The organism is Pseudomonas sp. SMN11 (genome assembly GCF_052041945.1).
In the GTDB taxonomy this organism is placed as follows: Bacteria; Pseudomonadota; Gammaproteobacteria; order Pseudomonadales; family Pseudomonadaceae; genus Aquipseudomonas.
On the sequence record NZ_JBKGGW010000009.1, the window covers coordinates 115,344 to 165,810 of the forward strand.

Genomic DNA, 50,467 nt, shown 5'->3' on the forward strand with positions numbered 1-50,467 from the left:
GCAGATCAATGCGTGCATCGGAGGCAAGGATCTGAAAGCCAGTCTGGCTATCTGTCGCCTCGATAACGGTGCACCCCAGACCACTGAGAACATCGCTGACAAACATTCGCACGGAGGGCTCGTCGTCGACAATCAATACGGTGCGGTCTGACCATTTAGGTGAGAAATCGCCACGCATCTCCACGCAACCAGTGGGCTCCGGCTGTCCCAGGGCTGTTGGAAGATGCAAATCCACCTGCGTCCCCACTGACTCTTCTGAAGAAATCCTGACTTGCCCTATCGACTGCTTGGCAAAACCGTACACCATCGACAATCCGAGCCCGGTTCCTTCACCGATGGATTTGGTGGTGAAGAATGGTTCGCAGGCCTTCAGAAGGGTTTCGGGAGACATCCCTGCCCCATTGTCGATCACGCTAATCATCAGATATGAACCAGGCTTGAGCTCCGAATCCAGATCGGCGCCTTCCTCGAGATACACGTTGGCTGTGGAGATAGTGATCTTGCCAGCTCTTTGGCCAATGGCATCGCGTGAATTGATACAGAGGTTCAGCAGTGAGTTTTCAACCTGAACGGGATCTACCAGGCAGGTAGCCAGCTCCGCCTTCAAATCGACACTGAGGTCAATCGACGGGCCAACGGTGCGGCGTATGAGTTCCTGAAGCCCTGTTATCAATCCATTGACGTCGACTCGAGAAGGCTGCAAAGGCTGACGACGTGAAAATGCCAATAACCTATGAGTAAGTGCCGCCGCTTTCTGAGCAGCCCGGTGCGCGATTTCAATGTAGCGCTCGACATCCGCCGAACGACCATCTTTTCCCCTCAACCTAGCTAGATCCAGGCTGCCGGTAATGCCTGCCAGAAGGTTGTTGAAGTCATGTGCAATGCCGCCGGTGAGTTGCCCTATCGCTTCCATTTTTTGGGCTTGGCGCAGCGCTTCTTGGGCGGCCTCACGCTGGGCCACTTCTTCCCTGACCCGCTCCTCTAGCGTCCGATTAAGGTGTAGAAGCGCAGCTTCGGCCTGTTTTCTAGCGGAGACATCGATAGAGGAACCAATGAGTCCTATGACCTTTCCAGACTCATCGAGTAGCGGTGCCTTGACCGAGAGCCACGTTGTCGCAGAACCGTCGGGCATATCAATCCGCTCTTCGATCTGACCAGCCTTGCCGCCACGCATGACCTCCTGATCGGTCTGCATCACCTGGCGTGCCTGGGCCTTGTCATCCAGGAACTCAAGATCGGTTTTGCCTAGATAGAATTCAGGCGGTTTGCCGATCAGCTGCGTCGCCCCATGGTTTGCAATAAGGACCCTGCCCTCCAGGTCTTTCGCATAGACAACACCGGGCACCGCTGCTGTGAAGGTGCGCAACAGTGCCGATACGCGATCCCGCTCGGCCTCAGCAGCCCTCCGGGCTTCGATGTCCATGAGCACGCCGGGAAAACGTATGGCCTGTCCTTGGGCGTCAAGTTCGGCATGCCCATTGGCCTCAATCCAGTGATAGAGACCGTCATCGTTGCGCACCCGATACTCACAGCGAAACGTGCCGCCTCGTGCCACCGCTTCTTCGATATCCCTGGAAACGCGCTCACGATCGCCAGGGTAGATAGAAGTGAAGGCCTCAGCTATCGGGATACCGGCTTCGCATTTCTGAGCGGGAATCCCAAAAGATCTGGAAAAGCGCTCATCTGCCGTAACCCGGTCGTTAGGAATGTCCCACACCCAGGTTCCGACGACAGCAGCTGCTTCAAGCACAAGACGAAGTTGTTCAGCTGAGTCGGCCACAAAAGTCTCGTTCACACACCGAACCTCGGGTGCCTGGGGTAGGCGCGATTGACCAGACCCATCTTTATCCATGACTCACCTCTGTCGATTCCTACAAATCAGAGCTTTGAGAGCTAAAGGATCATTAGGTGCCATAAAGCGGTGTGAATCAGCTCGGCTCACGGAAAGCGTCGTATCAAAAGGGTGTACAGAGACTTGGACCTGAGCGCAAGACGCTCAAGGATCTTTCGATACCACCGCCTCGAAATATGCAAAACGAACAACCACTCAAGCATAAGGCGTCCATTGGCGTTAGCCACTGGCAAGATGACGCCCCTTTTTCCGATGACTCACAAGGGTTCAACCGATCCCATTGAATTTTTGGATGAACAACGCTGTCGGAACCTCGGCGCGCTCCAGCCTCACGCGTGCGTGGCGAGTAGACTTGAATGTCACTCCTATCCAGCAGGCGCTCTAGAGATGCCAACATGACCCCATTCGAGAATTGCCAACTTGCCTGCCCAAACGTTCTCATTGTCGAGGACGCCCCCCTGATTCGAGAACTGTTGTCTTATTACCTGGAGGATCAAGGGCCGTGATTAAGGCCGTGGCCACGGCAGACGAAGGACGCGACGAATTGGCGAACCACCGGTGGGATCTGATGCTCATCGACGTTCAAACCCCGGGTATGCTCAATGGGGTCGATCTTGCCTGAACTGCCAGCCAGCAAAGACCAGGGCCGCGAATCGCAGTATTTCTTTCCAAACCTTGGCCAATGACCAAGCTTCGGGACGTCATCGCAAATGAACTTGCGCTCGCAGCGATAGAGCACTAGCCCAAGACGCGGTTATCAATTTTTTCCCTTGAGTTTTCGACAACAGACACAGTCACGTGGTCGCAATGGGGGTTACGCTTTGTCTCCTGAGGCTACCTGACGTGTACAGTCTTCGAATACGCTGGCCATGCGATTGTCAGATTTCATCGAAGCGCCCGCTGAGATATTCAGCGTGTTCGCCCCCGAGCGACGATGCTCCGCCTTCATGGAGGAAAACGCCAAGAAGGGGTTGGGCTTAGGCCTGTTCATCACTGCTCAAATCGTATTCAGCCGCGGGGGGTGTGATCCACGCGAAGTCCTCGGAGCTCGAGGGAACCCGTTTCGAAATACTTGTCCCGAGCAACCCTGCATCCCACCACCACTGAACCAGTTCGTCTGAACTTTGCCAGCCCGAAAGCCTTCACCTGCATACCCCCACGTTTTTGTGATGCAGGAGCAAGACCATGAGAGCACTCACCTACCACGGCGCTAACGATGTCAGGGTGGACACTGTCCCTGACCCGATTCTCCAAGACGCAGACGACATCATACTGCGGGTCACCGCAACCGCTATCTGCGGTTCCGACCTCCACCTCTATCGCGGCAAGATTCCCGAAACGGAACACGGCGACATCTTCGGCCACGAGTTCATGGGTATCGTGGAAGACGTAGGTAGAGACGTGACGAACCTGCAGGTTGGGGATCGTGTTGTGATTCCATTTGTGATTGCCTGCGGAAGTTGCTTCTTCTGTCAGCATGATCTGTTCGCTGCCTGTGAAACCACCAATACCGGTCGCGGGTCGATCATCAATAAAAAAGGCATTCCACCCGGCGCGGCGCTGTTCGGGTACAGCCATCTGTATGGCGGCATCCCTGGAGGCCAAGCTGATTACGTCAGGGTACCCAAAGGCAATGTCGGACCATTCAAAGTGCCGACGACCCTCTCCGATGACAAAGTGCTGTTCCTCTCTGACATCCTTCCTACCGCTTGGCAAGCGGTCATCAATGCCCAGATCGGCCAAGGTTCTACGCTAGCAATTTACGGCGCCGGGCCAGTGGGCCTGCTGAGTGCGGCCTGCGCTCGGATGCTGGGCGCTCATACCATCTTCATGGTGGATGACAATGACTACCGGCTGGCCTACGCCCAGGAAGCCTACGGCGTCATCCCGATCAACTTTGAGCAAGATGATGATCCGGCCGACAGCATAATTCGCCAGACACCCGGTATGCGTGGCGTGGACGCGGTCATCGATGCGGTCGGGTTTGAAGCCAAAGGCAGCACCACGGAAACGGTGATGACGGCCTTGAAACTGGAAGGCAGCAGCGGCAAGGCCCTGCGCCAGAGCATCGCAGCTGTGCGACGTGGCGGCGTGGTCAGCGTGCCAGGGGTCTATGCGGGGTTCATCCACGGCTTCATGTTCGGCGATGCCTTCGACAAAGGGCTGACCTTCAAGATGGGGCAAACCCATGTTCAGAAATACCTTCCAGAGCTGCTCGAACACATCGAAGCCGGACGCCTCCAGCCCGAGCTGATCGTTACCCACCGTCTTGCCTTAGAGGAGGCAGCCATGGGCTACAAGATGTTCGATCAGAAAGAGGACAACTGCCGGAAAGTAATCCTGGTTCCAGGGGCGGCATCAGGGACGCTGGGCCCTGACTACGTATAAACCTCACAGGAGCTTGCACCATGATTGATCAAATGACAGGCATGAAGCCAGGAGAACGGTACTGCGTTGAAAACATTGAACGCGCCCACCAGTTCCCAGGCTTTTTTCAGGATGGCAAATATTACCTTGGCCCCGAGCTTCTGACGGCTATTGGATGGCTGGAAGGCAACCGGTTCATCTACGACAGCCTGGATGCTGAAGGAGAACCGGTGTTTCCTGATCGCGTGGTCGGCACGATCAGCAATCTGACCTTGAACCTGGTGGACGGCACATCCCTCCAGCTGTCACCCGTTGAATCCACTGAGACCTTCACGGCGCCGGTAAACGATCCCGTTACACCCGTCGAAGAACCGCCAACGCTGACTCGCTCGCCGATCAAGGGCCCGCTGCGCGGCAAAGTGGTTGTGATCACCGGAGCGTCCAGCGGCATAGGGCGCGCTGCAGCTCATGCTTTTGCCTGCAAAGGCGCGCGCCTGGTGCTGGCGGCGCGTGACGAGCAGGCGCTGTTCGAAACGCTGGACGAATGCACCGATTGCGGCACCGATGCTGTGGCCATAACCACCGACATGACCCAGAGCGATCAGGTACGAGCCTTGGCTGCCCATGCTGCCGAGTTTGGTCATGGTCGAATAGACATTTGGGTGAACAACGCGGGCGTAGGTGCGGTGGGCTGTTTCGAAGTCACACCGCTTGAAGCCCACGAGCAGGTCATCCAGACCGACTTGGTAGGTTACCTTCGAGGGGCCCATGTGGCGCTGCCGTACTTCAAGAAACAGGGCAGCGGCACGTTGATAAACACCTTGTCCCTGGGCAGCTGGGTGGCCCAACCCTATGCCGCAGCCTATTCGGCCAGCAAGTTCGGCTTGCGCGGGCTCACTGAGGCACTCAGGGGCGAGCTCACAGAATTCCCCAACATTCACGTCTGTGACATCTACCCAGCCGTGATGGATACCCCTGGCTTTCGTGATGGCGGTAACTACACCGGCCATGCGCTCAAACCACCAGGGCCCATCTACGATCCTGAGCTGGTAGCCAAGGCCATGGTGGCCTGCGCGATCTCACCTCGCGCAAGCACCACCGTCGGTGCAAGCGCCCGCCTCGCGCATTTGGCCAGCTATCTGGTGCCAGGGCTGCCGGCACTTTCTGGATGGCTTACTCGTTGGGGATTGGACCGCAGTCCTGGCGCACAGCAGTCCTCAGGCAATCTCTTCGAGCCGCCAAGTGGTCGGCGAAGTATCGAAGGTGGGTGGAGAATCCCAAAAGATAGAACCCCTTTGTTGCTGAGTGCAGCAGTTATCGGGCTCCTGGCTGGCTTCGTCATCACTCATGCCCAACGCCGACGCCGCTGAGCAATCACGAGGAGGAAGAGGGTCGGTTGTCCAGCTGGTACCGCCAGGGTTTCTGCCCAGCAGAAATCCTGGCGTTCTTTTGGCGATGGGATTGCTCTGCAGCCATCTCCATTTGTTTCTGATCACTGCCAGAGTCTCACCAGGGCACCCTGGGCTCCGCTCACAGGGTCCTGCTCGGGGCCTGGCACTCGGGCAATACGTGCCAGCGCCTGCTGGTGAGCACCCGTTTCTGGTCGCTGGATGACGTAATCTTCCTGCCCTTGCGGATAGGCACCCACGACCAGAAAGTCGTCGCTGGACGCCATGCAACGATGCCCCGTCCCTGCTGGCAAAACCAGAACATCACCCGCCTTGACCGTCAGCGCCTGACCCGCTGCACCGCCCAATATTATCCGAGCATGCCCGCGGGCAACGCCAAGCACCTCGTGCGCATTGGGGTGGAAATGGTGGTAATCGAAAATCCCGGCACGCCACAGCGGGGTCCATTGATGAGCGGCGAACAAGGTCTCGAACGCGCCGGCATTGTCATGCGCAGGCGCAAGTTGCAGTCGGTAGAGCAACACTGGGAAACGACTATTGGGCGTCGCGCCGTCATCCTCGAACCGCAGGACCTGCAGGGGCTGGGTGTTGCTGTCGATGGCAAACATGAGGGCATCCTGATCAGGTAGGCAATGTCCTTGAGAAGCCTGACCTATCCCGAGGTTCCTGCGGGCTGACCACGTACAACCTATTGAACTTGTTCGCGCTGGCAGTACCGCCACGCACCGCAACGTTCGCAGCACTGGCAGGTCAAGCCGGTGAATTCACCTTCAGGCATCACATGCCACAAACAGCCACGCAGCAGGCAGACAATGTGCATTTATCACCTCCATGGCCCGAAAACGCTGGGCTCCTATCGGTAGTGACTGCACCTGTGCATGAAGGTTTGGTTGAAATGCACTAGTGGTGCCGGCGGTGCTCGCCCAACCCACGCCGGCTGCCCCTGGTACAGGCAGCCGTAACCCACGGCCTCTATGTCCTTGCGCGGAAACTGCCGATCCGCCGCCTTGAGTTCCTGAAGGCAGGCGATGTCGGGCCGCTCGCGCTCCAACCAAGCCAGCAAAGCCGGCAGGCAGCTTCGGATTCCGTTGATGTTTGAAGGTGGCGATTTTCAGCGCTTTCATGCGTCCGGGTCGCTCACATGGGCCTTCACTGCATCCTCCAGCGCCCCCACGTGCGCTTGGTCGGCCAGCGCCTTGAGCGCCAGTCAGTCGTCCCAGTCGATGGCGCCGTCGTCTCGCAGGGCCTCGGCCGTGCGGATCAGTTCATGGTGGTAGGCATCCGGCGACTCGCGCCGGTAGCTGATGTCGTCGTACTGTGCGTACCAGGCCTCAAGCTCGGGGATGCTGCGTTCGATGCTCATGGGAACGTCCTCGCTTTACCATTAGAGGTCAGAGCCCTGGCATAGCGTGATGTTCAACTCCAGTGTGCGGCTCAGAAGCCAATGCGGGCAGCCCGGAGCCCCGAAGCGTCTTCACGGCTTTTTCACATGCAGTATGGGAGCGTTAGCTATCCCTACGTGTGATAGACCTTGCCCGCCTAGCAGCGGGCTTTCTTTTGCCCGACTTATCAGGTCTGGCTTGCACAATCGATAGCCAAAAAAAGCCCGCGCAGAAGGCGCGGGCCGCTCAGAGAGCAACACCCGCCCTGATCAGTTATCCAGCTCGTCTTTGATGATTTTCCCGTCGTGTGGATCGACCTGGAACTCATACTGCTTGCCGTCAGCTTTCATGCCCTCACCTTCCCAATGCCCATCATCGGCCTCGATCTTGGTGATCTGCGTGTAGCCAGCACCTTTCAAGGTGGCTTCGGCCTGATCCTTGGTAACCGTCCAATCTGCGCCGGGCTGATCCGCCCATGCTGTCGTGGCTCCCAAGGCCCCCACCAGAGCCAAGCCGGTGAACATTCGAGTCATCGCTTTCATCGCTAACGTCCTTTTTCATGGTATTTAACGATCCGACCGGCTCGATGACCTCGCCGTTCAGTTTGTGTCGGATGCCTATTCCGAGGCAGCGGGATCATCACGATGGACAAGCGCTGACAGATCTCGGGACAGCAAAGCAGCGGCTGTGGGCTTCAGCATGGTTGAGCTCAAGTCCTCCCAGCCGATCCACTTACACTCGACGATGCCTGTGCCAAGCGAAACACTGCATCCGTCAGCAAAATCGGTGGTGAAAATATGGTGGATAACCCCGCCAACCTCGAGGGTGCCCGCGGCGTTCAGGCGCGAGCAATGCAACGATAGCGCCTTCCAAAGCTCTCTGGCAGCAGCCACGATTGGGGCCTCACCTGTCGCAAGAAGGCCGCTTGGAAACTTCCATTTGGCGCCCTTCCTGCGAACCAGAAGAACCTGGTCATTGCGAGAACAGATAATCGTTACCTTTGCCCTGGTTGGGCGATGCTTGATGACGCTCATGAGGTATCGCACCTGGAGAATGGGCGACATCCTGAACGTTGACGTGGGCTTCCTTATGGTGATGACTCGCACGTTCGAGAAGGAGTTCCGGTCGCCTGTCCGGGCATAACCCCGAGGTCGTTTCGGGAATGATGGCTCGGGTGCACGTACGCCCCTTCAGCCATGCCCTGCGCACCTCGAACCTCGCCCTTCAGGGCTCGACTCGCGTCCCACATACCTTGATCCCGCTTCTGCATCGTTCGACCCGCTCGCGCTGTTCTGGCCGTTACGACGGGCACACTCGTAATCCGCCTCGGCGTAGGGCGGTTCAAGGCAAGCCGTGTCCTGCAATAGGTATCGTACAGGTCGAATCCTGCCCCAGAAGCTCCCGGGAAGCCGATTGGACGCGGGAAGATCTTTTTTTCCATGGGTACAGCGGGAACGACAACGAAACGTGTTTGACGGCGCTGAGAGACCAGTTGAACACACCGCCGCTGGTTGGGCTTGGCTTCGGGAAAAATCAGAGTGAAATCCAAGTGAGTTGCTTTGAGAACAGCGGTTGGTGTTACCTGTGGACAACGACCGCCGCTGAAATCCTGTGTTTGTAAAAGCTACGCAGCCTGTCTTACTGCAGGCTGCTGATCAGTCGCCAAGCGCCTTGCACGTTCCACGCCCCAGGCCAAGGCCCGAGTCATGGACTCGCCTGGTCGAGAGTCGAAGGCTTCTTCATGACGGGCCATTCCACAACCCGCATAGACCCCGATGAACATCTGAGTCTGGCCAACCCTTGAAAGCCTAACCTGCACGTCGATCGAGGTGTCGTCATCCAGTTTCTCGCCGTGAGACCGATGATGAAGCACTGGATCCGACCAATTCCAAAAAACATCACCTCGAATACGCATGCCGGCCTCCTACGACTTTAGTCTTATATTGTGAAACCTCACCATAGCCCATTAGCGCGACCATTCAGTGAAATCGCAATGATTTAGCGCGAATCAGGGATTTGGCTTTGGGCAAAGCCGTCTACGGTGACGGTTGGTACGACCATCATCAGGCACAGCGTTTAAGGATCACGCCGAACCCTGGAGGTCACCGAGCGCTCCGCTTCCACGCCTCATAACGTGCAAGCAGCGGCTGCACGCTGAGCCCGTGCAGCAAAATGCTCAACGCCACAACTGACAGCACCAGATTGCTGACTTCCACTGCAGAGCCCGGCAACAGGCCGTGATTGATGGCATAAAACAGATAGTAGAAGCTACCAATGCCTCGAATGCCGAACCACCCCAGCAGCCCACGCTGCCTCGCATCCAGCATTCCCCGGAACGGCATCAGCATGACGCTCAGAGGCCGGAGCACCAGGAACAGCGACCCGGCAATGATCAGAGCCCGCCAATCCCAATGGGCGACCAGCACAACGCCGAGCAAGGTCACTAGAAAGACCTCCAGCGCCCGTTCAACCAGGCTGCCAAATGCGAGCATGTCTCCCAGCATGATCCCGGCAGCCACCTGGGAATCATCAAGCCCTTGCACATCACCTTTTACGGCCAATTCTGGCGCCACGTGCTGGTGCCCCACCACTGGCTGCACCAGATGCTCCGCAGCCGGAGCATCCGGATTGGTAGACGTCTGCACTTCGGCCTGGCGCAGGCCCAGCCCAGCAGCAAAGACCGCCAGGAACCCATAGGCCTGGATCGACTCGGCGATCACGTAAGCGAGCGCGATCAGTGCCAGGGCCAGGTAGTCGTTGGGTGACACCGTACTGTCGTCGTTACGCAGGCGCAGGAACAGCGTGAGCTTGCCCAGACCACGCCCCATCCAGTAGCCGCACAGCAGGCCAGCAGTCACGGCCCATAACATGTCTTTGAGTAGCCAATCGCCCAGCCACGGCGCCCCTGTGTTCTGCTGAAGGAACAACCCGAGCATGACGAATGGAAAAGCCACCCCATCGTTCAGCCCGGCCTCGCCAGACAAGCTGAAACGAACAGCATCATCATCCTGGGCATCGACCACCTGTACCAGGGTCGCCAGGACTGGGTCAGTAGGCGCGAGAATAGCCCCGATCATTACCGAGATACCCCACCCCAGATTCAGGCCGTAGTGCGCCACCAGAGCTACGCCAGCGATGCAGATCACCATCACCGGCCCAGCCAGGTAGAAGGCCCCCCACCATCTGCGGTTACCCAAGGGCAGGCGCAGCTTCAGGCCGCTGAAGAACAGCGAAAACAACACGGCGACTTCGGTCAGATGCTCCATCCAGCCGCTCGACTGGGCGACATCAAGCTGGAGGAAGCTCAGCCCGGGCGAACCCAGCGCAATGCCTAGACCAAGGCATACCACCGAGGACGTAACAGGTATCCAACGCAAATAGGAAGATGAGAGCGCGAGTAGCAGCAAGACTGCGCCCAGCATGGCGAACCAGACAATAAAGGTCATGTGCGCAGGGGCCTGCAAAATAGGTATCGACTAAAATTCGACGTTTCGTCACTTCATGTCGTTCCGCTGCGCTTACTTCGTCCGCCTGACGCCCCGACAAAATGTAAAAAAAGATTTCCACTCATCGCCGTGGTCAGAGCTTTTAGACAGTTGTGGAGATGCAAAAAAATGAAATTCGCACAATTTTGCCAATGGCTTTCCAACCACGCGGGCAAGCCAAGCACTTTCCTGATCGCCGTGGTGTTGATCGCCATGTGGGCAGCCTCCGGGCCCTGGTTTCACTACAACGATACTTGGCAGCTCATCGTAAATACATCCACCACCATCATCACGTTTCTCATGGTGTTCCTCATCCAGAACACTCAAAATCGTGATAACGACATTATCCATGTGAAGCTGGACGAGCTGATCAGGGCTACCCAATCGGCACACCAGTCGGTGCTCGATCTCGAAGCGCTCGACAATCGGCAAATTCATAACCTACGCAAGGAATACCGAGCCATGGGCAGCCAGTGCGAAATCGATCCTGAAAAGCCCGCCGAGCAGCTGGTAGAGAATGCGGCCCGTGCCCATCAGGAAGCTGGCTAGCAACCAAAGATACAAGCCGTTAGTGCCCCCGACATTGATACCGAGGTCACGGGCGTTAATCGGGTTCAACCCTTTGTACGGCGCGGGTCAGCAGAGCGTGGATAGGTACGCTCCTCCTCAAGCGTACCGTCAGCCTTGTGAATCTTTACCGATGCGGTTTTGCCCTCAAAGAACTCCCGCAACGCGCTCACCAGTTCCTGCTTGGTTGCAGCTCGCTTCGAGGCCCTATCGGCGCCTGCTTTCTTCAGCTCCCAACCTTCCGAAGTCGGGCTGAGGTGATAGTTGTCCATCACATGCTCCTTCTACTCAGAGAGATTGGCCATCGTCTTCAATGTCTTCCTCAGCCTCTGCGGCATCCGTGGCATCAGCGTCATTCAAAGGCGGTGACGTAGGTTTTTCCGGATCGTTGATGAAAGGCACACCACTTGGGCCGTGCTCTTCATGACCTTCAGTTTTTGGTTGCATGACAAAGCCTCCAGTCAGTTGGGACAGCTGCAGGCCGCTAATCGCCCACACCCGTCCCGGAAAATTTTTCAACAGCGATAGGCGGCGCAATGAACTCCGGACCATCGCCTGCCAATCGCCACTTCACATTCTCGATCCCGTAGCGCTCGGCCATGGGCCGGCTGACCATCTTGATGTTCTGCTGACTGAATCTGGGAATGATGCCGACCCCTGCGTCGCAGCTTGCCCAATGCCAGGCAGCGGCGTTGTCCATTTTTTCCAGACGGATGATGAACGTTCGGCTTTCGTCATGAAGCGTGTAGTCGATTACGTACAGTTGCTGTCCAGCCACGTGAGTCTCTCCCTTTTCACTCATGCGTCTGTGAGGGGAGATGGACGAGAAAAATTCAATTGAAAAGCCAGGCGGCGAAATACGACGCGGAACCAGCGATTCATAAAATCGTCTTTGAACTTCGAGCTTGACAGATGGCCTCCTCTTTCAGGTCCATCGGAAAACGGAGACTCATCAATGAATGCACAACTGAGTGGCAAGCGCGTGGCCTTCCTGGTCACCGATGGTTTTGAACAAGTCGAACTGACCGGCCCGCGTAAAGCCCTGGAAAAAAATGGTGCCGTGGTCGACATCCTGAGTGACAAGGAAGGGACGGTACGCGGCTGGAACCATGACAAGCCCGCCGACGAATTTGCAGTGGATGCGACGTTCGACAGTGCCCACCTGGATCTCTACGACGCCCTTGTGCTGCCGGGCGGCGTGCAGAATTCCGACACCATCCGGCTGATACCCGGCGCTCAAAAGCTGGTGAAAAGCCATAACTCGGCAAGCAAGCCATTGGCGGTCATCTGCCACGGCGCCTGGCTGCTGGTGTCGACCGGCTTGGCCCAGGGCAAGCGGATGACCAGCTACAAGACGCTGCAGGACGATATTCGCAATGCAGGCGGTAACTGGGTTGATGAAGAAGTAGTGGTGGATGGCAACCTGATCACCAGCCGCAAACCGGACGATATTCCGGCCTTCAATGAGCAGTTGATCAAAGCCTTGGCTGACTGACCCTTTTCTGTGCAAACCGGCCCCCTTTTCAGGGGGCCATACTTTCGCGGAATAAGCGTTCTCACGCCAATTGGATGTAAACCGAATAGCTACCCAGCAGCAACCAGAACACCAGAAAGATCCATGGTGTACGTAGCGAGAACAGCAGCGACTTTCGATGCCCTGCTCGGGAAGTCTCAGCTTCGCAGAAAAGCGGCGACTCATCGTAAGCCAACCCCATCAGAGGCTCGCTGCGTAGCAAGTGGCTTTGCTTCAGCTGCCAGTGATCGATGATGTTGTACGCCGCCCGTATCCCAGGCCAGGCATTGAGCGAGCTCAGCACACCCAGCAATGCAAGGAATGCGGGCACGATCAGCGTAAACATTTCTCCCCATCCTTGATTGAGATTACCCATGGACGACACGAATGCAATGACCAGAAAGGATTGGGCAGCCAGGTAGGCGTCGGTACGGTTGGCCAGAATGCTGGTTTCGTACTGGATCTCACGCCGGTAGAAGTCCAGACGCTCTTTGGGGGAGCCGAACATCCTGGCGTTGTGTTCGCTGATTTCATGTTCCGGGGTCGTGGGGGTAATGATTCGAGGCACTTGTTCCTCCTGCAATGCGTCTCCCGGCGAGAAGATCGCGAGAGGGTCAGTTCGGTAGAACAAACGATGCAACCTGAAATTCAATTCGCATTCGAGTAGGGCACCGCTCGTCGTGCCAGGAGCACATTCAACCCAACGCACAGGCATCCGATGCTTCGAAACGGTAAGAGCGTTCTCAACTGCAGGAGCTTCTACCATGCGAGATTTCCCGACCCCGCCCTTTCCGTCCCAGCCGCAAAGCGTTCCGGGTTCACAACGCAAGATGGACCCCTACCCAGACTGTGGTGAGCAGTCGTATACCGGCCACAATCGCCTTGAAGGCAAGATTGCGCTGATCACCGGTGCTGACAGTGGCATCGGGCGAGCCGTCGCCATCGCCTATGCCCGCGAGGGTGCTGACGTTGCCATCGCGTACCTCAATGAGCATGAAGACGCGCAGGAAACCGCGCGCTGGGTCGAAGCTGCAGGCCGACAATGCCTCCTGCTGCCGGGCGACCTCGCGCAGAAACAACACTGCTACGACATCGTGGAACAGACCGTCGAACAGTTTGGGCGCATCGACATCCTGGTCAACAACGCTGCCTTCCAGATGGCTCATGAGACCCTGGAAGAAATTGACGATGATGAATGGGTGAAAACCTTCGACACCAACATCACGGCTATCTTCAGGATCTGCAAGGCAGCTCTGCCTTCCATGCCAAAGGGCAGCTCAATCATCAACACAAGCTCGGTCAATTCCGATGATCCATCGCCAAGCTTACTGGCCTATGCAACGACCAAGGGTGCCATTGCCAACTTCACGGCGGGTTTGGCTCAACTGCTAGGAAAGAAGGGAATACGGGTCAACAGCGTTGCGCCTGGCCCCATCTGGACCCCTTTGATCCCCGCCACCATGCCCGATGAGGCGGTTAAGAACTTTGGTTCCAGCTACCCCATGGGACGACCAGGGCAGCCGGTGGAAGTCGCGCCAATCTATGTGCTGCTGGGCTCCGATGAGGCCAGTTACATCAGTGGCTCACGGTACGCTGTCACCGGCGGTAAACCAATCCTCTGACGAAAAAGAGGCTCGCCCAGAAGGCGAGCCTCAGACCTGATTCTCGAGACGAAATCAGGGTTTGTGCTGCCCGTGATCACGTGCTGTTTTTTGCGCCGTAGAGTCATGAGATGTACCGGACGAGCCATCCGGACGATGAGCATCGTTATCGCGCTCCTCTTCGCCGCCAGACTTCGATTGTGAGCCTGGCTTCTTCTGCTGGACTTCTTTCGTCATGCTGCTCTCCTACCCTTTACTGTGTTCCGGGGAGGTCGGCCCGGTGCCGCGCTTGATGCCACGAGGCCCGGCCACGCCCCAGATGGCCAGCCCGACGATGGGCAGTACCACCAGTATCAACGACCACATCACTTTGGTCGCGTCAGACTTGTCGCTACGGAAAACGCTAACGATCGCCCATAGGTCAACCAGCAAGATGATTGCCGCTACGGCTATCCAGAAGTACGTGACAGGATCATTCATGATCGATTCTCCCTCTTTCCAGATGAATTGGCCGCATCGCTGACTCGATGACTGCCGGCCCTGTACACAAGGGAAGCCAGAGTGATGAGCAAAGTTCAGGCTAGATTTACTGCGTGGGATGGATGGACAAAGATGCGCTGAACCAATCATTGTTTGATTGCGTCCACCGCACATGAACAAGCGAGTCGATTCTCTTATGGCAAGTGAACCGGTACTGGCCGCCCTCGGCTATCTCAAAGACAACCAGTTGATCCTGACGACTGCGGAGTCGTGCACGGCAGGCTGCATGGTGGCTCTTCTGGCAGCGGTGCCCGGTACCGGAGAGGTGCTGGAAAGTGGCTATGTGGTCTACTCCCCCAGCGCCAAAAAGCGCTTGCTTGGCGTCAGCGCCCCAACCATCGAACGTTACGGCCTGACCAGCGAGGCAGTAGCGTGGGAAATGGCCCTGGGAGCGTTGAGAGACAGCGATGCCAATGTCGTGATCGCTACCACTGGCGTAGCTGGGCCTGGACCGGAATCTGGTGTACCGCCAGGCACAATGTGCTTTGCCTGGGCCTTTGCCGGCGAACCGGTAGCCGTATTTACCCGTACCCAACGGTTCTTCGGTGAGCGGGCTGATGTGATGCGCCAAGGGGCGCTGTTCGGGCTAACTCGGCTTGCCCACTACCATCAACGCTGGCTTCGCGGCGAGCGCGCCTGAGGGCAAGTGATCATGCCGGAAGACGAATGGGCGTCCAGGCGCAATCCTGTTCAAGAAGACATGTCGATGCAACAACGCGTCTGGCGCTTCGAGCGCGTTGGCTGGTATCTGCTCGTCATTGTCGTCCTGCTCGCCTTGGCAGGGCTCTTTGGCAACGGCCCGCTCAGTGATGCTGAAGTGGTAAGCCAGGATGGTCGTGTCAAAGTCGAGTATCAGCGCCTCAGTCGCAGCGGCACGACCGACAACCTCTACATAACGGTTCGAGGAGAGCCCGGTCAGCCGGTCAAGGTAGAGCTTGAGGGCTCTTTACTGCGCGCAGCCAGTATCGAGACGATGCAGCCGGAACCGCAACTTTCGATGTCGCATGGCCTTGCCCTGTTGCTGCAACTGGGTACCAGCAAAGACGGCGTGGCCACCTTGTACCTGACGCTTCGAAGTGATCACGTGGGTACCTTGGAGGGCGTCGTCAGGACAGGCCCCCAAAGCGCTGTCCACTTTTCTACATTCCTCTACCCATAGGGACGCGTCATGGATTCGATACTCCGCGCAGCCGGGATGTATGTGGCCCTCATGGTGCTGTTCCGCATAGCCGGACGCCGCTCACTGGCTGACCTGACCACCTTCGACTTCGTCTTGCTGCTGATCATTGGGGAGGCGACTCAGCAGGCACTGCTGGGTGAAGACTTTTCATTCACCAACGCCATGCTGGTCATTGCTACGCTGATCGTCCTCGATGTTGGGCTGTCGTTGGCAAAGCTTAACTCCAAGCCCTTGGCGCGGCTTCTGGATGGGCACGCTACCTTGATCGTGGAGAACGGGCAATTTCTGCATCATCGAATGCGCCGCGCGCGCCTCACGGAAGACGACATTCTCGAGTCGGCAAGGAACAGCCAAGGTATTGAAAACATCCAGCAGGTCAAATTTGCCATCGTCGAGCGCAATGGCAAGATCTCGATCATTCCCGCCGATTAGAGCCTCAATATCGCCTGACCATGATCAATGCTGGGAACTGGCATCACATGGCGCCGGGACACAAGCCATTCCCGCATCCGCTCGGTATCGAAAATCTGACCCTCTTCCATCATTAGCAGAATGAGCGACTGGGACATCCGGTAGCAACCGCATAGAGAGCAGCTTCGCTCTTCCCAGCCACTGGTACATTCGACGGACTCAGCCTGTCCGGCGCAGATCAAACAACTCATACAAGCCCCCTGTTGTTCTTGTTCAGTCGAGGGTGGTCATAGGGATCAAATAGATCCCATGTCTCTCGCTTTGTATGAGATTCCCATGACAATCCTAAATTCCCTCCATTTTCTCTGCCCCAACCAGGCGCTCTACAAGTGTGTCCCACACAGTACCAGACACCTGGGGAGGGTCGAGATGAACCGCTGGTGATACAGCCATTGAACTTAATCGATGAACGAATCGATGGCTCACACAGGGAATGGTGTCAGTGGTCTAAGGGCCTTGTCTACGACGGGCCTTACAAGCACTTGTTAGTCCGGAACGTTTTGGCCCTCAGCTGCTACTGTCCTCTCCCAGTGGTTCGATGACGGCAGCCACTTCATCACTGCCTGAGCGAACTGGTGGGAGCAAAAATTACGACAATCTATTCGCCTGGATCCGTGATGCCGGCTACACCATCGAAGCGTTCCTGAGCATCGGCGCACAGCCGGAAGCCAAGGCTGCCTTCACCTGGTTGCTGCGTAGGCTGGATGAACATGGGCCACGAGTGTTTTACACCCTGGACGGGGCAACAGGCGATTGCGTGCGCCCGGTCGACCTCCCTGGCTACAAGAATTCGCCTCCCGGCGTCGGCAACGATGCCCGTGATCAGCTGCAACATCGTGCACGAACCGCGCACGCAGAAGCATTGCGGGGGCTATCGCGGGGGGGGTAGGTATCTACTCGGAAATGATCGACCCGAATTCCGGCCAATACCTTGGCAACCTTCCGCAGGGCCTGACCCACTTGGCTGCTCTTCGGCAGCGCTGGCCATCGGAGGCTACCTCCCTGATCGATGATGCCAATCTTCGTGAGCGTTGTCGTCGATATGGGTGGGTGTCAAACGGGATGGTAGTCCGCGCCGGCAATGGCTTTGAGAAAGGCCCGGTCGGCGAGCCGCCGCAGATCTCGCCATTCGCACCAGTCGATAAGCTCCAAGCGGTCCATCTCGTCGACCTGGCGAAGCAACTCTTCGTAGTGGCTACTTGGGCAATCACGCCTGCGCTCGACATCGTCATACAGCGCAAACCAACGGTTCACAGCAGCCAGACGACGCTGCTCCTGGGTGATCTGCCGGGTGATCGCGTTCATGTCGCCAGCCCTCGCACGCTTTGACTGTCGAGCCCGCAGCCGCGGCTAGGTTCACTTGCAAAAGGTCAGCGGTAGGACAGCCTCGCAGCCTCAACCCACGCCGGTCGGGCCATCGAGGACTTGCCTTACCCTGCGGGCAAGGTCGTGGGGTTGGCAGGGTTTGGAAATGACCTCAAACTCAGAACCGCCGATATCCGTGCGTTCTATCGAGTTTTCCGCGTAACCGGTGGTCAGCAGCACCTTGATCTGCGGTTGCAGGCGGCGCACCTCTCGGGCGAGCATGACCCCATTCATCCCGCCGGGCATGATCAGGTCGCTGAACAACAGGTCGTAGCGCTCCCCTGCCTGTATCAGCTTCAAGGCCTCACGCGCGTTGAGCACCATGTCGGCGGCATAGCCGTAGTCCTCCAATACCATCTTGGCCAGTTCCGCGACATCCGGCCGGTCTTCGACGATGAGGATGCGCTCGGTACCGGCGCTACGCTCAGCCGCCTTCATGGGCTTTTGCTGGGCGATACTAGCCTCGTCTACCGGGAAGTACAGGCGCAGCGTCGTGCCCTCGCCCTCTTCGGTATAGATGCGCGCTGCCCCTCCGGACTGCTTGGCAAAGCCGTACACCATCGACAAGCCCAGGCCGGAGCCTTTGCCCTCCTCCTTGGTGGTAAAGAAAGGATCCATTACCCGGTCACGGATACTGGCCGGCATGCCAATACCATTGTCGGTGACCGACAAGCTCACATAGCTCCCAGGCAACAGGCCATCGAAAGAAAGGTTGATGTCGTGGACCTGGACATTACGGGTTTGAAGGAACACGCGCGGGCGCTTGCGTCCGATGAGCGCGTCCCGTGCATTCATGAAAATATTGAGTAACGCCACTTCGGCCTGCGTTGCATCGATGCGGCAATTTCGCAGGTTTGTTTCAAGGTCGAACTCCACCACCACCTCGGCACCAAAGGTACGCTCCATCAACGGCCGCACATCATCGACCAGGTGATTAAGATTAAGGACCCGCCCATGCAGCTTCTGCTTGCGGGCGAAAGCCAGCAACTGCTTGGTCAAGGTACTGGCGCGCTCAACCGCCGTCTGGGCGTGGCCGACACTGCGCCGGACCCGGTTGAGATCGAGTTGGGATTTGTCTGCTTCGCTCGCGATCAAACCAAGATATCCCCCCATGACCTGCAGTAGATTGTTGAAATCGTGGGCAATCCCCCCCGTCAGTTGCCCCAACGCTTCCATCTTCTGCGCCTGGCGCAGTGCGTCTTCAGCATCACGCCGACGGCTGACGTCCAATTGCGAGGCGAAGTAGTAAACAAGGTCGCCGCGCTCGTTGAAAATGGGGGATATGAACAGCGCATTCCAGAAACTGGAGCCGTCCTTGCGATAGTTGAGAATTTCAGTGGCAATATCGACACGTTGTGCGATGGAATCGCGTAGGGTTTCTACGATCGAAGCGTCGGTCTCAGGGCCCTGCAAGAAGCGACAATTGCGTCCGATGATCTCCTCAAGGCCATAGCCAGTCATTTCCAGGAACGCCCGATTGGCGAAAATGATAGGGTTGTCGTCACGGTTGGGGTCGGTGACGAGCATTGGCATGCGGGTAGTTTCCACGGCTGCGAAAAACATGTCGTGCGGCAGCTGAGTGATGTCGCCTGATGCCTGGTTACTGACGCGCGCCTTTTTGCTGGTCACGCTGACCTCCTTGATAACTGTGATACTGACCGATCTGCACAGCGGTAACAGGTAAGTTGCTCGCCCTTCACCGTTGCGCTTGAAACTTTGATCGGCGCAGTACTGTCGACTCGCTCTCGCTTCGCTTAGTTTCACCCTCTGTTATTTGCCTTTGAATTTTTGCCTGGCAGGCTGCTGTACACCAACGGGACGGGTATGGATATCGGAAAGCGCAACAACGTGAACCTTTCGGGCAACGGCAGCGCGACACTGATTTTTTCGCACGGTTTTGGCTGTGACCAATCCATGTGGAATTACCTGCTGCCCCATTTTCAAACGCGTTTCCGGCAGGTCACCTATGATCTGGTGGGTGCTGGCCGCTCGGACCTGACGGCCTATGATCGCGAAAAGTACGATACGCTCGCAGGTTATGCCGCTGACCTGAACGAAGTCATCACCGCGTTCGCCGAAGGCGCCGTCATACTGGTAGGCCACTCGGTCAGCGCGATGATCGGCGTACTGGCCGACCGTTTGCACCCTGGGCGCATCGCCGCGCACGTCATGGTCGGCCCCTCGCCGTGTTATATCGACTCGGGTGACTACCAGGGCGGCTTCAAGGAGCAAGACATTCACGCCCTGCTCGACACCCTCGACAGCAATTACCTGGGCTGGTCCAGCAGCATGGCCCCGGTCATCATGGGTGCCCCTGGACAGCCGGCGCTCAGCGAGGAGCTGACCAACAGCTTCTGCCGCACAGACCCGGAAATTGCCCGGCAATTCGCCCGAGTGACCTTTCTGTCGGACAACCGCCGGGACGTCAGCGGCCTGCAGACACCGACGTTGATCCTGCAATCCAGCGAAGACCTGATCGCACCCCTGGCGGTGGGCCAGTACCTGCACAGGGTGCTGGCGCACAGCCAGCTGTGCCTGATTGATAACATCGGCCACTGCCCGCACATAAGTGTGCCCAGCGCCTGCGCAGCCGCCATGGACGCGTTCCTGGCGACCTGGGTTGACAGCCATGAGTAAAGCGGCGCTGCCCGATGCCGACGCGCTGTTCGAGCAGGCGCCTTGCGGGCTGGTGATCACCACCGAAGAGGGGACCATCCTGCGCAGCAACCAGACATTCGGCAACTGGCTCGGCCATGCACCGACACAATTGCTGGCAAGGCGCTTCCAGGACCTGCTCACCGTTGGCGGTCGGATCTTTCATCAGACGCACTGGGCGCCGCTGATGAAAATGCAAGGTTCCGTCGCGGAAGTTAAGCTCGATCTGCTGCACAGCCAGGGTCATGTCATCACCATGCTGCTAAATGGTGTTCGCCGCGAGCGACCTGAAGGCGTGTATTACGAGCTGGCACTGTTTGGCACGATCGAGCGGGATCGCTATGAGCGCGAGTTGCTTGCCGCGCGCCGCCGTGCCGAAGAGCTACTGACTCAGACAACCGCTGCCGAGGCCGCGTTGAAACAGGCCAAGGTCGAATTGGCTGCGGCTTACAAGGACGCCCAACGACGCGCGGCATTTGCCGAGCAAATGGTGGCCGTTGCCAGCCATGATCTGAAAAATCCGCTGACCGCGATCAGGATGGCCGCACAGTTGCTGGAGCGCGGTGAGCGCAGTGACAAGGAGCGGCGCTTGCTGGGGAGTATCAACAGTTCCTCCGAACGCGCCCAACGCATGATCGCCGACCTGCTCGACTTCGCCTCGGTGCGCATCGGCCAAGGTATCGCCATTCGTCAGCGTTCAGTGAACCTGTTGAAGACCGTGGACCAATGTGTGAGTGAACTCAGGGTTGCCTTCCCCCACGCCCCAATTCGTCACTTGTCCCGATGCTCTGGCTCAGTCGAGCTCGATCCGGACCGTTTGCAACAGATGATCGGCAACCTGGTGGCCAATAGCGTCGCCTACGGCGACCTGCATCACCCCATCACGCTGACTACCGAGCTGGTAGATGGCGCGGCGCACGTTGCCGTGCACAACCATGGCACTTGCATCCCCGAGTCGTTGATTCCCAAGCTGTTCGAGCCCATGACTCGTGCCAGCGACCGTGATGACCCGGTACGGTCAGTGGGGCTCGGCCTTTTCATAGTGCGGGAAATCACCGAGGCTCATGGGGGCACGATCACCGTGGTTTCAAATGCGGCCTGCGGAACCACCTTCACACTGCGGCTACCTGCCAACCAGGCCGAGGACAGGTATTGCTAGCAGCAACAAGGCCTATCACTTTCGAAGCACCCTCCTCGTCACTGCAGAACTCACATCATCTGCATTGAACCCTTGCGTTTGTAGCCTACTCCACACAGAGCAACCGTGATTTTCCCAGCCCCTGAGGAGGTGTCCCATGAACGCAATCGAACTGCTGATCCAGGACCATCAACTGGTGAAGAAACTGCTCGAAGAACTGTCTTCTACCACCGAGCGCGCCGTGAAGAAACGCGCCGAACTGCTCGAACGCATCAAGCAGGAAGTGAGCATCCATACGGCTTTGGAAGAAGAGATCCTGTACCCCGCGATCAAGCAGGCCGGCGGCAAGGAAGAAGCGAAGATGTATTACGAGGCCAAGGAGGAACACCGCACGGTCGACTCGCTGGTCATTCCCGACCTGCTACAAACCGAGACCGGCACCGTGGAGTTCGCCGGTAGGGTCAAGGTGATGAAAGAGTTGCTGGAGCACCATATCGAGGAAGAAGAAAGCGAGCTGTTCCCCACAGCTCGGAAGCTGCTGGGCAAGCAGGAACTTGAAGACATGGGCCAGGCCATGGAAGCTCAAAAGAAACTGCTCAAGGGCGAACAGCGCGCCGCCTGATTGCCTTACCGCCAGCGCGCCCAACCGGGCGCGCTGGTCCGGATTTACTGGGTGGGCGACTCGGTGTTGACCATCGGCGGCACCGGCGCGAGCGGGAACGCCCTCCGCTGCTCGCGGCGCCGGGCGAAAGGCCTTGCCGCCAGTGGCTCCAGACGCTGCGGTTGGCCGGTTTCCAACGCGCGCTGAATCGCCACTATCACCCGTACATCACGCCAACCCTCGTCGCCGTCAGGCTCCGGCGCCTCGTTGCGCAGTATGCAATCGGAAAAGTAAGCCGTTTCTCCGGCGAAGTGATCGACGACCGGGTTCACGTGGACACGGGTTTCGCCGTCAATGGTCGCCCGGTAACTGATCGCCACCCCTTCCCCGTACCCAAAGCATGGCGAGGCTTCGATCTCGCCCTTGCTCCCCAGCAACTGAAAGCGCTCGGTATCCGGCAGGGTGTAGCTGACAGTGAACTGTGCCAGGCGCTCATCGGGGAAGCGCAGGCTGACAGTAACCGTGTCCCAGGTGTCGATGCTGCTGCCCAGTGAGTGCACACCCACCGCAGCTACCTCTATGGGCTCGGCATTGAACAGCTGGCGAACCATGTTCAGTGGGTACGGCCCCATGTCTGCCACAGGGCCTGCGCCGAAGCCGTTCTGCGCCCGGTGGTTGCCGGGCTTGACCCGCTGGGTGAAGGTCGAGGTGAATAGCCGCGGCTCACCGAAATTGCCGGCATGCACCCGCTCGATCATGTCCAGGGTGCCGGGTTCGGAGTGGAGGCGGTAGGCGATCATCAGCCTGGCGCCTGTTCGCCGGGAAGCCTCTATCATCGCTTGGCAGTCGGTTTCGTTGGTGGCCATGGGTTTTTCCAACAGCACATGGATGCCCGCCTCCAGCGCAGGAATCACGAACTCGCGGTGGCGAAAATTCGGCGTGGCAACGTACACCGCATCCACCTCGCCCGAGCCGAGCAGCGCCGCGTAATCTTCGTAAGCATAGGCCTTGAGCCCGTACCGGTCGGCCAGTGCCGTCGCCTTCTGCGGGTCCCCCGTGACCAGCGCGGTCATTACCGAATTCTCAGTCTGACCGATACCGGGCATGAACGCGCCTTGGGAAATCGAGCCGCCGGCCACTACGCCATAGCGGACCTTGCCTGCTGCATTGGGCATGAAACCCCTCCTTGTGGTGAAAATGATTGAGCATTTCAGTTACCAGAGTGGGCAGGTCTTACCGCCGTGAGGTTCCATAAATCTGGCCACCGTGAGTATCGGCCAAGCGTTGTGAACCTGCGTACGCGCTCGTCAGTCCCACATCGAAACGCAATCGGTTTGGGTATCGCTGGATGAATGACTGGATCGACTTTCTCGAATGGCCCGCCATGGTCCTGACCGTATTGGCCGCCTGGTGCATCGGCTCAAGGCGCCCAGGCAGACGCAAGCTGGGTTTCTGCTGCTTCATCGCCAGCAATGTGCTGTGGGGGGTGTGGGGATGGCAGGCACAGGCCTGGGCGCTGATCATCCTGCAGGTCTGCCTGTGCGTCATGAACCTGCGAGGCTGGAAGAAAAACAGGGTGATGGAGCCGGGTTGAATGGGTCGTGCTTATGTGCGCCGCAAAGTGTGGCGTCGAGGCCGTTCGTTCCACCCGTCACCGCCATCGCACGGGTCACCGCGCGGGCAGGACAAAGTATGGTGAACATCCCAAAGGAGCTGCACCATGAAGATCATCAAACCCCACTCGTTACTATTGGCACTGTGTCTTGGCGCGAGTGCGCCGCTTGTGCTGGCAGCCGCTGACATGAACGACCAACGCGTTCCAGGCACGCAAACGCAAGACAGCGGCCACATGAATGGCAATGGCGGACCCACAGGTTCAGGCACGCCTGGAGATGGCATGGGTACCGGCTCTGGCGGTACCGATAGCAACGGCACCGACAATACCGGGGGTGATGGCACCACCAACGGCTCAGGGACTGGGGCCGGAAGCGGCAACGGTACCGGGACGAACTCAGGGGGTGGCAACGGCGGTTCGAGCGGCTCTGGCGCTGGTGGCTCGAGCGGAGGCGGTTCAGGTGGTTAAAGCCTGAGTGCCCCATTCGTCAGGAGAAAGTGCCATGGGCGTCGCACGGTCAGGGCGCCCACTATAACCCTGACGGAGACCGCCGAATGGATCGCCCAGAGGCGTCAAATCAGTTAAATTCCCCCTTGGGTGAAGACTCTTCTTGTTGACGATTTGTTCAACGGTACAGGCACAACGGGTAGCCGATCTTCGGCGGCGCCGTGTATGGACGCCTCGGGCACGCCCTCAGATTGAGCGCTGGTTCATACGGGAAGAAAGCTGCTCGGCGTTTTCCTTGCGCTCCGAATAGCGATCCACCAGGAACGCCTGATGGTCGCGCAGCAGGACGGTGAACTTCACCAGCTCCTCCATCACATCCACCACGCGGTCGTAGTACGGTGAAGGCTTCATGCGCCCGGCGTCGTCGAATTCCAGGTAGGCCTTGGGGACCGAAGACTGGTTCGGGATGGTGAACATGCGCATCCAGCGGCCAAGCATACGCAGCTGGTTGACCACGTTGAATGACTGCGAGCCGCCACACACCTGCATGACTGCCAGGGTCTTGCCTTGGGTGGGGCGCAAGGCGCCAAGCGCCAGGGGAACCCAATCGATCTGCGCCTTGAACACGGCAGACATTGCGCCATGGCGCTCAGGCGAGCACCAGACCTGGCCTTCCGACCACTGCACCAGATCACGCAGCTCCTGCACCTTGGGATGCTCCACCGGCACGTCGTCAGGTAGCGGCAGGCCTGAGGGATTGAAGATGCGCGTCTCGGCGCCGAAGTGCTCCAGCAGGCGCGCTGCTTCTTCCACCAGCAGGCGGCTGAAGGAGCGTTCGCGAGTCGATCCGTAAAGCAACAGAATGCGTGGTTTGTGCTCGCTGGAGCGAGTTTCGGCTGGCGACGCATCGAACAGCGCGAGGTCGAGATTAGGCAATTGCTCGGACATGTTTCCTCCTGCTCAAAGCGTACCAATGCGATCCAGCTCATGTTTGAGCTGATCGGGGGCGAGGTGATCGAAAGGCAGTGCGAAGAAGGCCTGGCAGCGAGCGTCGATGCGTGCCAGCGTGGCGCGAAATGCTGCGTCGACCGACGCTTCGTCACCCACGACATCGGACGGATCCTCCAGGCCCCAATGCGACTTCAGCGCCGGGCCGAAATACACCGGGCAAGCTTCGCCGGCTGCCTTGTCGCAAACGGTGATGACGATGTCGGGAGGGCAACCCTCGAACGCGTCATTGCCCTTGCTGCTCAGCCCATCCGTCGAGATGCCGGCCTGCTGCAAGGTGGTCAGGCTGCGAGGCAACACTTGGCCTTTTGGGAAACTGCCGGAACTGACGGCTTTAAATCCGTGTGGCGCAAGGTGATTGAACATGGCCTCGGAAAGGATGCTGCGGCAGCTGTTGGCCGTGCACATGAACAGGACTCGCATGGTGGCTCCTCCGCTTCGTGGCGGATGTCAGAGGCTCAGGCGCAATGCCAAAGCCGAAAGGGTGATCAACAGAACCGGCAGCGTCAGCAGGATGCCAACCTTGAAGTAGTAACCCCAGGTTATGCGCATGCCCTTGCGCTCCAGCACGTGTAGCCAGAGCAGCGTGGCAAGGCTGCCGATGGGGGTGATTTTCGGGCCGAGGTCGCAGCCGATGACGTTGGCGTAGATCATCGCCTCGCGCACCAGCCCTTGCGCTTCGCTGGCCTGGATCGACAAGGCGCCGACCAGCACGCTGGGCATATTGTTCATGACCGAGGACAGCAAGGCAGCAACCAGCCCGGTGCCAAGGGCGGCACTCCACAGCCCTTGCTGCGCAAGACGGTCGAGCAGATGGGTGAGCAGATCAGTGAGGCCCGCGTTCTTCAGCCCGTAGACCACCAGATACATGCCAAGAGAGAAGATCACCACCTGCCAGGGCGCTTCGCGCAGCACACGACGGGTCGAGATGCGATGGCCGCGAGCGGCGACGGCAAAGAGGACCGCCGCACAAGCTGCGGCTACTGCACTGATCGGGATACCCAGTGGTTCCAGAGCAAACAGGCCGATCAGCAGCACCAGCAGTACCCAGCCACCGACCTTGAAGGTAGCGCGGTCATGAATCGCCTCGTTTGGCGTCTTCAGGGCCGCGACTGTGTACTGCTTCGGTATGTCACGGCGGAAATACAGGAACAGCACCAGCAAGGTGGCGGCCACGCTGGCCAGGTTCACCGGCACCATCACCGAGGCGTATTCGCTGAAGCCCAGCCTGAAGTAGTCGGCCGAGACGATGTTCACCAGGTTGGAAACCACCAGCGGCAGGCTCGCGGTGTCGGCGATGAAGCCGGCCGCCATGACGAAGGCCAGTGTCGCGGCGGGCGAAAAACGTAGCGCGAGTAGCATCGACATGACGATGGGCGTAAGGATCAGCGCCGCACCATCGTTGGCGAACAGCGCCGACACGGCCGCACCGAGCAGTACGCAGAAGGCGAACAGGCGGTAGCCGCTGCCGTTTGCCCAGCGCGCCACGTGCAGCGCGGCCCATTCGAAGAAGCCGGCCTCGTCCAGCAGCAAGCTGATGATGATGACCGCAATGAAAGTGGCGGTGGCGTTCCAGACAATGGCCCACACGGTTGGAATGTCGTGCATGGACACTGCACCAAACGCCAGGGCAATGACTGCACCCAGTGCGGCGCTCCAGCCGACTCCAAGCCCTTTGGGCTGCCAGATGACCAGCGTGAGGGTGAACACAAAGACAGCAATGGCGACCAGCATGAAAATCTCGCTCGCTTGGTGATGATCAGCAGCAGGCGGAGTCACGGACGGGACGGCCATCCATGTTCTGCAGCCGAAGGGTGTTGTCAGCCAACCATTGCGAATTGGCCTGCAAGGTTACCTGCAGCATCTCGTGTACCCAGGTGGGCAACTCCGGATTAAGGCGGTAGTACACCCATTGCCCCTGACGGCGGTCCAGCAGCATGCCATTGCTGCGCAGTTGGGCGAGGTGGCGGCTGATCTTCGGCTGGCTGTCGTTCAAAGCGCACATCAGTTCGCAGACGCAGAGTTCTCCCAGACTGGCGATGAGCAGGATAGCGCGAGCACGTGTCTCGTCGGACAGGCTCTTGAAAACTTCAGGCGGGGTGACCATGGCAACACCAAAGCATATGGGTAGGCGAATATACGCATTTCCATATATTGTGTGCAAGCAAGTCTGGGCTGAACCGACGCCTCTGTCACTGCGGCGCACTTCTACCAGGCAGCATGCGTTTGAGGGTGTTGTCCTTGATCAGATAATGGTGTGTCAGCCCTGCGCAAGCATGAAGCCCGATCAGCGCGTAGCCTGCATTACCCAACAGTTCATGCCACTCCTTCAGCGTCCTCGCCAGTGCAGGGTCCACAGACAGCGGCGACGGGAGGCTGATGCCCCAGTACGGCAGGGGTTTACCGCCAGCAGCCAACATCAACCAGGCCAACAGCGGCGTCGCAATCATCAAACCATACAGCACCAGATGAGTGATGTTGGCCATCGCCACCTGCCAGGCTGGCGGCTCGGGTACGATAGGTGGCCGGGGAGCGAGCCGCCCCAGCAGGCGTACCCAGACCAACGCAAATACAACAATCCCCAGCAATGCATGGCCTCCTAGCAAAGGGCCTTTGATCACGTGCCCCTTGGGTAACGCACTGCGCAATTCGACACAGGCATAAATGCCGACGAACAGTACGACCATGCTCCAATGCATGATGATTGACAGGCGACCATAGCGGTCAACTCTTGATTCGCGCTGCATGTTCATGACCTCAGATAACTGAAAGAGTTATCCGTCGCCACCTGGCATCCTTCAATGAAGAGGCCTGCCCCGGCAACCGGACAGCGCCACCTTGCCCACTCAAGCTTAAGGCAGTCTGAAGTGACCCATGCCGGTTGCCTCAGGCCAAAGGCAGCGACAAGGTGGCAGCCAGTCCACCACTGACTCGGTTCTGTAGATGCACCCGCCCGCCAAGGCGGTCAATGATGGTAGCCACGATAGACAACCCCAGGCCGGCACCATTGGGGCTGTTACGGCTATAGAACCGCTCGAATACACGCGATAGCTCAGCCTCATCGATACCCGGCCCCTCATCCTCGACGATCAGTTCGAAACGATTCTCCAGGCGCCTGAGCAGCACCGTGATGCGCCCGCCTGCAGGCGAATGTTCCACCGCATTGGAAACCAGGTTCTGCAGCGCGATCGTCAACGCGCCAGCATCGATGGCCAGGTGATGATCACCGGCACCGATATCCAGCGAAGGCTCCAGACCACGGTCAAGTATCCACGGGGTCAGTTCGGCCAAGGTATCGGTAACGACCTCGGCCAGGTCCACCTTGGCATTGGCGCGCGGGCCCAGGCGGGGCTCGACGCGAGCCAGCGTCAGCAACTGGTTGACCACGCGGGTCAGCCGATCGACCCCGCCGATGAGAAAGCCCAACGCCTTGTGACGCTCGGCTTCCTGACTGGCCTCCAGTGCGTTCTGCGCGTGCACGCGCAGCACCGCCAGCGGCGTGCGCATCTCATGGGCGGCGTCGGCAATGAAACGATGCTCACGCCGCAGCAGGTCATCGATCTGGGCCAGCAGGCGATTGATGGCCGCCTGCATCGGCTCGAGCTCCGAAGGCAGCGGTACCAGTTGCAGCGGTTCCAGAGAATCGGCGTGCCGCCCGCGGATGACATTGGCCATGTTCTGCAAGGGCCGCAGCCCCCAACCGATAGCGGCCCAGACCAACAGCACCAGGGCCAGGCTGCCGAGCAGGAACGGGAACAAGGTGTGCCGAACGATCCGGTCGATCAGGTCGTAACGCACATCGTCACGCTCACCGACCCAGATCACCCAGTTTTTTTCCGGCACCGGCAAAACGAAACCCCGCCATTGCTTGTCGCCGCTGGAAAAATCATAGAAACCCGGTGCACTCGGCAACGGATCAAGGCGGGGCGCACTCGGTGTATGCACCAGCAACACACCACCCTGCCCCCAGACTTGAAATGCCAGCTTGCTTTCGTAGGGGTGCCCGACCCGATGACGCCCCGCCTGCCCCAATGCTTCGTTGAAAGCCCGGTACATCGCGTCACGCGCGTCATCCTGCACAGGCATGTTCATGATGCCCTGCAGCAAACGCGCATTTTGCGCGAGGTGCGCGTCATACACCTCATTAATCTCATGACGACTGTCGTGGTAGTTGTAGAGCGCCAGCAGGCAAGTCCCGATCAACAGCAACAACATGACCCGCCACAGCGTCCGTTGACGCAGCGAGCTCACACCTTGCCCTCGACCAGGTAGCCGATACCGCGCACCGTGCGGATCAGGCCGTTGAAGAGCTTCTTGCGCAGGTGGTAGATGTTCACCTCCAGCGTATTGCTCTCGGGCTCCTCTTCCCAACCATACAACAGCTGGGTCAGGCGTTCCCGTGTGAAGACCTTGCCCGGTTGCGCCAACAACTCATGCAACAGCCGGTATTCCTTGGCGGTCAGAATAACTTCGTGACCGTTGTAGTGCACTTGCTGCGTGGCAGGGTCAAGGCTGACACCGGCATGTTCGATCAGCACCGTTGCCCGCCCGGCGCTTCGCCGCAGCAAGGCACGCAAACGGGCCTTCAACTCGTTGAGGTCGAAAGGCTTCATCAGGTAATCATCGGCACCTGCATCCAGCCCGGTGATGCGGTCATCGAGGGCGTCCCGCGCGGTGAGGATCAACACCGGCAGACTATTGCCCCCTGCCCTCACGCGCCGCAGCAGTTCGATGCCATCCATGCGCGGCAAGCCGAGATCCAGAATGGCCAGGTCGAACGCTTCATATTGCAAGGCATGCAAGCCACTCACACCATCGCGCAGCCAGTCGAGCGTGTAGCCCGCCTGACGCAAGCCGTCGCAGATGCCCTCACCCAAGGCGATTTCGTCCTCTATCAGCAGTAGCCGCATATTCAATCCTGTTTGTCCTTGATCGCCTTGAGTAAAGCATCGATATCGGCGCGCCGGCCCTGGTCTGCCAGTTCGCGCCCCGGCCGAGCCGGTGCCTGCAGGGCCTTCTGCAAGGCCGCGGTGGCTTCAGCGTAGCGTTTCTGCCGGTATAGATGATCGGCCCAGAAATAGTTGCTGTCGATCCCGTTGGGGTTGATCTGCAAGGCTTTGCGCAGCATCTTGTCGGCCATTTCAGTATCACCAAAACCGATCGGCCAGCCTGGCACCTGGTCGTAGAGCGTGCCCAAACTGGTGTAGGCCGAACCTTGCAGGGCGTTGGGGTCCAGCTTCATGGCCTGTTCGAGGCTGGCCTTGGCGGCCTTGACCTTGCCCAGCGCGCCCAGGCCACCGATGGCGCCCGCCCAGCTGCTGTGGATGATGCCCTCCCAGATCAAGGGCTCAGGCGTGCCGGGGTATTGATGAACGAACGCCGTCGCATCACCCGCCAGTTTTTCGAAGGCGTCGGCACGTTTGTCCTTGGATACCTGGTACTGGATCTGCGCCCAGCGCTGTTGCAGGTCACTCAGGTGCTGCGTGCCTGCCGTATCCAGTGCCCAGGTGAAGGGGGCGAATGCCAGCAGGCTGGCGAGAAACAGACGCTTCATTTGCTCGACTCCTTGGTATGGCTACCGATGTAGCGGCGAATAACGGGCAGCTGCTTGCGCAGCGCACGGTCGACTACCCCTGGCAACATGCCGTTGAGGCGCACGAACAGCTTCTCGGGCCAACCCAGGTAGAGCTCGCTGCGCTCGGACTGCACGGCAGCGAGCACGGCACGGGCGACATCGGCGGGGTCGTCCATGCCGACTTTCAGCGCTTGATTGAGCGCCGTCGCGGCGCTGCTGTTCATGGCTGTGCGGGTCGCCCGCGGCGCGGCATAGAGCACATTCACCGTAGTGTCGGCCAGCTCGCGGCGAAGCGCCTCGGAGAAGCCGCGCAACGCGAACTTGCTGGCGCAGTAAGTGGCATAGCCGGGGTAGCCGATCGAGCCATAAGTGGACCCGACATTTACCACCAACGCCTTGGGTTGCTCGCGCAGCAGCGGCAGGCAGGCACGGGTCAGTTGCAGTGGGGCGTTCAGGTTAATGTCCAGCAACTCGTCCAGGGCGTGTTCATCCAGTTGGTCGAGCAAGGCGAAGCGGTTCACCCCGGCGGCGTTGATCAACACGTTGAACCCGCCCATCTCACGCGCCCGGCTGACGACCTGCTCGCGCCCTTGCTGGGTCCGCAGGTCGGCGGTCTGCCAGCGCAGGCGATCCGGGTAAAGGTTCATCAGCCCTGCCAGCTTGCCCAGGTGCCGGCTCACCGCCAGCACCCGGGCCCCGGCGGCACACAGTTGTTCGGCCAACTGCAGCCCGATGCCTCCACTGGCACCGGTCAGTACCACCACCGACTCAGGCAAGCGCATGCGGCACCTCCGCGTGGCCTGCACGCGGCAAGCCTTGGAACATGTCGGTGTACAACCGGTACACCACCTTGGCTGCGCGTATCACCGCCTGGTGGTCATCGACCTCGTCCAGCCGGTCCATCAACCGCTTGTAGGTGACCATGTGGTCCTGGTCCAGTGCGCCGTGGGAGCTAAGGTAGCTGAACGCGTTATCCGGCAGCCCCAGGCTGCTCTGGATCGAACCGGCGGCATGGGTCGCCAAAGCGATGCTAGTGCCTTCGAGGACGTTGACCATGCCAAACAGGCCCACCGGATTGCCGCGGGCTATGAGGTCGTACAGGTACGCGACCATCAGCTCGATCGGCAATGCCGGCCGGCCATCACGCACGGCCTCCCAGTCACCGCCGCAGGCCTTGATATCATTGAGAATCCACTGCTCATGGCCATATTCCTCCTCGATGTATTCGCAGACGGCGCCGCGCAACCATTCCAGGCGCGAGGGCAAGCGCGCGCCGCAGGCCATCATCAGCGGTACGGTGTGGCGCACATGGTGGTAGGCCTGGGTCAGAAAGGCGATATAGCTGTCGCGGCTGACCTGGCCGGCCAAGGCTTCGCGAATCACCGGCACCGCGAACAGCGCCTGGCGTTCGTGGCTGGTTTGCAACTGCAGGGTGTCGAAAAATGACATGGCGGACCTCACAACGGGATGTCGGACAACAAGGTGTGGTAACGCTGCAGGATCGCCTCGCGTCGCGGGCGGCCATTGGCAGTAAGGGTCTGTTCGGCGGCCGTCAACGGGCCAGGCAGACGCCGCCAGGCATGTACCCTGGCGTAGTCGGGCAAGGTTGCATTGCTGCGCTGCACGGCCAACTCGATGTCCTCATCGGTAGCCGCTGGATCCAGCGGCCAAAGCAAGGCCAGGTTGCCCGGCAGCCCTTCGCCATGTACGAACGCCTGGGCGATCACACCGCTTTGGGTCAACTCGGCTTCCACCCATTCGGGGTTGACATTGCGCCCGAAGCTGGTGATGAACTGGTGTTTCTTGCGCCCATTCAAGTACAGGTAACCGTCGTCATCGAAGTAACCCAGATCACCCGTGGCCCACCAGTCGGACGAGGCTGGTGGTTCGCCCAGGTAACCAAGCAGCACAGCGCCCATGACCAGTACCTCGCCATCCTCGGCGATGCGCACCTGAACGTGGGGCAATGGCCGGCCGACGCTGCCACGGCGCATCGCCCCCGGACGGTTGAGCGCCACCACCGACGCACACTCCGACAACCCATAGCCTTCGAAAACCGGCAACCCGATGGCCTCGGCTCGCGCCAGCAGGGCGGGCGATACCCGTGCTCCGCCGACTGCGACGAAGCGCAATGGGCCTACCTGCATCCAGCCACGCTCGATCGCCGTGACCAGGCCCATCAAAAGCTGCGGCACCAGGATCAGGCTCTGCGCGCCGCTCAAGGCAATAGCCCCGAGCAAGCGCTTGAAATCGACCTGGCTGGCGCCACCTATGCCCAGTTGCGCCTGTGGGTAGAGCATCACGCTGGCCCCTGCCATCAGTGCGGCGTAGACACCGAGGTTTTCCAACAATACGCCCAGCGGTAGAACGGCCAGGTACCGCTTGGGCTCGGTAGGCCGGCTGGCCAGCTCCAGTTCATGGGCGACGCGCAGCATGGCATCGGCGCTCAGGCATACACCTTTGGGCGTGCCCGTGCTGCCGGAGGTGTAGGTGACCTTGGCGGTGCCGTCAGGCAGTACCACCGGTGCTGCCTGGTCGCGGGTCCAGAAGGCATCCTGCTGCACGAAGCCCAGCTGGCTGAACACGCCCTCCCAGGCACCTTGGCAAAGGACCAGGCTGGCGCCGCACTGTTCGACGCAGTGGTGCACCTGCGCCACACTGAAGAACGTTGGCACGATCACGCAGGCTCGCCCCGAGACCAAGGCCGCCAAGTCCCAGAACAGCAGCTCGGGGCCGTTGTCCAGCGCCAGAACCAACACGCCGGCGCATTGCTCGCTCAAGGACTCGGCGCGCAGCCAGACCTCGGCGAGCAATTGCTTGTAGGTGAACCGCGCATTGGCGCCTTCCACGGCCAGGTCGTCGCTGCGCTCACGGCCAAGGGCAAGCAGCAATTGCTTGAAGCGTTCCAGTTCATGCGGCATGGCCGGCCTCCTCGTTCAGCGCCGGCAGCCCCAGGCGGCGGAACACACCTGCCGCCTCCAGGCGATCGAAACCGTGGCGGATATCGCCGACGTACACGTGCGGATGCTGATCGTAATAGTGCCCCCAACGCTGCGCCGTTTCGTCCAGGCGGGCGGGATCGGCCTGTGCCACCACCGTCGGCACCAGGCCCAGGCGCTGGAAGCTATTGATCAGCGTCGAGGCGCCGGTGAAGGCCACCCATCGTAGCCCTCGTGTGGCGAGCAGCCAGGTTACCGTCGTGATCATGATCCGGGCGCTGCCAGCGCTGAGGGAGGCCAGGTTGCCCACCTCGACCATGTAATCGCGCCCCAGCGTCACGCCCGCCAGCCTGGAAATCGCGCTTTCCAGGGGCTCATCCAGATAATGCTCGAGAAACAATGGCCCGCTGCTGGCTGGGCGCATTCCGGCTGCAGCCATCAGCCGCCCATGACTGTCCCGCAGGGCCAATAACTCCGGCAGATAATGGTGGACGTCGGCATGGTGCACGTCGGCAAAGCACTGATGAATGAAATGCTCCAGCTCGCCACGATCCTGATCGTCCTGCAGGTGCAGGGACAAATGGGCGTGGTGGTCAGCATGGGTGCCGATGGGTAGTGGGAGCAGGCTGCTCCACAGGATTTGAGTCATGAATGTCCCCCCGACTGGGTTGGTCAGGGGCAAGTATCCGGGGTGAATCTGAAGGGAATCTGAAGATGGACGCACAAACGCTGGCGGCCTGGTCGTGGTCCTTTTTACCCCTGGCGGCTTTTGCGCAACGCTTCCAGGCCATTGAACAATGCCATGCCCGCCAGCATCGAAGCCACGAACAGCCAGCCTTGCCAAAAACCACCGGCCAGCAGCACCAGCGCCGGGCCCGGGCAAACCCCGGCAAGCCCCCAGCCGACACCGAAGACCAGGCTGCCACCGACGAGCCGACGGTCAATGTCTCGCCGTGCAGGCAACTGCATCACGCCGCCGAGCAAGGCCACATCCTGCCGACGTGCCCAGGCCATGGGCAGCAGTGCAGCAGCGATGGCGCCCACCATGACCAGCGCCAGCGACGGGTCCCACTGCCCGGCGAGGTCGAGAAACCCCAGGACCTTGACCGGGTTCGCCATGCCGGACAGCAACAACCCCATACCAAACAGTAACCCCGCGATAAATGCGCTGATCCGGGTCATTTCATGCCCCTGCATAAAGATGTCGAACCACGAAAACGGTGGCAAAACCGGCCGCCATGAAACACAGCGTTGCCACCGCCGAGCGCGGCGACAACCGCGACAGGCCGCACACACCGTGGCCGCTGGTGCAGCCTGCGCCATAGCGTGTGCCGATGCCTACCAGCAACCCGGCCGCCATGAGCACCCAGGCCGAGGTGGTGAAATGCACCGGCGGCAGCGTCGAAAACAGCTGCCACAGCAGCGGCGCGGCGAGGATCCCCAGCAGGAACGACGCTTTCTCGCCACGCCCTTCTCCGCCACGCTGCAACAGTGATCCGATCAGGCCGCTGATACCGGCGATGCGCCCATTGGCCACGGCGAACAGCCCCGCAGCCAGGCCGATAATGGCGCCGCCAGCCAGCGCCGACCAAGGGGTAAAATCGTTCATGCTCAACTCCTCAAGGAATACGACGCGTGTGCCACGCGCTCAAGGTCAAGGCACGCGCCCCAGCCGGGCGGACCAGGAGCCTGCGCTCACACCGTGCAGGATCACGCTGAGCAAAACGCAGGCAATCGAGGCGGCGATAATCGTGCCACGCTCCTGCAAAGGCGAATCCAGAATCAGCGTGGCGAACACGATCGAGGCCAGCCCGCGGGGCCCAAACCAACCGATGAACAGACGGCTTTCGGCAGACAGGGTGGTCCCAGCCAGGCTGACCCATACAGGCAGCATGCGCACCAGCGACAGGCTCAACAACGCGTAGAACCATACCGAAGGCGAAAGTATCTGCGAAGCCTTGGGCGCTACGTAGGCGCCAAAAACCACCCAAGTCAGCAGCGACAGCGCTTCGCTGCACGATTCGCAGGTTTCGAGCAAGGGCCGGGCTTCCTGCCTGAACAGATAACTGGTCAGCAGCCCAGCGCAGAAGGCGGCGATAAAGCCGCTACCGCCCATTGCCTGGGCGGCGGCAAAACTCAGCAGTGCCAACGCCGGCATCACCAGTTGCTGCCAGGCATCGATCTGCAGGCAATGTCGTTGCGAAATACGCAATAACACGCCCACCAACAGGGCCAGCACTGCCCCCGTGAGGGCACCGATACCCAACTCCTCCAGAAAGAAATAGCCGGCCAGGGCGAAAGGCAGCGTGGAATGGAGTTCAACCGACAACGCCAGCAGCAACAGCAGGATTGGCACGCAAATGCCATCATTCAACCCACTTTCCACATTCAGGCATTCACGCACGTCGCTGGGAACCTCCGGGTTGCTGACCACAGCCTTGCCGAGGGCGGCATCGGTGGGCGCCAGGATGGTCGACAACAGCGCCATTTCCAGCCAGGGCATTTGCGGGAACAGCAGCCAGGCAGCCAGGCAGCCCGCGATCAAGGTCAACGGCAGCCCGATCAGCAACAGACGCAGCGGCAGGCCGCGATGATGGCGCAACTGGCCTGGATCAAGGTTGGCAGCATCGGTGAACAACACGATGGCAAGGGTCAGTTCGGCCAGCAACCGAAGGTCGTGGCGGTCCAGCGCCAGGTTCAGCAAGCCGAGCCCGGACGGTCCAGCCAGCAGGCCTGCCAGCAGGAACACCAGCGGCCCGTTGACCGGCTTGGATTCAAATGCACCGGCCAGGCTGGCATACAGCACCAGCAAGGCGGCCAGAACAGCCAGGTTCTGATACATGGCCACGCCCCTTGAACAACACCGTTAATCACTGCCCGGACAGTGCAAGCGCAGGCCTGATGGCCAGGATGCTGCACGGCGCATGGCTCACCAGTCGTTCGGGGGTATCGCCGATCAGCCTGGCCCAGCCCCTGGCCTGCACCACGCCGACCACCACCACATCGATCTGCAACCTGACGATATGCGACTTGATCACCCGCAAGGGCGCGCCCTCACTGAAAAAGCGCTGCGCGCGGGGGATGCCATGGGCATTGGCGAGGGCGTCGAACGGTAACTGCAGCGACTCACGGACTTCGTCGGCCCAGGGGCCGGCCAGGTCAGGATTGGCCGACATGGCGACCGGCAGGTCGTAGGCCGAGAGCACGTGAAGTTGCCCCCGGCATTGAGCCGCCAGTTGCTGCCCCGCCGCGAGCAACTCATGGTTGAGGGCGTCCTTCTGCGTCGACGGGCTGGCGACATCCACCGCCACCAGCACGTTGCCAGGCAAAGCCGGAGCGTCAGCCGGCACGAACATCAACGGTGCCGCGCTTGCATGCAACAGCGCCTGGTCAAGCGAGGTCTGCGCCACTTGGTCGAACAGCGCGCAGCCTGGGCAGTCTTTGATTACCAGGTCAGGTGCGTAACGGGCAATGTAACCTGAGACCAGATCACGCGGACTGAAGGTTTCCAAGGCCTCGAAACCTGGGCGCGTGCCAACGGCTGGCTGTTCATCGAGCAACGCCTTGAGCCCTGCGCTGAAGTGCACGAAGCCCGCCGAGGGCAAGGCAGGCTCCTGCAATTCATGGCGCAGCCGCAGCTCGGCAGGTTCGTGGATGCCCAGCACGTGCAAGCTAGCACCTGAGGTTGCAGCCAGTGCCATCGCCCGGGACAGCGCGGCACTGGCCTGGACCTCGGTCATGATCAGCAGGATCCGGCGATACGGGTTCATCGGCCACCTCTCGGCACAGTTGTAGGGTTGCCTGCGACTGTCATTATCGAAGCGTGCGCTGGCCGGTTCTTGATAAAAATCAAGGCCCCGAGCCGCCATCGCGCCACCCTTGGCCTGTACCGGTAAGCCGCCTACGAGGCGGCCATCGCTGTGGAGGCCACCATGAATGCCCTGAGGCGACTGCTGTTGATCTGCCACCCGGACCTGCACCCCTCGCCCGCCCTGGCGCGGGCGCAAGCATTGGCCAAGGCGACGGGCGCGACGTTGCACCTGGTGGTGATGAGCCAGCTGCCATCACGCCTGGCAACCCTGGACCAGGTGCTGCGCAGCAACGCGCGCAAGCAGGACGCCGAACACCGCAAGGCATGGCTGCAAGAACAGGTGAAGACGCTTGGCGAGCTGGGCATTGCCGCCTATGCCGAAACGCTGGATGACGAGGACCCGCTCAAGGACCTGATCCGCCTGGCGCAATTGCACCGGGTAGAGATGCTGATAAAAGACATTCGCCACGAAACCCTTGTCAGCCGTGCCCTGCTCACACCACTGGACTGGCAGTTGCTGCGTCGCTGCCCCATCCCTCTGCACCTGGTGGCCCAGGCGGATGCCGCGCTGCCAGCGCGGATCCTGGCTGCCGTGAACCTGGTCGAGGATGATCCGGCCATCCGCAAAGTGAACGAACGTATCCTCCAAGCCGCGCAGCTGCTTGCGCGCTGCTGCGGGGCGCAAGTGCATCTGCTGCAGGCCTGGGAGCCCAGCGCCAGCTTCGTCGCCTATGCCGCCGCACCCGTTGCCTGGACGGATGAACGGATCGAGGAAGTGACCGTCCGGGCGCGGGAGCGCCTGAGCACATTCGCCAGCCACTACGGCATCAAGCCAAATCACCTGCACGTGCTGCGAGGCGCAGCGCGTAGCGTTATCAGTGACTACGCCAATCAGCATGGCTTCGAGGTGGTCGTCATGGGCACGCTGTACCACGAAGGGCTGGCCAAGGTGATCGGCAGTACCACCGAACAGACCCTGTACAAGGTTCATTCCAGCATTCTGGCGGTCCACGCATGAAGCCTGCATCTCCCTTGGTGTTTGCCTTGCAGGGTAGCCAGGGCTATGGCAACGAGGTAGCGCACCGACTCGGCCAGGTCTTGTCGCCCCATGAGGAACGTGACTACGAGGACGGCGAGCACAAGTGCTGGCCGACTGCCGAGGTCGACGGGCGGGACACCATCGTGATCCATTCGCTGTACGGCGACACCCGCCACAGTGCCCACGACAAGCTGTGCCGGCTGCTGTTTTTCTGCGGGGCGATCAAGGATGCCGGTGCCACCCAGGTCACCGTGGTGACACCCTATCTGTGTTATGGCCGCAAGGACCGCAAGGTGGAAGTCCAGGACGCAACCATCACGCGCCATGTTGCCCGCCTGATGGAAAGCTGCGGCATCGACCGGATCGTGGCACTGGACGTGCACAACCCCGGTGCGTTCGACAACGCTTACCGGATACCGGCCTGGAACCTGTCGTGTGCACCGCTGTTTGCCCAACGGCTGGCGCCGCTGCTCGGCGAACAGGCGATCACGGTGGTGTCGCCAGACACCGGCGGCATCAAGCGCGCCGAGCAATTTCGTCAGTGCCTGGCGCACCTGCTGGCCCGCCCGGTTGGCACTGCGCTGATGGGAAAGCACCGCCAGCAGGCAGGGCTTAGCGGGAAACTGCTGGTGGGCGATGTGGCCGGCTGCGTTGCCGTGCTGTTCGATGACATGATCAGCACCGGGCAGACGCTGCTGCGTGCCGCACAGGCAAGCCATCAGGCCGGAGCGTGCCGGCTGTTTGGCGCGGCCACCCACGGGCTTTTCACCACCGAGGGATGGCTGTTCGACAGCGGTCTGTTCGAACGTATCCTGGTCGCCGACAGTATTGCCCCGTTTCGCGTACCTGAGCACTGCCGGGAATTGCTGGGCATCATCGACACCAGCGCCGTGGTCGCCGAACGCCTGGCCTGCAGCCGCAAGCCCGTTGCCTGAGCCGGGCGCATTGCTCAACGCCTGTCCAGATAGCGGTACAACGCCTCTTCCTGGTCGAAATGCAGTTTCGCCAGGGTATCCAGGCGAATGAGCTGCTGCTGGATGTCATCGGCGCTCGGGCTGGCTGAACCGTTGGCGAAATCCTGGCTCATGCGTGTCAGCAGCTGGATCAGCCGGAACATTTCCCGGTGGGTATGGCTCAGCGCCGAAAGGGGATCCTCGCCGCCCATGTAGCGGCTCAACAGCGGGTACAAACGGCGTTCGTCATCACGTTCGTGCCGCTCCAGCAGGTCATGCAGCGGCACAATGAAGCGGTTCAGGTCCGTTCGCGCCTGATCGACGGGCCGCGTGGAAAAATCCCGGGCCATCTGGCTCAGCTCGGCCAACAGGCCGTCGAGTTGCCGGTGTTCGTCCTGCATGCTCTGCAAATTCGCGACCGGCAGGCCATGATGGCCGTCCCCCGTCAGAGGGCCCAAGGCACGCAAGGCGTTGACGATGACAAGCAGGTCGATGCCTTCCTGCAGCACGGCACCCGTTATCGCTGGCAAATAGCCTGCGGCGGCGACCAGCATGGCCAGCAACGACAGGCTCATGCCCACCCAGACACCCTGACGGGCGATGCCCACGGCATGCCGGGCGATGTCCAGCGCCTCGATCAACCGGTCCAGCCGGTCCACCAGCAAGACCACCCCGGCGGCCTGCGCCGAGGCGCTCACGCCGCAGACGCCCATGGCGACGCCGACATCGGCGGCCGCCAGTGCCGGTGCATCATTGATGCCATCCCCGACCATCAGTGTGGGGCCAGTGCGGCAGCCCTCTTGCACCAGTCGAACCTTGTCCTCGGGTGAGAGACCGTATCGAAGCTCATCGATGCCCGCCGTCAACGCGATGCTTTCGGCTGTTTGCAGTCGGTCACCCGTGAGCATGACGACCTTTTCAATGCCTCGCGCCCGCAGCCGACGCAGGGTCTGAGGTATCTCGCAACGCACAGCATCGGCCAGGCGCAACACGGCTTTCAATTCACCGTCCACGGCCACGAAACTGCCGCTGCAGGCCAGATAGTCCAGCTGCTGCAAGTGCGCCTGGGCCCAGGGGTCCGAAGCTTCGCCGGGCTGCACGTAAGCCAGCGCACCCAGGCGCACCGCTTTGCCCTGGACACGGCCGACAAGCCCTTGGCCTGGGCTTTCCTGTACCTGCTCCGGCGCGTCCAGCGTCAACGCCCGCGCGTGGGCGGCGTTGACGATGGCCATGGCGATCGGATGCGCGGACGCCTGGGCCAGCGACGCGGCCAGTTGCAGCATCCGCAGTGGCGTGCCCTCCCCTTTGAGTTCGATGGATTGCAGCTGGGCATGGCCGCTGGTCAAGGTGCCGGTCTTGTCGAGAAACACCTGGCGGACCCCGGCAAGCGCTTCCAGCACCTCACCGTCACGCACGAGGATGTTGCGTCGCGCCGCTCGCGAGATGCCCGACAGGATGGCGATTGGCACCGCCAGTATCAGTGGGCACGGTGTAGCGACCACCAGCACCGCCAGCACACGTTGTACGTCGCCGCTGACCCACCAGGCCAGGCCAGCGACCAGCAACGTCAGCGGAATGAACGCCAACGCATAGCGATCGGCCAGGCGCATGAACGGTGCGCGCGACTGCCGGGCCGATTCGGCCAGCCGCACGATGCCGGCATAGGTGCTTTGTGCCGCAGCGTGCGTGGCCTGCAGCAACAACGGTGGGCCGGCATTGGTCACCCCGCTGGCTACCGGTTCACCCGTATGGCGGGTGACTGGCAACGGCTCCCCGGTCAACGCTGCTTCGTCCAGGGTCGCCTGGGCACTGAGCAGCCGCCCGTCCACCGGCACGATCTCACCCAGGCGCACCAGCACGGTGTGGCCAGGCCTGACCTGCTCCACCGCCACCTCACGCAGCCCGTCCTGCTCCTGGACCCACGCACGCTGTGGCGCACGGTCGATCAGCGCGCGCAGTTCCCGTTCGGCATGGCGCAGGCTGAAGCTTTCCAGTGCGCGGCCAGTAGCCAGCATCAGCGCGACCACAGGGGCCACCAGCATCTGCTCCAGGGCCAATGCCGCGCCTATCGACAGCAGCGCGATCAGATCGATGCCCGCCTCGCCTCTGACCAGGCGCCTGGCCATTTCCACCGCCAACACCACGGCCATCACGGCACTGCCAGCCGCCCAGGTCAGCGCTGCCACACCCGGGAACTGCGCCACATAGGCCAGGCCGCCACTGAGCAAGCTCAGCACGCAGACCAACAACAGGACAGGGTCGAGCCATCGGCGTGACATGGTGGCTACTTGCGCCTGGCCTGCTGCAGCTTCAGTTGCTGCACCTGGTCCTCAGCCTGGGTCGCCCGGCGCAGGGCCTCGTTGGCAGTCTGCTCGACCAGGTCGATGCGATAGCACACCTGGTCGGCGCGCAAGCGGGCGGTGGCAGCGTTGTTCTCTGCCGACTCCAGGCGTGCGTCGTATTCCGCGGTGCGCCATGGGCTGCAGCCTGAAGCACTTACCAGCAGCAGGCTTGCCCACCCCAACAGCAGATAGCGTTGCATGTGCATACCCTCGTGGGTGCCAAGACACCCTGAGTATCGGTAGCGGCACCCGCATCGGCCTGACATTTGTCAACCGCGCAGCGTCTGTTCGCCGAGTTTGACCTTTATCAATCGCCTCGCTCGGTGCAGGAGTAGAAACAAGGACGCAGGGCACTTGCGCCCCACCTCTAGATCTGCAAACGGAGCCCATCATGAACGACCTTGACCTGCGAGACCTTGTACTCGAAGAGCTGGAATTCAAACCCGATATCAATGCCGCCAGCATCGGCGTGACGGTGCAAGACGGTGTGGTCACCCTCTCCGGGCACGTCAACAGCTACGCCCAGAAGGTCAGCGCCGAGCGCACCGTCAAAGCCATGAAAGGCGTGCGCGGCCTGGCCGAAGAAATTGAGGTTCGGCTGAACAGACTTGAAGGTACGGCGGATGACACGATTGCCAGCCGCGCCTTGAAAATCATCGCCTGGAGCTCGGATGCCAACGTCGAGGGCATCAAGGTCACCGTCCAGAAAGGGCACGTGACCCTGGAGGGCCAGATCGACTGGCAATACCAGAAGGAAGTGATCGAACAGGCGGTCTGGCGCCTGTCGGGTGTGGTCGGGGTGCAAAACCGCATCACCCTCAAGGCCCGCGCCGATGCCGTCGACATCAAGCGCCATATCGAAGATGCCCTCAAGCGTAGCGCCGAAATCCAGGCCGAAGGCATCCGCGTCACGGTCAATGGTGGCGTCGTCAAGCTCGAAGGCAAGGTCCACTTGCTGCGCGAGCGCGAAGTGGTCGAACGTGCGGCCTGGTCGGTGCCAGGCGTGAGCAAGGTCGAAGACTACCTGTTGATCGCCTAGCCCGCGCAAACAAAGGGAGGGATGGCCATGAACAAGGATCAGCCGTGGAAGCTGTATTTTCTGGCAGTCGGGCTGGCCGTGCTGGCGGCCGTGCAGTTCGGCCTGTTCAGCCAGCCGGCCGTGCAGGCCATCCCTTACAGCCAGTTCCTGCAGTTGCTGGAGCAGCAGAAGGTCAGCGACCTGCATGTCGAACGCGAGCGTATCCTGGGCCGGTTGCAAGAGCCCATCGATGGGCACTCGGTATTTTCCACGGTGCGCGTCGACCCGGCCCTGAGCGAACAATTGGGTCGCTCGGGCGTGGCATTCACGGGTGTTGTCGAGGACAGCACCCTGGCGACCGTGGTCGGCTGGTTCATGCCGCTGCTGATGATGCTGGTGCTGTGGTACTTCCTCTTTCATGGCCTGGGGCAGAAACAGGGCCTGGGCGGGTTGATGGGCGTGGGCAAGTCGCGGGCGCGGGTCTACGCCGAAAAAGACACCAAGGTCACCTTCGCCGATGTCGCGGGCATCGATGACGTCAAGGACGAACTGACGGAAATCGTCGCTTTTCTCAAGGACAAAGCCTGGTACGCACGCCTGGGTGCCCATGTGCCCAAAGGCACGTTGCTGGTCGGCCCGCCCGGTACCGGCAAGACCTTGGTCGCCAAGGCCATTGCCGGGGAAGCGGCAGTGCCGTTTTTCTCGATTTCAGGCTCGGAGTTCGTCGAGATGTTCGTCGGCGTGGGTGCCGCGCGGGTACGTGACCTGTTCGACCAGGCTCGCCAGGCGGCCCCTTGCATCATCTTTATCGATGAGCTGGATGCCTTGGGCAAGATGCGTGGCATCGGCAGCTTTGGTGGCAATGACGAGAAAGAACAGACCCTCAATCAATTGCTGGCCGAACTCGACGGCTTCGACCCGCGCGAAGGCGTGGTACTGCTGGCCGCGACCAACCGGCCTGAAGTGCTGGACCCGGCACTGCTGCGCGCCGGGCGCTTCGACCGGCAGATCCTCATCGATCGGCCCGACCGCAAAGGCCGCCTGGCGATCCTGAAAGTGCACCTGCACAAGATCATCTACAAGAACGACCTCGATTGCGAGCGGATTGCCGAACTCACCCCGGGCCTGACCGGCGCCGACCTGGCCAATCTGGTCAATGAAGCCGCCATCGTCGCCACCCGGCGGACCAGCCAGTGGGTCGAGCTGAAGGACTTCACGGCAGCGATCGAACGGCTGGTGGCCGGTGTCGAGCGCAAAGGCAGCGTGCTGCGCAGCGACGAGCGGCAGGTGGTGGCGTACCACGAAATGGGCCATGCCCTGGCCGCCAGCAGCCTGCCGGCAATGGACCCGGTACACAAGGTTTCGATCATTCCCCGCGCCGCCGGCTCGCTGGGTTACACCCTGCAACGGCCGACCGATGACCGTTACCTGATCAGCACCCAGATGCTGCGCGACCGGCTCGTCGTGCTGATGGCCGGGCGCGCCGCCGAACACCTGGCGTTCGGCCAGATTTCCACGGGCGCCGCCGATGATCTGGGGCGCGCCACCGACATCGCCCGACAGCTGATCACCCGCTTCGGCATGAGCTCGGCGCTGGGCCAGGCGGTACTGGAGCGCCAGCAAGCCGGCTATCTGGGCGATTCGGTGTTGCGCCAGGAGCGCAAGGACTACTCGGAGCAAACTGCGCGCGAGATCGACCTCGCTGTCCGCGGCTTGCTCGAAGAAGCCTATGGCCGGGCGCGGGCTTTGCTGGAGCAGCGCCGCAACGACTTGGACGCAGGCGCGCATCTGTTGCTGGCCAAGGAAACCATCACCCCCGAAGAATTCCCGGCGTTACAACCGCAGGCCAATGAGCCCACCACCTATGTGTTGGTCGATGTCAACAAATGAACCGTCAATCCTGGCCAGGGTACCCGCCATGCTCTCCGTGACACTGATCAACATGCTGGTGGTGATCCTGGTGGTGATCATTCACTACGAATGCCTGCTGCGCCTGAATGACTGGCTACCACAGCTCAAAGTCTGGAGCCGTTTTCGCATCGTGGCGGGTGTATTCGGCGCACTGCTGGCGCACGCTATGGAGGTGTGGTGCTTTGCCCTGGCCTATTACCTGATGGCGCATGCCCCAGGCTGGGGCACGCTCAGCGGCAATTTCGACGGGAGTTTCCTCGACTGCGTGTACTTTTCCTTCACCACCTATACAACGATAGGTTTCGGTGACATCGCGCCCACCGGCCACCTGAAGTACCTCACCGGCCTGCAGGCGTTGACGGGCCTGGTGCTGATCACCTGGACCGCGTCCTTCCTGTTCCTGGAAATGCAGAAGTACTGGAAGGCCAAGTAAGGCTGGGTCAGGCACCTGGGGGTGAAACCCAACGCCATTGCGCAACTTCAGGCATGTCTTCGCCATGTTCGATGAGGTAGAGCTTGTGTCTCTCCATCGTTGCCCAATAGCGGGCGCGGGCCTTTTCGAGCTGGGGCTGCAAGCGTGGCACGCGCTCGAACACATCGAGCAGCAGCTGGTAGCGGTCCAGGTTGTTGATGACCGCCATGTCGAACGGCGTGGTGGTTGCGCCCTCTTCGCGAAAGCCCCGCACATGAAACCGTTGCGCATTGGCGCGCTTGTAAATCAGGCGATGGATCAACGCCGGGTAGCCGTGGAAGGCGAAGATGACCGGACGATCTTCGGTGAACAGCCCATTGAAGTCGCTGTCGGACAGCCCGTGAGGGTGCTGTTGTGACAGTTGCAGCGCCATGAGGTCAACCACATTCACCACCCTCACGCGCACGTCTGGAGCCTGCTCCTGCAGCAGCGTAACCGCCGCCAGCACCTCCAGTGTCGGCACATCGCCCGCGCAGGCCAGCACCACCTCGGGCATCTCGTCATCGTGGCAGGCCCAGCCCCAGCGCCCGATACCCGATTGGCAATGCACGGTGGCCGCTTCGCTATCGAGCCATTGCCACTCCATCTGCTTGCCGGCAACGATCACATTGATGTACCCGCGGCTGCGCAGGCAATGCTCAGCCACCGATAACAGGCAGTTGGCGTCGGGTGGCAGATAGATCCGCGCGAGATTGGCCTTCTTGTTTGCCAACAAGTCGAGCAAGCCTGGGTCCTGGTGTGAGAAACCATTATGGTCTTGCCGCCAGACATGCGAAGTCAGGAGGATGTTCAACGAGGCGATCGGCTTGCGCCACGGTACCTCGGCAGCTGTCTTGAGCCATTTGGCATGTTGGTTGATCATCGAATCGACGATATGGATGAAGGCTTCGTAGCAGGAAAACAGGCCATGGCGGCCCGTCAGCAGATAACCCTCCAGCCAGCCTTCGCAGATGTGCTCACTGAGGATCTCCATGACCCGCCCCTGTGCCGAAAGGTGTCCATCATCGCTGGCCTGAGCATCCAGCCACACCTTGTCGGCAACCTCGAACACCGCATCCAGGCGGTTGGACGCGGTTTCGTCAGGGCCGAACAGGCGGAAGTTCTGCGACGCAAGGCTGTTCTTCATGACATCGCGCACATACCCGCCCAACACTCTGGTCGCCTCGGCCCGCACCTGGCCCGGGCCCGGCATCGGCACGCAGTAATCGGCGTAGGGCGGCAAGTCCAGTGCCCGCAACAAAAGACCGCCATTGGCATGCGGGTTAGCGCTCATGCGTCGGCGACCAGTCGGGGTCAGCGCGGCCAGCTCAGGCAGCAACGTGCCCTGTGCGTCAAAAAGTTCGTGGGGACGGTAGCTTTCCAGCCATTGTTGCAACTGCATCAGGTGTGGCGGTTTGCCAAGGTCCGCCAACGGCAACTGATGGGACCGCCAGGTGCCCTCGACGCGTTGCCCATCTACGTACCTGGGCCCCGTCCACCCTTTGGGGGTACGGAGAATCAGCACCGGCCACAATGGCCTGTCGACCACCTGCGGGTCTTCGGCATGCCGCGCCAGGCGCTGGATCTGGCTGATCTTCTGGTAGATGACCTCCAGCGTCCTGGCCAACGCGCGATGGACGTCCATGGGCTCGTCACCTTCGACAAAATAGGGATCGTAACCATAGCCATACATGAGGCTGGTCAGTTCCTCCTCGCTGATCATCGACAGCACGCTGGGGTTGGCGATTTTGTAGCCGTTCAGATGCAGGATGGGCAGCACCGCGCCGTCGCGGGCGGGGTTGAGGAACTTGTTGCAATGCCAGCTGGCGGCCAGAGGCCCGGTTTCGGCTTCACCATCACCAATGACGCACGCCACGATCAGTTGCGGATTGTCCAGCGCAGCACCGTACGCATGGGCCAGCGAATAGCCCAGTTCACCCCCTTCGTGAATCGAACCAGGCACATGGGGGCCGACATGGCTGCCAATGCCATAAGGCCAGGAAAACTGCCGAAAGAGCCGGGCCATTCCATGGGCGTTGCGCTCGACCGATGGATTGAGCTCGGTGTAGGTACCGTCGAGGTACGCTTGAGCGACCAGCGCAGGGCCGCCGTGGCCAGGCCCCGTAACGAACAGCACATTGAGGCTGTACTGGCGAATCAACCGGTTCAGATGGGTATAGATCAGGTTGAGCCCCGGCGAAGTCCCCCAGTGGCCCAGCAACCGCGGTTTGACATCGGCCAAGGTCAATGGCCTGGTCAACAAGGCATTACCCTGCAGATAGATCTGGCCAACGGTGAGGTAGTTTGCCGCACGCCAATAAGCGTCCAGGTTTTCGAGTTCTTCAGTACCGGGGAAATCACTCATGCCAGCCTCCTTTCGTCATCGAGCACGGGCGCTCAAAGGTCCTCGCCGCGAAGATCTTCTTCCCGCCGGCTCTGTTGACGGATCAGCAGTGACAGTTCATGCAGGTGGTCCGACAGCAGCCCCACCAGGTCGTCCGCCGTGGCAATTCCGACCAGCAGGCCGAAATCATCGACGACAGGAATGCGTCGGATATTGGCGCGGCGCATATTGAGGATGACATCGAACAGGTCCTCGTTCTGGTTCGCGGTGATCAGAGGCCGGGGCAGCACATCGACCGCTTGCAGGTCCTCCTGATCCGGCGGGTTACGCGCAATGATCCGCAACGCCAGGTCGCGATCGGTGATCAGGCCAATGGGCCGACAACGCTCGCGGTCGACATGCTCGGCCAGCACCAGATCGCCGACATGGTACTGATTCATCATGCGCGCCGCGGCATAGATGGAAATACCGGGGGGGGCGGTGACCACGTCCCGGTTGCAGTATTTGCCAATGGACATCATGTTCTACCTCCACAGAAGGAGCCTCCTTGCTCCTCGTTGCAGTGAGGATGGGTGATCATTTTCCGCTCTTGATCGGAATCACCTTTTCCGGATGGATGGCTTCGGCGCGTTTGGGCAGGTGCACCTGCAGCACGCCCTTGTTGAACTGGGCGTTGATCTTCTCGGCGTCGACTTCACGGGGCAGCTGGAAAACCCGTTCGAAGCTGCCGTAATGGCGCTCGGACAAGTGATATTCCTTGCGTTTTTCCTCCGCTTCTTCCTGTTTCTCGCCGCGGATCACCAGATTGCCATTGATAAGCTTGATCTCGATGTCCTTGTCGTCCACACCAGGCAACTCGGCACTGATGCGGTATTCCTCGGCCAGCTCGCTGATGTCCATGGCCGGCATGCCATGGGTGAACAGGTCTCGCCGCCAGAAAGGTTCGACATCGAACGGTGTGTGGCTGAACGGCAGGCGCATCGGCCGCCTTCCAAAATCCTCGAACAGGCTGTCGATCTGACGGCGCAATTGCTGGAAGGGTCGCCACAGCTCCGAGGGCTCGACGCTGGGCGGCGAAGCTTTGGCGGGCTGGGTGGCGACCGGGGTAACAGGCACTTTCTTGGCAACTTCTGACATGGCGACCTCCTAGAATGAGTAATGCCTCCCAGGGAGACGCCACGAGCATGTGCCTTGGGGCAGCCCCCCGTTTGACCTTTGTCAACCGCGCGGCGCACTGGCGCCAGCTGGTTTGATCCTGGTCAAAATGCCCCAATGGCCACGGCCTAAGCTGACATCAGCAACATGATTACAATGCGAGGCAGCCATGGATCAGGATGGCGGTGCCAGTGTCCGCTTGCTGCAAACGTTGCCGGGCCCAGGCATCCAGCAGTTCGTGCGCCTGGCCCTTTGCCGCCAGCCGAGCAGCGAACCAATGGCAGGCCAGTACTGCATGCTAGGCCGTGGTAGCGAGTGCTGGCCATGCAGCTACGTGACCCTGCCTGGCGTCGCCGGGCAATTTATCGTCAGCCTTCAGAATGCACAGCCATTGGGTCGGAGGGGGGAACTGTTCGACTATTCCGGGCCGCTTGGCAGCGCCTGGCCGCTGCCCTTGCAAAGCACACGATTGCTGGCCATCAGCCGCGCCGACGGCCTGCTGCCCTTGCTGGGTGCGCTGGATGAGATTCGCTGCTGGCTGCCCTGGGTACACGTACAGCTGTTACATGACGGCATTGCCGCCGAACTGCTGCCAGGCGAGTGTCAAGCCTGGCTGGCGGCGCTGTCGCCAGTGCCGCGTGACAGTAACAGCAGTGGCGGCTGGCAAATCCAGCGCTTACTGACCACCTTTGACCCGGACACCGTGTACTGTTGCGCACCGCCACAGGTGGCGCGCCAGGTAGCCCGGCTGTGCTGGCAAACAGGCGTGGCCCCGCAGCGCATCTGGATACGTACGGACCATGTGCCACGCCGGATCGGGGTGGGGCACGCCCCCGAACACTGGCCGGTGCAACGCTATGACCAGCTGCTTGTCGCGCTCAAGTTGGCTCCTCCAGGTGAGTCAGGTTGACCAACCCTTGCATGTCGGTGAGCCTGACCTCACGCCCGGCGCACTGCATGAAACCTGCATGGACGAAGCGGCTGAACAGTCGGCTGACCGTTTCCAGCGTGAGGTCCAGGTAGTTGGCGATATCACCACGGGACATGGGCAGGGTGAACATTTCTGCCCGCAGCCCGCGTGCCTGGTAGCGCGCCGACATACCCAGCAAAAAGATCGCCAGCCGCTGATCGGCACGCCCGTGGCAGCAGCGCAGGTGCTCGTCCTTGCCTTGGATCCCCAGGCTGAGCATGTGCAGCAACTGGAAGCGCAGCCCCGGAATCTGGCCGGACAGATCCACCAGCTGATCCAGCCTGATCGAGCAGACCAGCGAGAGTTCCAGGGCGATGGCATAGCTTCGGTAATGACTGGCACCAATAGCGTCCAGCCCGAGCATTTCCCCCGGCAGGAGAAAGCCGCTTACCCGCTCGGTGCCCTCGGCATCGAGCAAAAAATTCTTGATCGCCCCGGAGCGCAAGGCAAATACGTGCTCCATGGGTTCATTGGCCTTGAACAGGTACTCACCCCGCTTCAACGGCCGGTTACGTCGGACAATCCGCTCCAGCTTGTCCACTTCGTCGGCACTGAGGCTGGCGGGCAGGCAAAGCCGGCTCAACGAGCACGCAAGGCACTTCACATGGGGCCTTGCCCCCATTTCTGCAGAGCCTGACATGACGATGCCTCCGCATTTTTGCAGGCGGGCATCTATTCAAGTTAGCGGCTGCACTAAACGTTGGCGGTGGGGGGGGAAAAAGGGAGGGAAAGGGCAAAAAAAAAAGAAAAAAAAAAAAAAAAA

Annotated in this window: 57 protein-coding genes and 2 pseudogenes (1 of these 59 running past the window's edge); 19 read left to right on the forward strand and 40 right to left on the reverse strand. The window is 60.5% G+C overall.

Annotated features, from left to right (window positions below):
* Positions 1-1,852 carry the 5' portion of a PAS domain-containing protein gene (locus ACLEJU_RS11210; RefSeq protein ID WP_435422235.1) on the reverse strand. The gene continues 230 nt to the left of window position 1, outside the view, so the window shows 1,852 of its 2,082 coding nt (coding positions 1-1,852); its start codon is at positions 1,850-1,852; the stop codon falls past the left edge of the window.
* Between the two features lie 1,185 nt (positions 1,853-3,037).
* Between ACLEJU_RS11210 and ACLEJU_RS11215 the strand changes: the two genes are divergently transcribed.
* Positions 3,038-4,240 carry a zinc-dependent alcohol dehydrogenase gene (locus tag ACLEJU_RS11215; protein ID WP_435422234.1) on the forward strand — a complete coding sequence of 401 codons (1,203 nt, stop codon included), beginning with the start codon at positions 3,038-3,040 and terminating at the stop codon, positions 4,238-4,240.
* A 20-nt stretch (positions 4,241-4,260) separates the two neighbouring features.
* Positions 4,261-5,589, forward strand: coding sequence for an SDR family oxidoreductase (locus ACLEJU_RS11220; RefSeq protein ID WP_435422233.1), 1,329 nt, complete (start codon positions 4,261-4,263; stop codon positions 5,587-5,589).
* A 122-nt stretch (positions 5,590-5,711) separates the two neighbouring features.
* Here ACLEJU_RS11220 and ACLEJU_RS11225 read toward each other — a convergent pair whose 3' ends face one another.
* From ACLEJU_RS11225 to ACLEJU_RS11260, 8 genes and pseudogenes are all read right to left on the reverse strand, one after another.
* On the reverse strand, positions 5,712-6,236 hold the full coding sequence (locus ACLEJU_RS11225; protein ID WP_435422232.1) for a cupin domain-containing protein: 525 nt from the start codon (positions 6,234-6,236) through the stop codon (positions 5,712-5,714).
* 80 nt (positions 6,237-6,316) lie between these two features.
* Positions 6,317-6,448: a PSPA7_2676 family Cys-rich small protein gene (locus ACLEJU_RS11230; RefSeq protein WP_435422231.1), complete on the reverse strand. Its 132-nt coding sequence runs from the start codon at positions 6,446-6,448 to the stop codon at positions 6,317-6,319.
* 96 nt (positions 6,449-6,544) lie between these two features.
* A pseudogene (locus tag ACLEJU_RS11235) lies at positions 6,545-6,752 on the reverse strand (endonuclease/exonuclease/phosphatase family protein); the annotation flags it as partial.
* A pseudogene (locus ACLEJU_RS11240) lies at positions 6,749-6,991 on the reverse strand (hypothetical protein). The pseudogenes ACLEJU_RS11240 and ACLEJU_RS11235, both read right to left, overlap by 4 nt.
* A 288-nt stretch (positions 6,992-7,279) precedes the next feature.
* The gene (locus ACLEJU_RS11245) at positions 7,280-7,552 is read right to left on the reverse strand and encodes a PepSY domain-containing protein (RefSeq protein ID WP_435422230.1); all 273 of its coding nucleotides are present in this window, start codon (positions 7,550-7,552) and stop codon (positions 7,280-7,282) included.
* 75 nt (positions 7,553-7,627) lie between these two features.
* Positions 7,628-8,044 (reverse strand): NUDIX domain-containing protein, encoded by a 417-nt coding sequence (locus ACLEJU_RS11250; RefSeq protein ID WP_435422229.1) that lies wholly within the window; start codon positions 8,042-8,044, stop codon positions 7,628-7,630.
* A gap of 590 nt (positions 8,045-8,634) precedes the next feature.
* Entirely contained in the window at positions 8,635-8,925 is a 291-nt protein-coding gene (locus tag ACLEJU_RS11255) for a hypothetical protein (protein WP_435422228.1), read from the reverse strand.
* A 187-nt stretch (positions 8,926-9,112) separates the two neighbouring features.
* A complete protein-coding gene (locus ACLEJU_RS11260) occupies positions 9,113-10,456 on the reverse strand; it encodes a cation:proton antiporter (RefSeq protein ID WP_435422227.1) in 1,344 nt (447 codons plus the stop codon).
* Positions 10,457-10,624: 168 nt separating this feature from the next.
* Between ACLEJU_RS11260 and ACLEJU_RS11265 the strand changes: the two genes are divergently transcribed.
* Positions 10,625-11,044 (forward strand): low affinity iron permease family protein, encoded by a 420-nt coding sequence (locus ACLEJU_RS11265; RefSeq protein ID WP_435422226.1) that lies wholly within the window; start codon positions 10,625-10,627, stop codon positions 11,042-11,044.
* Between the two features lie 65 nt (positions 11,045-11,109).
* Here ACLEJU_RS11265 and ACLEJU_RS11270 read toward each other — a convergent pair whose 3' ends face one another.
* From ACLEJU_RS11270 to ACLEJU_RS11280, 3 genes are read right to left on the reverse strand one after another with little or no spacing between them, the layout of a single operon-like run.
* Positions 11,110-11,334, reverse strand: coding sequence for a DUF2188 domain-containing protein (locus tag ACLEJU_RS11270; RefSeq protein ID WP_435422225.1), 225 nt, complete (start codon positions 11,332-11,334; stop codon positions 11,110-11,112).
* A gap of 16 nt (positions 11,335-11,350) precedes the next feature.
* The gene (locus ACLEJU_RS11275) at positions 11,351-11,509 is read right to left on the reverse strand and encodes a hypothetical protein (RefSeq protein ID WP_177328449.1); all 159 of its coding nucleotides are present in this window, start codon (positions 11,507-11,509) and stop codon (positions 11,351-11,353) included.
* Between the two features lie 37 nt (positions 11,510-11,546).
* The gene (locus ACLEJU_RS11280) at positions 11,547-11,840 is read right to left on the reverse strand and encodes a DUF6555 family protein (RefSeq protein WP_435422224.1); all 294 of its coding nucleotides are present in this window, start codon (positions 11,838-11,840) and stop codon (positions 11,547-11,549) included.
* 177 nt (positions 11,841-12,017) lie between these two features.
* Here ACLEJU_RS11280 and ACLEJU_RS11285 point away from each other — a divergent pair, with 177 nt between their 5' ends.
* Entirely contained in the window at positions 12,018-12,557 is a 540-nt protein-coding gene (locus tag ACLEJU_RS11285; RefSeq protein WP_435422223.1) for a type 1 glutamine amidotransferase domain-containing protein, read from the forward strand.
* Positions 12,558-12,618: 61 nt separating this feature from the next.
* Here ACLEJU_RS11285 and ACLEJU_RS11290 read toward each other — a convergent pair whose 3' ends face one another.
* Positions 12,619-13,143 carry a hypothetical protein gene (locus tag ACLEJU_RS11290; RefSeq protein WP_435422222.1) on the reverse strand — a complete coding sequence of 175 codons (525 nt, stop codon included), beginning with the start codon at positions 13,141-13,143 and terminating at the stop codon, positions 12,619-12,621.
* A 196-nt stretch (positions 13,144-13,339) separates the two neighbouring features.
* Here ACLEJU_RS11290 and ACLEJU_RS11295 point away from each other — a divergent pair, with 196 nt between their 5' ends.
* Positions 13,340-14,197 (forward strand): SDR family oxidoreductase, encoded by an 858-nt coding sequence (locus ACLEJU_RS11295; RefSeq protein ID WP_435422221.1) that lies wholly within the window; start codon positions 13,340-13,342, stop codon positions 14,195-14,197.
* 54 nt (positions 14,198-14,251) lie between these two features.
* On the opposite strand, the gene ACLEJU_RS11300 is transcribed toward ACLEJU_RS11295, so the two are convergent.
* Together ACLEJU_RS11300 and ACLEJU_RS11305 are read right to left on the reverse strand one after the other, a co-directional pair.
* Complete coding sequence (locus ACLEJU_RS11300; protein WP_435422220.1) at positions 14,252-14,413, reverse strand: hypothetical protein; 162 nt, start codon at positions 14,411-14,413, stop codon at positions 14,252-14,254.
* A gap of 9 nt (positions 14,414-14,422) precedes the next feature.
* Positions 14,423-14,656, reverse strand: coding sequence for a PLD nuclease N-terminal domain-containing protein (locus ACLEJU_RS11305; RefSeq protein WP_100773779.1), 234 nt, complete (start codon positions 14,654-14,656; stop codon positions 14,423-14,425).
* Between the two features lie 196 nt (positions 14,657-14,852).
* On the opposite strand from ACLEJU_RS11305, the gene ACLEJU_RS11310 reads away from it, so the two are divergent.
* From ACLEJU_RS11310 to ACLEJU_RS11325, 4 genes are all read left to right on the forward strand, one after another.
* Entirely contained in the window at positions 14,853-15,356 is a 504-nt protein-coding gene (locus ACLEJU_RS11310) for a CinA family protein (RefSeq protein ID WP_435422311.1), read from the forward strand.
* 12 nt (positions 15,357-15,368) lie between these two features.
* A complete protein-coding gene (locus tag ACLEJU_RS11315) occupies positions 15,369-15,875 on the forward strand; it encodes a hypothetical protein (protein ID WP_435422219.1) in 507 nt (168 codons plus the stop codon).
* A gap of 9 nt (positions 15,876-15,884) precedes the next feature.
* The gene (locus ACLEJU_RS11320; RefSeq protein WP_435422218.1) at positions 15,885-16,328 is read left to right on the forward strand and encodes a DUF421 domain-containing protein; all 444 of its coding nucleotides are present in this window, start codon (positions 15,885-15,887) and stop codon (positions 16,326-16,328) included.
* A 577-nt stretch (positions 16,329-16,905) separates the two neighbouring features.
* Positions 16,906-17,256 (forward strand): glycoside hydrolase family 15 protein, encoded by a 351-nt coding sequence (locus ACLEJU_RS11325; protein WP_435422217.1) that lies wholly within the window; start codon positions 16,906-16,908, stop codon positions 17,254-17,256.
* 164 nt (positions 17,257-17,420) lie between these two features.
* On the opposite strand, the gene ACLEJU_RS11330 is transcribed toward ACLEJU_RS11325, so the two are convergent.
* Positions 17,421-17,672, reverse strand: coding sequence for a hypothetical protein (locus tag ACLEJU_RS11330; protein ID WP_435422216.1), 252 nt, complete (start codon positions 17,670-17,672; stop codon positions 17,421-17,423).
* A gap of 90 nt (positions 17,673-17,762) precedes the next feature.
* Positions 17,763-19,361: a histidine kinase famiy protein gene (locus ACLEJU_RS11335; protein ID WP_435422215.1), complete on the reverse strand. Its 1,599-nt coding sequence runs from the start codon at positions 19,359-19,361 to the stop codon at positions 17,763-17,765.
* A 195-nt stretch (positions 19,362-19,556) separates the two neighbouring features.
* Here ACLEJU_RS11335 and ACLEJU_RS11340 point away from each other — a divergent pair, with 195 nt between their 5' ends.
* The 3 genes from ACLEJU_RS11340 to ACLEJU_RS11350 all read left to right on the forward strand — a co-directional run bounded on the left by ACLEJU_RS11340 (position 19,557) and on the right by ACLEJU_RS11350 (position 22,147).
* Entirely contained in the window at positions 19,557-20,369 is an 813-nt protein-coding gene (locus ACLEJU_RS11340) for an alpha/beta fold hydrolase (RefSeq protein ID WP_435422214.1), read from the forward strand.
* A complete protein-coding gene (locus tag ACLEJU_RS11345) occupies positions 20,362-21,546 on the forward strand; it encodes an ATP-binding protein (protein ID WP_435422213.1) in 1,185 nt (394 codons plus the stop codon). Before ACLEJU_RS11340 ends, ACLEJU_RS11345 begins: the two co-directional genes overlap by 8 nt.
* Before the next feature lie 136 nt (positions 21,547-21,682).
* Positions 21,683-22,147 carry a hemerythrin domain-containing protein gene (locus ACLEJU_RS11350; RefSeq protein WP_435422212.1) on the forward strand — a complete coding sequence of 155 codons (465 nt, stop codon included), beginning with the start codon at positions 21,683-21,685 and terminating at the stop codon, positions 22,145-22,147.
* Positions 22,148-22,191: 44 nt separating this feature from the next.
* Here ACLEJU_RS11350 and ACLEJU_RS11355 read toward each other — a convergent pair whose 3' ends face one another.
* Entirely contained in the window at positions 22,192-23,301 is a 1,110-nt protein-coding gene (locus ACLEJU_RS11355; protein WP_435422211.1) for a Gfo/Idh/MocA family protein, read from the reverse strand.
* Positions 23,302-23,474: 173 nt separating this feature from the next.
* Between ACLEJU_RS11355 and ACLEJU_RS11360 the strand changes: the two genes are divergently transcribed.
* A complete protein-coding gene (locus tag ACLEJU_RS11360) occupies positions 23,475-23,720 on the forward strand; it encodes a hypothetical protein (RefSeq protein WP_435422210.1) in 246 nt (81 codons plus the stop codon).
* Positions 23,721-24,434: 714 nt separating this feature from the next.
* On the opposite strand, the gene arsH is transcribed toward ACLEJU_RS11360, so the two are convergent.
* The 16 genes from arsH to ACLEJU_RS11440 all read right to left on the reverse strand — a co-directional run bounded on the left by arsH (position 24,435) and on the right by ACLEJU_RS11440 (position 37,480).
* The gene (gene arsH, locus ACLEJU_RS11365; protein ID WP_435422209.1) at positions 24,435-25,136 is read right to left on the reverse strand and encodes an arsenical resistance protein ArsH; all 702 of its coding nucleotides are present in this window, start codon (positions 25,134-25,136) and stop codon (positions 24,435-24,437) included.
* A 12-nt stretch (positions 25,137-25,148) separates the two neighbouring features.
* Positions 25,149-25,619, reverse strand: a complete 471-nt coding sequence (locus ACLEJU_RS11370; RefSeq protein ID WP_435422208.1) for an arsenate reductase ArsC — start codon at positions 25,617-25,619, stop codon at positions 25,149-25,151.
* A gap of 27 nt (positions 25,620-25,646) precedes the next feature.
* Positions 25,647-26,930: an arsenic transporter gene (locus ACLEJU_RS11375; protein ID WP_435422207.1), complete on the reverse strand. Its 1,284-nt coding sequence runs from the start codon at positions 26,928-26,930 to the stop codon at positions 25,647-25,649.
* Positions 26,931-26,955: 25 nt separating this feature from the next.
* Positions 26,956-27,303: a metalloregulator ArsR/SmtB family transcription factor gene (locus tag ACLEJU_RS11380; protein WP_435422206.1), complete on the reverse strand. Its 348-nt coding sequence runs from the start codon at positions 27,301-27,303 to the stop codon at positions 26,956-26,958.
* A gap of 85 nt (positions 27,304-27,388) precedes the next feature.
* Positions 27,389-27,943: a cytochrome b gene (locus ACLEJU_RS11385; protein WP_435422205.1), complete on the reverse strand. Its 555-nt coding sequence runs from the start codon at positions 27,941-27,943 to the stop codon at positions 27,389-27,391.
* A gap of 139 nt (positions 27,944-28,082) precedes the next feature.
* Positions 28,083-29,447: an ATP-binding protein gene (locus ACLEJU_RS11390; RefSeq protein WP_435422204.1), complete on the reverse strand. Its 1,365-nt coding sequence runs from the start codon at positions 29,445-29,447 to the stop codon at positions 28,083-28,085.
* Positions 29,444-30,106 (reverse strand): response regulator, encoded by a 663-nt coding sequence (locus ACLEJU_RS11395; protein WP_435422203.1) that lies wholly within the window; start codon positions 30,104-30,106, stop codon positions 29,444-29,446. Before ACLEJU_RS11395 ends, ACLEJU_RS11390 begins: the two co-directional genes overlap by 4 nt.
* A 2-nt stretch (positions 30,107-30,108) precedes the next feature.
* The gene (locus tag ACLEJU_RS11400; RefSeq protein WP_435422202.1) at positions 30,109-30,750 is read right to left on the reverse strand and encodes a tetratricopeptide repeat protein; all 642 of its coding nucleotides are present in this window, start codon (positions 30,748-30,750) and stop codon (positions 30,109-30,111) included.
* Positions 30,747-31,553 (reverse strand): SDR family oxidoreductase, encoded by an 807-nt coding sequence (locus ACLEJU_RS11405; protein ID WP_435422201.1) that lies wholly within the window; start codon positions 31,551-31,553, stop codon positions 30,747-30,749. Before ACLEJU_RS11405 ends, ACLEJU_RS11400 begins: the two co-directional genes overlap by 4 nt.
* Positions 31,540-32,220, reverse strand: coding sequence for a TenA family transcriptional regulator (locus ACLEJU_RS11410; protein ID WP_435422200.1), 681 nt, complete (start codon positions 32,218-32,220; stop codon positions 31,540-31,542). Before ACLEJU_RS11410 ends, ACLEJU_RS11405 begins: the two co-directional genes overlap by 14 nt.
* A gap of 8 nt (positions 32,221-32,228) precedes the next feature.
* Positions 32,229-33,692, reverse strand: a complete 1,464-nt coding sequence (locus tag ACLEJU_RS11415; RefSeq protein WP_435422199.1) for an AMP-binding protein — start codon at positions 33,690-33,692, stop codon at positions 32,229-32,231.
* Positions 33,682-34,359, reverse strand: coding sequence for a thermostable hemolysin (locus tag ACLEJU_RS11420; RefSeq protein ID WP_435422198.1), 678 nt, complete (start codon positions 34,357-34,359; stop codon positions 33,682-33,684). The genes ACLEJU_RS11415 and ACLEJU_RS11420 overlap by 11 nt, the downstream gene beginning before the upstream one ends.
* A 104-nt stretch (positions 34,360-34,463) precedes the next feature.
* Positions 34,464-34,892 (reverse strand): DUF6691 family protein, encoded by a 429-nt coding sequence (locus ACLEJU_RS11425; protein WP_435422197.1) that lies wholly within the window; start codon positions 34,890-34,892, stop codon positions 34,464-34,466.
* Position 34,893: 1 nt separating this feature from the next.
* The gene (locus ACLEJU_RS11430; protein WP_435422196.1) at positions 34,894-35,319 is read right to left on the reverse strand and encodes a YeeE/YedE family protein; all 426 of its coding nucleotides are present in this window, start codon (positions 35,317-35,319) and stop codon (positions 34,894-34,896) included.
* Between the two features lie 45 nt (positions 35,320-35,364).
* A complete protein-coding gene (locus ACLEJU_RS11435) occupies positions 35,365-36,552 on the reverse strand; it encodes a cation:proton antiporter domain-containing protein (RefSeq protein WP_435422195.1) in 1,188 nt (395 codons plus the stop codon).
* A gap of 28 nt (positions 36,553-36,580) precedes the next feature.
* On the reverse strand, positions 36,581-37,480 hold the full coding sequence (locus ACLEJU_RS11440) for a universal stress protein (protein WP_435422194.1): 900 nt from the start codon (positions 37,478-37,480) through the stop codon (positions 36,581-36,583).
* Positions 37,481-37,642: 162 nt separating this feature from the next.
* Here ACLEJU_RS11440 and ACLEJU_RS11445 point away from each other — a divergent pair, with 162 nt between their 5' ends.
* Both ACLEJU_RS11445 and ACLEJU_RS11450 read left to right on the forward strand, forming a co-directional pair.
* Positions 37,643-38,539 (forward strand): universal stress protein, encoded by an 897-nt coding sequence (locus tag ACLEJU_RS11445; RefSeq protein WP_435422193.1) that lies wholly within the window; start codon positions 37,643-37,645, stop codon positions 38,537-38,539.
* The gene (locus ACLEJU_RS11450) at positions 38,536-39,495 is read left to right on the forward strand and encodes a ribose-phosphate diphosphokinase (RefSeq protein WP_435422192.1); all 960 of its coding nucleotides are present in this window, start codon (positions 38,536-38,538) and stop codon (positions 39,493-39,495) included. Before ACLEJU_RS11445 ends, ACLEJU_RS11450 begins: the two co-directional genes overlap by 4 nt.
* A 14-nt stretch (positions 39,496-39,509) precedes the next feature.
* Here the strand turns inward: ACLEJU_RS11450 and ACLEJU_RS11455 are convergent, their stop codons facing one another.
* Both ACLEJU_RS11455 and ACLEJU_RS11460 read right to left on the reverse strand, forming a co-directional pair.
* The gene (locus ACLEJU_RS11455) at positions 39,510-41,792 is read right to left on the reverse strand and encodes a heavy metal translocating P-type ATPase (protein WP_435422191.1); all 2,283 of its coding nucleotides are present in this window, start codon (positions 41,790-41,792) and stop codon (positions 39,510-39,512) included.
* A gap of 5 nt (positions 41,793-41,797) precedes the next feature.
* Positions 41,798-42,055: an outer membrane lipoprotein OprI gene (locus ACLEJU_RS11460; RefSeq protein ID WP_435422190.1), complete on the reverse strand. Its 258-nt coding sequence runs from the start codon at positions 42,053-42,055 to the stop codon at positions 41,798-41,800.
* Positions 42,056-42,246: 191 nt separating this feature from the next.
* On the opposite strand from ACLEJU_RS11460, the gene ACLEJU_RS11465 reads away from it, so the two are divergent.
* From ACLEJU_RS11465 to ACLEJU_RS11475, 3 genes are read left to right on the forward strand one after another with little or no spacing between them, the layout of a single operon-like run.
* A complete protein-coding gene (locus tag ACLEJU_RS11465; protein ID WP_435422189.1) occupies positions 42,247-42,894 on the forward strand; it encodes a BON domain-containing protein in 648 nt (215 codons plus the stop codon).
* A gap of 27 nt (positions 42,895-42,921) precedes the next feature.
* Positions 42,922-44,763 carry an ATP-dependent zinc metalloprotease FtsH gene (gene ftsH / locus ACLEJU_RS11470; RefSeq protein WP_435422188.1) on the forward strand — a complete coding sequence of 614 codons (1,842 nt, stop codon included), beginning with the start codon at positions 42,922-42,924 and terminating at the stop codon, positions 44,761-44,763.
* A gap of 28 nt (positions 44,764-44,791) precedes the next feature.
* A complete protein-coding gene (locus tag ACLEJU_RS11475) occupies positions 44,792-45,217 on the forward strand; it encodes a potassium channel family protein (protein ID WP_435422187.1) in 426 nt (141 codons plus the stop codon).
* A gap of 7 nt (positions 45,218-45,224) precedes the next feature.
* Here ACLEJU_RS11475 and ACLEJU_RS11480 read toward each other — a convergent pair whose 3' ends face one another.
* Genes ACLEJU_RS11480 through ACLEJU_RS11490 form a run of 3 tightly spaced genes read right to left on the reverse strand, consistent with a single transcriptional unit; the run spans position 45,225 to position 48,716 of the window.
* Positions 45,225-47,600: a phosphoketolase family protein gene (locus ACLEJU_RS11480; protein ID WP_435422186.1), complete on the reverse strand. Its 2,376-nt coding sequence runs from the start codon at positions 47,598-47,600 to the stop codon at positions 45,225-45,227.
* 32 nt (positions 47,601-47,632) lie between these two features.
* A complete protein-coding gene (locus ACLEJU_RS11485) occupies positions 47,633-48,100 on the reverse strand; it encodes a CBS domain-containing protein (protein ID WP_027917279.1) in 468 nt (155 codons plus the stop codon).
* A 55-nt stretch (positions 48,101-48,155) separates the two neighbouring features.
* The gene (locus ACLEJU_RS11490; protein ID WP_435422185.1) at positions 48,156-48,716 is read right to left on the reverse strand and encodes an Hsp20/alpha crystallin family protein; all 561 of its coding nucleotides are present in this window, start codon (positions 48,714-48,716) and stop codon (positions 48,156-48,158) included.
* A gap of 187 nt (positions 48,717-48,903) precedes the next feature.
* On the opposite strand from ACLEJU_RS11490, the gene ACLEJU_RS11495 reads away from it, so the two are divergent.
* Positions 48,904-49,644, forward strand: coding sequence for a hypothetical protein (locus ACLEJU_RS11495; RefSeq protein WP_435422184.1), 741 nt, complete (start codon positions 48,904-48,906; stop codon positions 49,642-49,644).
* Here ACLEJU_RS11495 and fnrB read toward each other — a convergent pair.
* Entirely contained in the window at positions 49,613-50,344 is a 732-nt protein-coding gene (gene fnrB / locus ACLEJU_RS11500) for a Crp/Fnr family transcriptional regulator FnrB (protein WP_435422183.1), read from the reverse strand. The genes ACLEJU_RS11495 and fnrB overlap by 32 nt on opposite strands.
* Between the last annotated feature and the right edge of the window lie 123 nt (positions 50,345-50,467).

Coding starts and splice junctions, on each gene's coding strand:
- ACLEJU_RS11215 (WP_435422234.1), top strand. CDS start 3,038: ATGAGAGCACTCACCTACCACGGCGCTAACGATGTCAGGGTGGACACT.
- ACLEJU_RS11220 (WP_435422233.1), top strand. CDS start 4,261: ATGATTGATCAAATGACAGGCATGAAGCCAGGAGAACGGTACTGCGTT.
- ACLEJU_RS11225 (WP_435422232.1), bottom strand. CDS start 6,236: ATGTTTGCCATCGACAGCAACACCCAGCCCCTGCAGGTCCTGCGGTTC.
- ACLEJU_RS11230 (WP_435422231.1), bottom strand. CDS start 6,448: ATGCACATTGTCTGCCTGCTGCGTGGCTGTTTGTGGCATGTGATGCCT.
- ACLEJU_RS11245 (WP_435422230.1), bottom strand. CDS start 7,552: ATGAAAGCGATGACTCGAATGTTCACCGGCTTGGCTCTGGTGGGGGCC.
- ACLEJU_RS11250 (WP_435422229.1), bottom strand. CDS start 8,044: ATGAGCGTCATCAAGCATCGCCCAACCAGGGCAAAGGTAACGATTATC.
- ACLEJU_RS11255 (WP_435422228.1), bottom strand. CDS start 8,925: ATGCGTATTCGAGGTGATGTTTTTTGGAATTGGTCGGATCCAGTGCTT.
- ACLEJU_RS11260 (WP_435422227.1), bottom strand. CDS start 10,456: ATGACCTTTATTGTCTGGTTCGCCATGCTGGGCGCAGTCTTGCTGCTA.
- ACLEJU_RS11265 (WP_435422226.1), top strand. CDS start 10,625: ATGAAATTCGCACAATTTTGCCAATGGCTTTCCAACCACGCGGGCAAG.
- ACLEJU_RS11270 (WP_435422225.1), bottom strand. CDS start 11,334: ATGGACAACTATCACCTCAGCCCGACTTCGGAAGGTTGGGAGCTGAAG.
- ACLEJU_RS11275 (WP_177328449.1), bottom strand. CDS start 11,509: ATGCAACCAAAAACTGAAGGTCATGAAGAGCACGGCCCAAGTGGTGTG.
- ACLEJU_RS11285 (WP_435422223.1), top strand. CDS start 12,018: ATGAATGCACAACTGAGTGGCAAGCGCGTGGCCTTCCTGGTCACCGAT.
- ACLEJU_RS11295 (WP_435422221.1), top strand. CDS start 13,340: ATGCGAGATTTCCCGACCCCGCCCTTTCCGTCCCAGCCGCAAAGCGTT.
- ACLEJU_RS11300 (WP_435422220.1), bottom strand. CDS start 14,413: ATGACGAAAGAAGTCCAGCAGAAGAAGCCAGGCTCACAATCGAAGTCT.
- ACLEJU_RS11305 (WP_100773779.1), bottom strand. CDS start 14,656: ATGAATGATCCTGTCACGTACTTCTGGATAGCCGTAGCGGCAATCATC.
- ACLEJU_RS11310 (WP_435422311.1), top strand. CDS start 14,853: ATGGCAAGTGAACCGGTACTGGCCGCCCTCGGCTATCTCAAAGACAAC.
- ACLEJU_RS11315 (WP_435422219.1), top strand. CDS start 15,369: ATGCCGGAAGACGAATGGGCGTCCAGGCGCAATCCTGTTCAAGAAGAC.
- ACLEJU_RS11320 (WP_435422218.1), top strand. CDS start 15,885: ATGGATTCGATACTCCGCGCAGCCGGGATGTATGTGGCCCTCATGGTG.
- ACLEJU_RS11325 (WP_435422217.1), top strand. CDS start 16,906: ATGACGGCAGCCACTTCATCACTGCCTGAGCGAACTGGTGGGAGCAAA.
- ACLEJU_RS11330 (WP_435422216.1), bottom strand. CDS start 17,672: ATGAACGCGATCACCCGGCAGATCACCCAGGAGCAGCGTCGTCTGGCT.
- ACLEJU_RS11340 (WP_435422214.1), top strand. CDS start 19,557: ATGGATATCGGAAAGCGCAACAACGTGAACCTTTCGGGCAACGGCAGC.
- ACLEJU_RS11345 (WP_435422213.1), top strand. CDS start 20,362: ATGAGTAAAGCGGCGCTGCCCGATGCCGACGCGCTGTTCGAGCAGGCG.
- ACLEJU_RS11350 (WP_435422212.1), top strand. CDS start 21,683: ATGAACGCAATCGAACTGCTGATCCAGGACCATCAACTGGTGAAGAAA.
- ACLEJU_RS11355 (WP_435422211.1), bottom strand. CDS start 23,301: ATGCCCAATGCAGCAGGCAAGGTCCGCTATGGCGTAGTGGCCGGCGGC.
- ACLEJU_RS11360 (WP_435422210.1), top strand. CDS start 23,475: ATGAATGACTGGATCGACTTTCTCGAATGGCCCGCCATGGTCCTGACC.
- arsH (WP_435422209.1), bottom strand. CDS start 25,136: ATGTCCGAGCAATTGCCTAATCTCGACCTCGCGCTGTTCGATGCGTCG.
- ACLEJU_RS11370 (WP_435422208.1), bottom strand. CDS start 25,619: ATGCGAGTCCTGTTCATGTGCACGGCCAACAGCTGCCGCAGCATCCTT.
- ACLEJU_RS11375 (WP_435422207.1), bottom strand. CDS start 26,930: ATGCTGGTCGCCATTGCTGTCTTTGTGTTCACCCTCACGCTGGTCATC.
- ACLEJU_RS11380 (WP_435422206.1), bottom strand. CDS start 27,303: ATGGTCACCCCGCCTGAAGTTTTCAAGAGCCTGTCCGACGAGACACGT.
- ACLEJU_RS11385 (WP_435422205.1), bottom strand. CDS start 27,943: ATGCAGCGCGAATCAAGAGTTGACCGCTATGGTCGCCTGTCAATCATC.
- ACLEJU_RS11395 (WP_435422203.1), bottom strand. CDS start 30,106: ATGCGGCTACTGCTGATAGAGGACGAAATCGCCTTGGGTGAGGGCATC.
- ACLEJU_RS11400 (WP_435422202.1), bottom strand. CDS start 30,750: ATGAAGCGTCTGTTTCTCGCCAGCCTGCTGGCATTCGCCCCCTTCACC.
- ACLEJU_RS11405 (WP_435422201.1), bottom strand. CDS start 31,553: ATGCGCTTGCCTGAGTCGGTGGTGGTACTGACCGGTGCCAGTGGAGGC.
- ACLEJU_RS11410 (WP_435422200.1), bottom strand. CDS start 32,220: ATGTCATTTTTCGACACCCTGCAGTTGCAAACCAGCCACGAACGCCAG.
- ACLEJU_RS11415 (WP_435422199.1), bottom strand. CDS start 33,692: ATGCCGCATGAACTGGAACGCTTCAAGCAATTGCTGCTTGCCCTTGGC.
- ACLEJU_RS11420 (WP_435422198.1), bottom strand. CDS start 34,359: ATGACTCAAATCCTGTGGAGCAGCCTGCTCCCACTACCCATCGGCACC.
- ACLEJU_RS11425 (WP_435422197.1), bottom strand. CDS start 34,892: ATGACCCGGATCAGCGCATTTATCGCGGGGTTACTGTTTGGTATGGGG.
- ACLEJU_RS11430 (WP_435422196.1), bottom strand. CDS start 35,319: ATGAACGATTTTACCCCTTGGTCGGCGCTGGCTGGCGGCGCCATTATC.
- ACLEJU_RS11435 (WP_435422195.1), bottom strand. CDS start 36,552: ATGTATCAGAACCTGGCTGTTCTGGCCGCCTTGCTGGTGCTGTATGCC.
- ACLEJU_RS11440 (WP_435422194.1), bottom strand. CDS start 37,480: ATGAACCCGTATCGCCGGATCCTGCTGATCATGACCGAGGTCCAGGCC.
- ACLEJU_RS11445 (WP_435422193.1), top strand. CDS start 37,643: ATGAATGCCCTGAGGCGACTGCTGTTGATCTGCCACCCGGACCTGCAC.
- ACLEJU_RS11450 (WP_435422192.1), top strand. CDS start 38,536: ATGAAGCCTGCATCTCCCTTGGTGTTTGCCTTGCAGGGTAGCCAGGGC.
- ACLEJU_RS11455 (WP_435422191.1), bottom strand. CDS start 41,792: ATGTCACGCCGATGGCTCGACCCTGTCCTGTTGTTGGTCTGCGTGCTG.
- ACLEJU_RS11460 (WP_435422190.1), bottom strand. CDS start 42,055: ATGCAACGCTATCTGCTGTTGGGGTGGGCAAGCCTGCTGCTGGTAAGT.
- ACLEJU_RS11465 (WP_435422189.1), top strand. CDS start 42,247: ATGAACGACCTTGACCTGCGAGACCTTGTACTCGAAGAGCTGGAATTC.
- ftsH (WP_435422188.1), top strand. CDS start 42,922: ATGAACAAGGATCAGCCGTGGAAGCTGTATTTTCTGGCAGTCGGGCTG.
- ACLEJU_RS11475 (WP_435422187.1), top strand. CDS start 44,792: ATGCTCTCCGTGACACTGATCAACATGCTGGTGGTGATCCTGGTGGTG.
- ACLEJU_RS11480 (WP_435422186.1), bottom strand. CDS start 47,600: ATGAGTGATTTCCCCGGTACTGAAGAACTCGAAAACCTGGACGCTTAT.
- ACLEJU_RS11485 (WP_027917279.1), bottom strand. CDS start 48,100: ATGATGTCCATTGGCAAATACTGCAACCGGGACGTGGTCACCGCCCCC.
- ACLEJU_RS11490 (WP_435422185.1), bottom strand. CDS start 48,716: ATGTCAGAAGTTGCCAAGAAAGTGCCTGTTACCCCGGTCGCCACCCAG.
- ACLEJU_RS11495 (WP_435422184.1), top strand. CDS start 48,904: ATGGATCAGGATGGCGGTGCCAGTGTCCGCTTGCTGCAAACGTTGCCG.
- fnrB (WP_435422183.1), bottom strand. CDS start 50,344: ATGTCAGGCTCTGCAGAAATGGGGGCAAGGCCCCATGTGAAGTGCCTT.